Below are 57,671 nucleotides of genomic sequence, written 5' to 3' on the forward strand. Positions count from 1 at the left end.
TTATAAGGCAGGTGAGCGTGCCGCGACCAATATGGCTGACGTCCAGATGAAGTGCACTGAACGACGGGTCTTGGATATTCCTGATTCCGAATGGCGCAGCGTCTTTCTTGATTCCGCTCGACGTGGTGAACATGTCATCCGTTTCATTCAGCCTTGGCGGGTTGAGGTTGAAACGCTCTCAAAAATATGAACAAATAGCACTTGGACGTGTCCGAGTTAGCCAAGCTGATGGGCAAACAGTGTTTATTGCATGCCGGTTTTGTTTTTAGTAAGTGCGTTATTTTTGCGCTCTGGTATGGGCTTGAGTGCCACGATGCTGTCGCAGGGAATGCTCAGGTCCTGAGCCGAACGAGAACCATTTGCGGCAGGATCGCGAGTGATGGATAGTGTTTCTCCATCCCAAGAGCGCACGTGTCCGATGTAGTCACGAAATTGCTGACGACCGGTCCGTGGGTCGTTGCCGTCAAGTGTGCGCACCATCAGCCGCGCACCAACGGGAATGAATTTCGGCAGTGGCACATTTCCTACTTTCGCAGTATTTAGGATATCGATGTTTCCAATCATAGAGTCAAGGGGGTAATCACATATCTCCTCTGTAAGGTTTCCATTCGGTGCACAATGCCAGCGGTTTCCAGAGACTGTCGACGAATGAGGCTGCTACACTGACTACTGTCAATGGATGCCATCGTTACACCTGCATTCACAGGAGTCGTCTGGGTGGTCAACGGTTCTGAACGTGAGGGGGGAGCATGGAATATCGGCGTCAGATCGAGCAATTTCTTGATTTCCTAAAGACCAACCGGGGGCTTTCCGCTAACACCATTAAGGCGTACCGTTCTGATTTGGAACAGTGCTTGGGCTTTCTTGACGAATGCGGTGTGAAGCGACTGGGTGATGTGACCTTGCAGAGCCTGCGTGAATGGATGGCGCACGAATCGCAAGCGCATGCTCGTAGTTCCATGGCCCGTAAGACGGTGGCGGTGCGCAACTTCTTCGCTTGGGCGGACGAACATGATTGCATCGCTTACAATCCAGCAGCAACGCTGATGACGACGAAAATCCCGCAAGTCTTGCCGACCGTGCTCAACGAAGTTCAGGCTAGGCGACTGATGGATGTCGTGGACGAGGATTCAGGACAGAAACGATCGGATAAGACGGACGACAACGGCGATGCATGTCCCGCAGGCCCGCTGGATGAGCGTGCTGCACTCCGAGATGGAGCGGTGCACAACGACACTGGTTACCATACTGCAATGGCATCGGATGAGGGTCGAGCTGATGCCAATGAGAGACCGATGTCGAAGCGGTTGTTGGTCTCATCAAAACAATCGGCTGAAGATAAAGCGTTGGAATTGCGGGACGCGGCGATGGTGGAGCTACTGTATGCCACAGGCGTTCGAGTAGCTGAACTAACCGGTCTGGACGTGGACGATGTTGCGTTTGATACGCATACCATCCGAGTTACCGGTAAAGGGAACAAACAACGTGTGGTACCTTTCGGTGCACCCGCCTCAAGAGCCCTTGAATCCTGGCTGTCAAGCGCTGGCCGCCAGGTATTGCTCAAAGGAGGCGGGGGAGCGACTGGCTCCAAAGCGGCAACGGTTGAAAGCAGGGCGGCCAAAAATTCTCCTCGTTCTGTGGATGCATTGTTCGTCGGCGCCCGGGGAGGGCGCATCAATCAACGAATCGTGCGTGATGTGGTCCACCGCAAGGCTGATGAGGCGGGCATTCCGGACATCGCTCCTCATGCCTTGAGGCACAGTGCGGCTACTCATTTGCTTGACGGTGGTGCAGATTTGCGTGAAGTGCAGGAGATGCTTGGACATTCCTCGCTTAAAACGACGCAACGTTATACGCATGTTTCCATCGAGCAGTTGAAGTCGCGGTATCGTCAAGCATTCCCCAGGGCGTAAGGGGATAATTGGCAATGTCTATGAGTGAATGTCGGCTTTTCGTTTGAATAGATCGGTGTTGCCGCCTTGTTATGCGTGCGTCAGGATAAACTGGTCAATATGAGCATCATGGTGACCACTTCTAATCTCAATGGTATTCGCGCAGCCAAGCGTAAGGGCGTGCTTGACTGGGCCGAGGCCAATGCTCCAGACATCTGGTGCATGCAGGAGGTGCGTGCTCCGCAGGAGGAGATCGACCCGATTTTCGGAGCGATGGCGGAGTGCTATCAAAAGGCCGGTAAAGTGTCGCAAGCAGAGGCTCTGGGACGTATGGATGAGGTGTGCCGTATCAAAGGGCGTGCAGGCGTCGGTCTGCTTTCTGACTTGAAGATCGAGGAAGAGCGTTACGGATTGATGGATCTCGATGAGGATGTGGATTCCGGCAGATGGATTGAGGCTGATGTCACAGCACCGAGCGGTATGCAGCTTACCATTGCCAGTGTCTATGTTCATGCGGGCAACACCGATGATCCCAACAAAATGGCTCAGAAATTCCGCTTCCTCGAGAGTATGCTTGAGCGCATGGCGCAATTGCGCGACGAAGCTGAGAATGCAGGGCGTCAGGCATTGCTCTGCGGCGACATGAACATTGCACATACCCCACTTGACATCAAGAACGCCAAAAGCAATGAGAATCACGCTGGTTTCCTGCCGCAGGAGCGCGTCTACGTTGACAAATGGCTCGATTCACAACAGTACGGGTTTGTTGACGTGATGCGTCGACTTGCAGGTGATGTGCAGGGTCCGTACACCTGGTGGAGTCAGCGTGGACGAGCCTTTGACAACAACGTCGGTTGGAGGATTGACTATCAGCTGGCCACTGCGGGTTTGGCGCGAAAGGCTGTTTCCTTCGATATCGACCGCGCCCCTTCGTACGACACGCGCTGGTCCGATCATGCTCCATTGAGTGTCATCTACGACATCTAAAAAGTTGTGTGCGCTTGCCGATAGAGAAGGAGCACACCACTGTACAACTTGGTTTGGTCAATAATCCGCGTAATTAATCGTGGTTGAAGTATTGTACTATTTCGATCCGGAACTCTTCGTGGTCTTGTACCATGGCGGATTGAAAACCTGGTTTTTCCGCAGATCTTGGCGGATTTATGAGTGTTCCACCGCCGATTCCGCGTTTAGCAGAGTTCGCTCGATGTCATTGACCGCGAATGCCAGATGATGGCGAAACTCCTGGTCTGGATGGTCGGGCAAGGTTCTGCCATCCTGATACTCGATGAACTCGAGTATGGCAGGTGTGCCGTTTTCCACATATTGTAGGATGTGATTGCCCATATCTACTCGGTTGCCCAGCGGAAGACCCAAAACGGAACTATAGAAAGTCGTTTCCAACGTCAGTGAGTGCACCACCAAAAACGTATGGGCAAGCTGTGTCTCCGGTTTGTTCGTTGATTGAGTCATGAGTCTCACCTTTTTATGTGTCGTCTATTGGGATAGGGCTCGGTGTTGCCGCTTAGGCGACTGTGGTTGTCTAAGCGGCAACACCAAGATGGTAAGTGTAGGAAGTCTCCTGCGCTAACCTGCTATCAGTCGTAGAGCAGCTTTGCAATGTCGGGATTGTCTGAGTTGTCGTACCAGTGTGACCCGGTATCGGAATCGGGAACCTTACCTTCCTTGGCGGCTTTGACGGCCAATGCGTTGGCCTGATAGCCCATCCGATTGGGATCCTGTTTGCCGAACCGAGGAATTCGCCGCCCTTGAGAGCCTTGCGCTGAGAGCTGCCGGAATCGAATCCGATGACAAAGATATCCCTGTACTTATCGGTTTGCTTGTTGAGCGCGGTGCCATCGTTGGTTGCGCTAACGCCATCCTGATTGGACGAGAAGATGCTCATCAATCCCTGGGTGCCCAGAATGGAGGTTGCCGCTGATTGGATATCGGCTTGGCTGGTGGTCGGATGTACGGTAACGACGACCTTCGCCTTAGCCGGCTTGGAGAAATTTTTCGTCCACTTTTCCTGATCGGAAACTGAAACCGCTCCGTCCAGATCGGGAAGCTTATTGATTTCCTCGACAACCGATTTGACGAAGCTGTTGACTCGGTTGACGATTGAACCGGAAGTCGAATCCTGTCCAAGAACGGCGATTGCAGTCGGCTTGGCAGCAGTTCCGGCTTGAAGCTTTGCCCGCACACGTTCTTGTCGTTATTGGAACCCATGGCGTAGGTGTAGCGGCCGAGTCTTGTGCGATTGAGCCGGAACCACGCGACGATGAAGAAGACCATGAGCCAGATATTGAGTCCATCGGAAAGTTGCACCACTTTTAGATAAGGTCTTTGAAGGCACCGTGCGGCGTGCCAAGGCTGTGGGGCACGTCTGCGTCTGTATTTTGGCGATGACGGAGCACAGACTAAGTGAGATGCACTGCATGACCAGCGTTGCGATGAACGGTGGAAGTCCCAGTACGCCAATCAGAATGCCATTTGCCAGACCGAACGCCAATCCGGCCAGTACGACGCTCAGCAAGGATATCGCAACGGGGAGGTGTCATACGTTGTAGGCTACGCCGCCGACGAGGGCCGCACCCACCATTACCGTGCCGGACGAAAGGTCGACACCTCCGGTGATGATCACGCTGGTTGTTCCGATGGCCAGGGATCCGATGTAATAGGAACAGCTTAGAATGCTTGGCGAAGTGTCTGTGGTCAGGAAGTCGTTCACGAAAATCGAGAAGAATACGTACAGTATGACCGATGTGGCCAGCGCGATGACTTGCAGCATCGCAGAGCCTGACAGATTCAGGCCGAACGGCCGTTTGCCAAGTGCTGCTTTTTCAGTCGTTGTAACTCCTTGAGTTTTCTCTCTTGATTGCTATATCCATGATTGATTGTTCGGTGGCTTCGCTGATATCAAGCGAACCCGTGGTGCGTCCCTCGCACATAACCACGACCCAGTCTAAAGATGAAGGATCTCGGTAAGGTCAGACGATACGAGAATGATGGATTTTCCTTGTTCGACAAGGTCTTGCATCGATTGATAGATTTCCTCTCTGGATCCGATACCGATTCCCCTGGTAGGTTCGTCGAAGATGATGATTTCCGCATCCTTGAGAAGCCTTTGGCAAGGACGACCTTGCTGGTTGCCGCCTGAGAGGTTCTTGGCCTTTTGGTCGATTTCTAGGGTCTTTATCCTGAGAAGGTTCACGAAATGTTCGGTGGATGTCCGGCATTTCTTTTGATTGATGACAATCCCATTCGATAGTTTGTCGTAGGAAGGCAGAACCGTGTTGTCCGTTATCGACAAGTTGGTGACCAATCCATAACGCTTTCGGTTCTCTGATAGGTATGCGATGCCCTTCGCGATTGCATCCTGAGGATTCTTGAATTTGACCTTCTTGCCGTGCAGCATGATGTCGCCGTCCGCTTTCGGGTCGGTTCCGAAGAGGATACGTATCATTTCGGTCCTGCCGGCTCCGATAAGACCCTCGAATCCGAAAATCTCACCCTTGTGCAGTTCGAATGAAGTACCCTGTACATCAGGGGAGTGCAGGTTCTGGGCGCTTAGGATGACCTTGACACCTGCAGGGACCTCGTTGACGGTTTTCTTAGTGTTGCTCATGTCACGGCCGATCATCATCCTGATGATTTGATCGATCCGGGGATGAGCGTCATCTCTCAGGACTGCGACCGATTGGGCAGACGTGCTGCGGAATTAATGCTTGAAGAGGTGAATACAGCGGATTCGGACTCGAAAACCATTGTTATCCCGATCACATTCATCGCGCGAGGCAGCGGCGGAATCCTTCCGAAACGAGTTGTTGAGGGTGCTGAAGAATTGGTTTCTCAGCTGGTTTTCTGCATGAAGTTACGTGATTTCTTGTCAGGTATATGGGCGCATTGATGATTTCGCTCTATTTACCGAATTCGGCGAAGGTACAGCTGAGTTGCATTCGGAGAGGTGTACCGCGACTAATTCAGGTGATAGAATTGGCAGGATATTGTCTTGCCTGTTTTGAAACGAGGGACCATGGGACTGTTCGGATTTGGCAAAAGGAAGAACCGTGATGATGATGCTGAGGCTATGCCTGAGGAAGCTGAGGTGACGAGCGAGGACGTGGCTTCACAGGCTGAGAATGATACAGCTGCTGATCGCTCCGATGATTCGCTGAAAGAAAGCGACGCGGGCAGTGAAAACAATGGTGTAGACTCGGTCGATTCTGAAAACGAATCCGATGCTGACGATCATCGGATTCCCGATGAACCCAGTGAAACCTATCCCGGACGCGGTGATCTTTATGGACCTTGGGACATCGATGAGAGCGCCGCACCGAATTATGACGAGTACTTGGATCTAGGTGCCTATTATCTGCCCTTCATGCAAGGTATCGAGCTGCGGGTGAAGGCTAACCGCGCCAGCGGAGAGGTGCTTGGCTGCACCATTTCTTACAAGGCTTCCAGCTTGGAAGTCGAGGCGCTCGCGGCACCCAAAACCTTGGGCCTTTGGGATGGAGTAAGCGAGGATTTGCTTGAGGCTAATCCCAAGGCTAGTACGCAACTTGGGGTTTTCGGTATGGAAGTCAAGTTGCCGGTCACGATCAAAGGCGGCAAAACATTGACTACCCGTATTGTGGGTGTTGATGGGCCACGTTGGATGTTGCGCGGTATTTTCTCCGGTCGTGCCGCGACCAATCCGGATAGTCCGGAGACGAAAGCATTGAATCAGTTCTTCTCCGAAATTGTGGTCGATAGAGGTGAGGAGCCCTTGGCTCCGCGTGACTTGATTCCTATGCATCCCCCCGTCTCGCCGGAAGAACGTCGTAACGCCGAAGACGACATCGATGAAGCTGACGGCAACGATGGTAAGGAACATAAGGTTCCCAAGCGCGTCAAGGGACCATTTATAGCCGATCAGGAGACCGAGGTGCAGACCACCATGTCGCGTGGTCCTATGTTCTCTGAAATGCGCTGAAGTGTTGAACCTTCGATTCGTCGGTTATCCTTCGAATCACCGACGAATCACGTTTTAGCGCCGACCATCGGTTGTCCGGCAAGCGTTTCCCGGTGAAACTGAGAGGGCAGACTGGTGTGAGCAACCTGAGTTTGTTTGTTGGTGTCCACAGTACGACTGTTACATGCAAAACGGCTGTTTTACCCAAGAATATGGATGTTGGTCCGACAAGCACGGCGGCCGACATATACAAATCGAACGGAATAGGTGATTATGACCGACGCAAAGAAACCCCAAGGGCTTGCAGCGCTTGCCGGGGTGACGAACGGCGAGGATTTTTCTGTTGTCGACGCGATCGGTGGGATACGTGGCGTCATCGAATCAATGTTGCCCGGCTTTCTTTTTGTGTTCATGTTCGTGTTGACCTCCAATCTGAAGCTGACAGTTATCGCGTCTGCGGTTCTGGCGGTGTTGTCGGTTTTAATTCGTTTTTTTCAGCGCCAAACCGTGCTGGGGGCGTTGGCGGGACTGTTCTCGATAGCTATCTGCCTGGTCTGGGCGTGGAACACTAATGAGGCGCGAAATTACTACGTTTATGGGTTCATTACGAATAGCATCTGTGTCGTTGTGCTGGTGCTCTCATTCCTGGTTCGTGTCCCCGGAATCGGATTTTTTATTGAATTCATACGCTCGATGCCTACCGAGCATTACCGTGCGTGGCTTGCCGATTGGCGGGGGGATAAAAGGCTCCTGCAAGCCTATAACATCGTGACAGCCATGTGGATTGTCATTCCTGTACTACGGCTTGCGGTGCAGGTTCCACTGTATCTGGCGGATTCCATCGCTTGGCTAGGTACCGCGCGTCTGTTGATGGGGTTGCCGTTCACGGCGCTGTCCATTTGGATTTCGTATTTGATTATTGCCGATCCGATGCGGAATCACCCTAAGTACAAGTCGGATGACAATATCGAGGAGGATGCCGACGGCAGCACAAATACAGATGTTGCCCAACGGATTGATGATGGTGAGGACGATGACTTGCACGGTATGGAAGGTCAAGATCATATGAGGCATACGGACAAGGGGCAACGCTAGACTAAAGCAACGTATTGAAAACGTGCCGATCTTGATTCATACGAATGCTGCCGGCAGTATGTCATACAACATGAATGGTGCGGAACGAGGACTGTTTTCCATCGCACCGGATAGACGTTAGAAGTAGAGGTATCAACACATGCAAGCCACAGTACGTATTGAACGTTACGCCGACCAAGGGCGTTGTGTCGCCCACATCGACGGACGTGTGGTGTTTGTGCGTTTCGCGTTGCCTGGCGAGCTGGTCACGATCGAGCTCGATGAGCCGTATGATCGTGATGATCGTTTTTGGACCGCGGAGGTGGTCGATGTGCTCGAACCTTCCGAGGACCGTGTCGAACCGCTTTGGCCTTTGGCCGGACCGCTTGCACAGGGCGGGGGAGTCGGCGGTGCCGATTTGATTCATGTCTCGTTGCCGGGGCAGCTCAAATGGAAGTCCGCGTTGATTACCGACCAGATGCGTCGTATGGGACATCTTGACATTGACGACGTATCCGTCGCGCGTATGGACGACGACGTTGATGAAAAAGGGTTGCACTGGCGCACACGTATCGAATTAATTGCTGACGAAGAAGGGCACGCCTCGATGCGGCGCCGTGCGTCGCACACTCGTGTGCGCATCGACACGATGCCGTTGGCTACGCGTGCGTTGCTGGCCGTGGCCCGTAATCAGAGACTGTGGAATGAACAATTCGAGCCCGGTGCCAAAATCCGCATAGCGGTGCCTGAACCGCGTGATATTCACACTTCCCGAGTGTCAAACAAAATCTTACTTGACACGATAGGCGACAACTTTGCCATTACGGTCGACGGTCGTTTGTATGCGGGATCGAAGCGACTCAAAGAAGTTGTGGATGTGGATGCCAAACGTTACAAATACGGTGTGGAGGCTGGCGGATTCTGGCAGGTTCACCGCATGGCTGCCCCGACGTTGGTCAAATATGTACTGGGTTTGGTCAGTCGTGAGCTTTCCGGTGTGCGATCTGCCGCTATATGGGACCTTTTCTCGGGTTCCGGCTTGTTTACCGTGCCGCTGGCCAAGACCTTCACGCATGCCAAGTTGCTCTCCGTGGAAGGCGGCCGCATCGCGGTACGCAATGCCGAACGCAATCTGCATATCGCCAAAAGCGACAACGTCACTGCGTTGCAGGGCGACACTTCGCGACGTTTGCGCAATGTGCCCGAAGAGCTTGCTAAGCCCAACGTCGTTGTGCTTGATCCGCCTCGAGCCGGAGCCAAGGCTCAGGTCTGCCGTCAGATTGCTGAAGCCGGAACCCATGCCATCGTCTATATTGCCTGCGACCCGACGAGCCTTGCACGTGATGCTGCAACGCTAACTTCGCTCGGTTATCGGCTCAAAACAATCCAGGCATTTGATATCTACCCGATGACGCACCATGTGGAAACCGTGGCGCTGTTTGTGCGTGAATATAAGTGAGGTTGTCGGGCGCGATGCGCAAGTTCGGAAGGGCTGTTTTCGGCGTCTGTATGGCGTGGGTGATTTCTCTGCCGCTTGCTTCCTGTACACCTAAGAATGCGGCGGTAGGAGACACCAAAGCTGTGTCAGGGCACGTGCCGCATGACAGCATCGATAAATCCGACATGCTTATCGGTGTAGTTTCCGCCGGTGATGGGCAACGTGACCGAATGGTTCTTGAAGCGTTCAAAAAAGTTGGGATCAAGGCCATCTATGCTTCCACAGCTGATGGGGGGGCGGTTTTGCATCCCGCTCAATCCTTCGTCGATATGAAGCAAAGGCCTGTGACTGCCTTTGTGATTGCCAGTATCGATGCGCTTGGCAGCCAGTCTGGGGAATGGAACAAAGCCCTTCGAGAGGCAAGGGATGGGGGTATCCCGGTAATTCTGGTCGATGCCGTTCAGATGCCTGAAGATACGTTGCTGTATGCGGAATCTCTACGGATTGTCACTTCGGACGATTCGGAACAAACTCCGGGGCGAAAGCAGCCCACGATGTCCTTGGAACAAGCCGTGCACGCTGCGGTTAACGACAATCCGCATCCCAAGACGATGAGCGTGACGTTACCTTAATCCGCGATAAGTGCTCAAGGCGAACGTCGTAAAACGATAATGCGGTATCGCTTATACTTGAAGCAATACTAAGCCGTTGTCCATTTTCTGACAGTCGGTGAGGTGGACACGAATCGCAGCAGTGATCGTACATCATTCGTCTGTGACGGATCGACTGCGGATAAGAGGCAAGAAAATGAGTGAGTCGGCAGCATTAGAAGACAATGATGGTGGTTTCGTGGGTGGACTGAGAGCAGGTGATGGCAATGGCTCCGGCAACGTGGAACAAAACGCATCTGCATTTGTTCTTCCTCGTGTCGCGGAGATGGGCTTAAGCGGCAGCGAAGTTGAAGCAGAGGTTCAAAAGGGCAATGTCAACATTGTCGATGCGCAGACGTCGCGTTCGTTCGGACAGATTGTTCGAGAGAACGTTTTTACGCTTTTCAATGCCATCATCTTTGTGGCCATGGTGCTGGTGCTGTTGACCGGACAATGGAAAGACGCGGTTTTCGGGCTGGTTATCATCATCAATTCGGGTATCGGTATCTTTACTGAAATGCGCGCGAAACACACGCTTGACAAGCTTTCCATTCTGGTCGCTTCGAAATCGATAGTTCGGCGCGACGGTCATGATATGGAAATCAGGCATGAAGACATCGTGCTGGGGGATTTGCTTTGGATACGTAGCGGCGAACAAGTGCCCGCGGACGCTACAATCGTTCATGCATGGGGTCTGGAGCTGGACGAGTCCATGCTTACCGGTGAATCGCGAACCGTCAAGAAAGGCGAGGGCGCCGAAGTCTATTCGGGTTCCAACGCGACTTCAGGCATGGCGCTGGTCCGTGTCGACGCGGTGGGTGAGCATGGTTACGCTGCGCAGCTGACGGCAAAGGCCAAAGTCTACAAAAAGACGGTTTCAGATCTGAGTAAGGGTATCAACGCCATCCTTAAAGTAATGACTGTTGTGGTTATTCCGCTTTGCATCCTGCTTGTGGCTTCGCAGATTCGTACTGTGGGTGGCTGGTCTATTGCGCTCTCTTCCGGAGCGTGGCGTGCGGCCATCGTTTCAGCTGTTGCCGGTGTGGTCGGAATGATCCCCGAAGGTCTTGTTCTGTTGACCTCGCTTAACTTTGCCATCGCTGCAATGCGTCTGGCCCATCAGCATACGTTGGTTCAGGAACTGGAAAGCGTTGAAACTCTTGCACGAGTGGATGCGTTGAACCTCGACAAGACCGGAACCATCACCGACGGTGGCATCGTGTTCGATCGACTTGTGATGCTAGGCAATACGCCCCACTCCGCATCGACGGCAGACGCCGACATTGTCGTGGATGCGCCTTCCGGTGAAAATGCAACGCACGCCAGTGTCACCGTTGACACCAGCGACGACGAGAAGTCTGCAGCGATACAGGCTTTGTATGATTTGTGCAATGAGGAAGGCCCCAACGGCACCGGCAGTGCGATACTCAAGGCGTTGAACGACAAAGGTGTTCAAGCGCAAAGCGTTGATGCACGTATACCGTTCTCGTCCGCACGCAAATGGAGTGCCATCGTTCGCGGGACGGATGTCTGGTACATGGGCGCGCCTGAGATGCTTCTGAGTGAAATCGATGGGGAAACAATGGCGGACAAGAGCTTGGTGGCGCAATACGCCAATCAAGGCATGCGTGTGCTGCTGATTGTTCGTGCGACCGGTGTTTGTACCACGTCCGAGGAGTCCAAGATTTTTGCCGATGATCCGCACGTGATTCCCGCCGCTATGCCGGTTGCGTTGGTACTGTGCAGTGAACATATCCGTGATGATGCCGAGCAAACACTTGCATGGTTCCGTGAGCAGGGTGTTCGATGCCGTGTCATTTCTGGTGATAGTACGGCCACTGTCGGAGCCATAGCGAAAACAGTGAAGCTCACGGGAGATCGTGAGCCGGTAGCAATGGATGCGCGTGATCTACCTACCGACGTCAAGGAACTTTCCAAGACCATCGAGAACATTGATGTGCTTGGCCGTGTGTTGCCGGAACAAAAGAAAGAGATTGTCGACGCACTGCATAAAAGCGGCCATGTTGTGGCCATGACCGGTGATGGCGTCAATGACGCGCTGGCGTTGAAAGAGGCTGATTTGGGTATTGCCATGGGCAATGCCGCTCCCGCCACGAAGGCTGTGGCCCAAGTGGTGCTTGTCGATTCAAAGTTCTCGCATCTGCCCAATGTCGTTGCCCGTGGACGTCAGGTGATGGCCAATATGGAGCGTGTTTCGTCCCTGTTCCTGGTGAAAACCGTGTATTCCGTGTTGATTTCGATCGGTGTGGTCTCCACCTTCATTCCCTTCCCGTATCTGCCGCGCCATATTACGTACATCGGTGCCCTGACCATTGGTATGCCGGCATTTATTCTCGCGTTGGCTCCGAATAATCGGCGATACCTACCTGGTTTCCTGGGGCGTGTGGTGCGATTCGCTCTTCCGGGAGGCATTGCCATCGGGCTCTCGGTGCTGCTCACGGCGTGGACGTTACCCGGATTCATGAATTGGAACTTATCCGATCCGGCGGATTTGCTTAAGCTTCGCGATATTTGTGCGATTATCGTTTTCGTGCTCGGCGTGCTTGTGCTTGCTCGAGTCGCCAGCCCTCTTAAGTCGTGGCGCGGTGTTCTTGTGGTCGTCTTTGCGGTTGCCGGTATTGCCGGGATGTTCATTCCGTTTGTCTCCGCGTTTTTCGAGCTTGAGTTCGAAACGGGTTGGACCCTTGTGGCTACATGCGTTGTGCTGGCGCTCTCTATCATTATCTACGCGGGTATTCAGTCAATTGCGGTCTTGTTCGGACGGATGTACTCATCAATCACTCACCGCAAGAACAACAACTAAGGTCGGTTTTGCGCCTGCATTGTCGCTCAGCAAGGGTTCAATGGGGATGCTGATGCGTGGAAGCATCTCCACTGGTCGGTGGTTTCAACCCAGTGGGAGGATGTCTCTTTTCTGCCTGCGTCTGATGGTGAGCACAAATGATTTAGATGCGCCAATCTCACATAGTGAATGCCGATTCCTGCAGAGATTTTTAGTATTTGAGCTGGTAATTCAACAAAAATCGATTTTTGCACAGCTTCAGGCAACATCTTCGGCATTGGTTTGCCGGATAATAAAGAGTAATAATGTATGAGTTTTCGGAGGTTGGCATGTCATTGCGCGATAATCAACTGGATACGTTGCAAGTAGGCGAAAAAAGCGTTGATTATTATCGAATCTCGGATTTGCCGGGAATCGAGCATTTGCCGTATTCGCTTAAAGTGCTTGTCGAGAATCTGGTTCGCCGCATCGACGGTGTTAATGTTACCGAGGATCAGGTAAACCGTTTGCTTCAATGGGACCCTGAGGCGCAGCCTTGTCACGAGATAGAATTCGGTCCGTCTCGCGTGATGATGCAGGACTTCACCGGTGTGCCATGCGTCGTTGATCTGGCCACCATGCGTGATGCGGTCGCGAAACTCGGTGGCAATCCGGAAGTGATTAATCCACAAGTTGAAGCCGATATGGTCATCGATCATTCCGTGCAGATCGATGAGTACGGTGTAGTCGATGCAGTGGCTCGCAACATGGACCGAGAATATGAGCGCAATGGCGAGCGTTATCGCTTCCTGCGCTGGGGGCAGCAAGCTTTTGAAAACTTCCGTGTGGTGCCCCCTGGAACTGGTATTATCCACCAGGTCAACATCGAATACCTGGCTAAGGTCGTTATGACCAAGGCGGGGGATCGGGGTCGTGATCTTGTCTATCTCGACTCTTGCGTTGGTACCGATTCTCATACCACCATGGTCAACGGGCTCGGCATACTCGGTTGGGGTGTCGGTGGCATCGAGGCTGAGGCTGCCATGCTTGGTCAGCCCATTTCGATGCTCGTTCCGCGTGTAGTTGGTTTTAAACTCATCGGTTCCATGCCCGAAGGTGTCACCGCCACCGACGTGGTGCTTACCATCACGCAGATGTTGCGTGAGCATGGCGTGGTTGGCAAGTTTGTCGAATTCTATGGTGACGGTTTGGCTTCAGTGCCATTGGCCAATCGTGCCACCATCGGCAATATGAGTCCTGAGTTCGGCTCGACGTGCGGCATTTTCCCGATTGATCAGGTCACCCTTGATTACCTGAGACTCACTGGCCGCAGTGAAGAGCAGATTGCCTTGGTCGAAGCCTATGCCAAGGCCAATCGTCTGTGGGGGGATACGCACAGCCCCGATTATGTCGAACCGGAATATTCGGAATATATGGAGCTTGATCTGAATACGGTCGTTCCGTCTATCGCAGGTCCCAAACGTCCGCAGGATCGCATCAGCCTCAATGAGGCCAAGGCGGGCTTCGAGAAAGCTTTGCCTGATTACGAGACAACGAGCACCAATCAGAATCCGGTGCCAGTGAGCACTTCCTTCCGTGGCGACTTCGAAATTACGAACGGAGACGTCGCCATCGCCTCCATCACCAGTTGCACCAACACCTCGAATCCTTCGGTGATGATTGCTGCAGGTTTGCTTGCGCGTGCTGCGCGAGAGCACGGCCTCAAACCGAAGCCATGGGTCAAAACCTCATTGGCTCCGGGTTCGCAGGTTGTTGCGGATTATCTTAAGAAGTCCGGTTTGCAGGAAGATCTCGACGCGTTGGGCTATGAGTTAGTTGGTTTCGGCTGCACCACCTGTATCGGCAACTCCGGCCCGTTGCTTCCTGAAATCTCGGCGGCGGTCAATGACAACGACTTGACTATGGTCTCGGTGCTTTCCGGCAATCGTAACTTTGAAGGGCGCATCAGCCCCGACGTTAAGATGAATTATCTTGCCTCCCCGCCTCTCGTTATTGCCTACGCGATTGCAGGCACGCTTGATTTTGATTTCGAAACGCAACCGCTGGGGACAGATAGCACAACAGGTAGTGATGTTTTCCTGCGTGATATCTGGCCTTCCAACGAGAAGGTGGCCGAGGTCGTTTCGGAGTCCGTGACTCGCGAGATGTTCGTGCATGATTACGCTGATGTTTTCAAAGGCGACGAACGTTGGCGGTCGCTTGATGTACCGGAAGGGGACCGATTCTCTTGGGATCCTAATTCGACGTATGTGCGCCGGCAGATCTTCTTCGACGATATGAGTGCCGAACCGCAACCAGTCGAGGATGTGCATGGCGCCCGGGTCTTGGCATTGCTTGGCGATTCGGTGACCACCGATCATATTTCACCGGCTGGAGCGTTCCCGGCGTCCAGCCCTGCCGGCATCTATCTACAGGAACGGGGTATAGAACCTCAAGGCTTCAATTCGTACGGTTCTCGTCGAGGCAACCATGAAATTATGGTGCGGGGAACGTTCGGCAACATCCGACTCAGGAACCAGCTTTTCGCTTCGGTTGGCGAGGAGGTGCGACCCGGAGGATTCACATATGATTTTGTTAGTGATAAGCCTTCCACGATTTTCGATGCCTCGCTCGATTATCGGAAGGCAGACATTCCGTTGGTTGTGCTGGCGGGTTCCGAATACGGCACTGGCTCCTCGCGCGACTGGGCTGCCAAGGGCACGGTGATGTTAGGAGTTAGAGCCGTCATTGCTCGCAGTTTCGAGCGCATCCATCGTTCCAATCTGATTGGCATGGGTGTTCTGCCTTTGCAATTTCCCGAAGGCCAGTCGGTTGAATCGCTGGGATTGGATGGTACGGAAACCTTTGATTTCCTAGGAATTGAGGCGCTTAATAGCGGGGTTACGCCGGAAACGGTCCATGTTGTTGCCGCCAGGCCGGATACATATGGTAAACCCGCCAAAGTGACTGAGTTTGATGCGAAGGTGCGTATCGATACCCCAGGTGAGGCCGAGTATTATCGTAACGGCGGCATTCTTCAGTACGTCCTTCGCCGATTGATGCAGTAGGATTGTGCCTGAAAGTTGACTGACGCTTCTTTTGCAAGGACATGTTTTTCCATTCCTGATGAAGCGTCAGTTGATTGAAGCCTTAAAGGTCAGCCCGTTCGACGATTCTGCTGAGCAGTACGCGGTTGACGTTGAGTTTGGTGCACGCATTCGAAAGTTCCGTTTTGACCGTACGTTCAGAAATAAACATGTCCTTGGCGATTTCTGCGTTCGAAAGTCCTTCGGCTGCAAGTGTTGCGGCTTTTAGTTCGCGCTCGCCAAGACCCTGCAGCAACGTTCGGGCTTCATCGCGACGTGAGCGAAAACGGTTCTTTTCGAGGTCGTTGAGCAGTTGCCGTTGACTGTCTGTGTTGAATTGAGGTGTTCCCAGACACACCTCTTTGATGCAGTTAACGATGTTTTCGGCCGGATCGGTTTTCGAAACAAACCCTTCGGCCCCCGCTTCGATTGCACGCTGGATTGTACTCGAGGGGCTGAGCGCGGTCAGAATCAATACGTGGGGCCGTGGAGTCAGTTTGAGTAACCGCCGTGTCGCTTCGATGCCGTCCATTTCAGGCATGTCGATGTCCATCAGCACTACGTCGGGATGCTCCTGTTTGGCATGTTCCAATGCCTGGATGCCATTGGTTGCAGTGAACAACGCCTGTATCGACCCATTAGAGGATTCGGTAAGAATCATGCCCAGAGTCTGGCAAATCAGCGGGTCATCGTCGATGACGCTGACGGTAATCGGCTTCTCAGAACCGCTGTCGTTGCTTTTTCCCTCATTCATGGTTGCAATTCTAGCGAATGGTCGTTCGCAGGGCGGGTTGCGGTGTCGTACGTTGTTCTCGAATGATGTTTTGCGTGACAGGTGCATGGTATTTGAGTCCGGTCATTAGCCATTATTTACCAACCCAAGGCAGTGCCACTTCAAGGTTGAATTGCCTGCGCTTATCAAGACCGTATGCACAGTTGCCTCCGGCCGTTCGCACACGGCCTTTGAGGCCCGTAAGTCCGGCCCCGCCGCCCTGCGAAGAGCCGGTTTCTGCGTTTTGCGCGGTCTTGTTAATCAGATGAACATGGATACCGGTTTCCGGTCGTGCCGTTACTTCCAAGGAAACCGGTTCGTTCGGGGCATGCTTGCGCGCATTTGTCAGTCCTTCTTGAATGGCGCGATAGGCGACTTTGCCGATACTCTCATTCAACTCACTAAGCTGTTGGATATCGATCCAGGTCGACAGGCGTACCCCGTTGTCCGTTGAAGAGGCCAGCAACTCTTCAAGAGATGATCGGCTGAGGGAAGTCTCATCAGTCGCTTCGAGCGCAGTCACAGCTGCCTGCGGATCACGCAACATGTCGATGACAGTATGCGCCTCATTGACCGCTTGGGCTGCTTGGTTGCGTATTTGTTCTGATTCCCGATTCGTTTGATCGGCCAATTTCATGAGTGTCTCGTCGATGTCTGTTGTCTGATTGGAGCGTGCAAGTTGTGCCAGTTTTCCCGTCTGTATGGTCAACGCGTTGGCATTAAGCGCGATCAGAGAAAGAGTGTGGGCTAACGTATCATGGGCTTCGGCAGCAATGGCATCGGATAATTGTTGATTGCTCAGGCTTGTTTGGAGATGATCCGCATGGTCTTGTGCGGCGTTGGCTTTCAGGGTTTCCGCCCTGAGGTTGGCGCGAGAGCGGATGTGCAAACCAACGAGAGTCGCGATAAGAACGCTGATGAGTGCCGCAATGACGGCGGTAATGCGCATGGTGGTGATGCTGGAAGCCAGAACGATGGGATCGTGCGCCACGTCTGCACGCGGTTTGGCAAAAAGCGTGGCCCATACCGAGTTCTTCAGCGGTTGGAATGTGTCACGCAGCTGAGCGAAAACGGCGACGATGGCAGCGAGAATGATTATACCTGTCGAATGTCGGTGTTCCGATCTCCTTGCCAGTAGAGAACTTAGCGCCATCGTCGAGATGATTGAGTCGAACGGGAAGATCAATACCAGCAAACAGGTGATGAAGAAGACGCATTCCGGGTATTTCGAGCGTGCCAAAAAAATGAACCCCACAGCGAATGAGAGCAGCATCGACAGGACACCGCAGATGGATCCCAGTCCGCCTTGTTTGATCGCGCTGTTTGTCACATAGGATGTTTCGATCAGACACATCGCATCTGCGCAGATAATCATGGCCACGCTGTACCACCATTTGGTGTCTACGTCCACAATCGCTGTATCGTCATCCAATTGAATGCCGCAATGGGAAAGCAGGCGGTGCACGGTGGCTATGAAAGAGGTCATAGCGTCATTCTATGAGATGGTGGACGACGATGCCATGGGGCGTTCGGGTCGAAAATCCATAAAAAATTGCCCGTTCGGGCGACGAAATTTGTCTGTTGGTCCAATAGAATAATTTGTGACAATGGAAGATAATGAATTCCAAGGCGTCGGCAGGGCTGTTTCGTACTCATTGTCCTGCGTGCACCCGTCATTTATCAGAGCAAATAGAGAAGAGGGTATCGTGCCAGATTCACCACAACCTTATGAAGGGCAACCACAGTATGAAGGGAAAGGAGCCAATGCGGCGTATGGCAATCCGCGGTCTTCCTCGTCCCGGTCCGATATCGATTCGTTGGGTACACCCGTCCCGACTCCGACAAACGGCGGTCAACCAACGTCGAACTATCGGGGGCGTGGTGGTGACAAGCCCGAACGGCTGTCTGCCGGTGGCGTCACCGCACTTGTTTTGGGCATCATCGGTACGGTATTGAGCTTTATACCCATCGTCAACAACCTTGCAGCGATTTTGGGCGTTATTGGTCTTGTGTTTGGTATCGTCGGATTCGTCGGCGTTCGTAAAGGCAAAAAGCGTGGCAAGGGGATTACAATCGCCGGTATTGTGTTGAGCGTAATCGCTATCGTCATCACCCTGGTCATGCAATCGGCCACCGGCAAGGCATTGGATTCTGCCTCCAAAGGAGATTCCTCATCTTCATCCCAGTCGCAGTCTGTCGGCAAGCAAAATGCCGGGCAGTCGAAGCCGGATTCAAAACCTTCGACGGACAAGCAGGATACCGAAGGGGATTTGGGGAGTGCTCATGTAAAGATCGAATCCGCCGTTCGTAGTGGCAATGACTACAACAACGCGAAAACTGTTTTGGTGACGTATCAATGGACGAATAACAGTGACAAGAACCAGGCATTTGGTACCTTGCTCAGCGCGAAAGCGTTCCAGAATGGTCAGGAACTGGATATGGCCATCTACACGCAGGCTCCGCAAGGCTATGATTCTCAGTCATATTTGGCCCAGCTTCAGCCCGGTGCGCAAGGCAACGTAACGGTCGGTTACGTGCTCAAGGATGATTCACCGGTCACTGTGGAAGTCGATGACCTATTTTCCGCGAAAGGCAAAGCCAAGGTCACGCATATCTATGACCTGTAAATAGATACAGCAAAGGCCGGTCGATAATCTATTCTTGGTTATCGGCCGGCCTTTGTCGTTAGGTTCAGTCGTCGTTGCTGCCGAAGAGTTGGAGCAAATAAAGGAACATGTTGACGAAGTCCAGATAGAGGTTCAGGGCGCAGATGATGGAGATGCGCTGGATCATCTGTGTGTCGCCCGACTGTTCAGCCATATCGAACATGGCCCGTGTCTGCTGGGCGTCGTACATCGTCAGACCTGCAAAGATGATTAGGCCCAAGGCCGCCGTGACCATGAGGGTTGTATGCGAAGGTGCGATGAACATCAAAATGATTTCACCCACCAACAGAACCAGCAGGGCTACCATGAGAATCGGACCGGCCTTAAGCATGTCTTTCTTGGTGGTCAGGGAAATCATCGTCAGCACAAAGAAGAACGCTACGCACAGACCGAGTGCGATGCCAATCGATGGCAGACTATAGGCCTCGAAAATGGAAGCGAGCGTAAATCCGGTCAACGCTGCGTAGACGTAGAACATCGTTCGCGCGGTGGCGACTTTCATTGTCTGGATCCGCACGCCAAGCATGACGGCAATGACCACCTGTACTACTGCCAAGCCGATCCAGCCCATCATTCCGGTGGTCATGAGGAACCGGTCGAGGGCACCTGTGACCTGCGTGATAACTGCTACCAGTGCGGTCAGCAGAAGACCGAGTGTCATTTCGCCGTAGGCCTGTGTGGTGGAGGTGTGACGCGCCCGTTCGAAGGAATAGACGGTTTGACCGTTCATGGTCATGGTCGGTGTTGCCGCTCCGGCGTAGGCATACCCTTGCTGCTGATATTGCGGCTGTGCGAAGGGCTGACCGTAGTTCGTCTGTTGGTCGGAGCCGTACATTGGATTTTGACTTTGTTCGTACTGGTTATATTGCTGCTGACCGTAGTTCTGTCCGTAGACTTGCCCGTTTGCAGTCGGGGGTTGACCATAATTTTGTCCGTAATTTTGACCGTTGATGGCTGCCGGCTGACCATATGGCTGCTGTGAGTTGTTGTTCTCAGGCCTGTTGGTAAAACCCATGCCTGCTCCTTCTATCGAGTACGATTGATAATTGGTGTTATGATTCAATAATAGCTAACGGCACTGGTAATTGGCTGAATGTGAACAATGAAGCCTTGGGCTATTCATCGTGTCGGTTGTGTGCCACTTCCCTGCTGAAAGTCGATAATCGGGCTTCTGTGGGGAAACTGAGTCGGTAAACATGGAATGATCACCATATTTGGTGCTCCGCAGGGTTCATTCGACTAAGGCCTGGTCTGATCACATATTCGGGTCGAGTGCCTGTGAAGTCGGTGCTTCCTCTTGTTGGGGCGCCCCGTTGATGTCGCGGTGAATGTTCTGCATCTGCGTTTCGATGTTCTGCAGGCTGCGGGCGCAGTCAAGCAGTGTTTGTGAATGCTCGTTGAGTCTGGTGTCCGGCAAATCGGACTTGTAACGCAGTGCGTGCTCGAGGCTAGCCCAATAATCCATGGCGATGGTTCGGAACTGTACCTCGACCGGAGTGTAGTGCTCGCCGGTGGAAAGGAAAACGGGCACGGCGTAGATGACGTGCAGACTTCGATAACCATTCTGCTTCGGATTCTTGATATAATCCTTGACACGCAGCACCTGGATGTCGGACTGGCTGGACAGAAAGTTCGCCACGGAGTAGACGTCGTCGCGATAGTTACAGATCACGCGGATGCCGGCCACGTCAAACATGTTGTCGCGGATTGACTTGGTACGCATCGGCAGCTCACGACGTTTCAATTTGCCCAGAATCGAATTAACCGACTTGAGCCTGCGCTCCATGTGATGAATCGGGTCGTGGGCAAAGTGGACATGGAATTCGCTGTCCAAGACTTCAAGCTTGGTGCTGATCTCATACATCGCACCTTCATAGACCTGCATCATGTCGATGAACTCGGTGATTTCATCCGCCGGGAAGAGGGGTGTATCCGGGTTATCGTTATTGCCGTCCTGCACGACTTTTTCAAGCCTTGTCTGAATCTCAGCAGTGTTGATGCGTTCGTGTCGATCAAGTATCACGCTTCCCATCCTAATCAGAGCTGTCTATTTCATGTTGGATTCATTCAAGGTTTACGCAAGTCGCGGGCGGTACCGGCCTATACAATCGCGAGTAACGGATTGAACGGTTGTTTCAGAAGAAGGTGTATCTATGGAAGCGAATGACGTCGCGCCCCGCGTCGTTTCCATTATCGGCCCTACCGCCTCGGGCAAAACGAGTTTGGGAATTGCTTTGGCGCGTAAGTTCGCGCAGGCTGGAGAGTCGGCCGAGATAGTCAATGCAGATGCCTACCAGATGTACCGAGGTATGGATATCGGCACCGCCAAAGCAAGTGAGGCCGAGCGGTCCGCCGTTCCCCATCACCTGCTGGATGTCATCGATCCCAATCAGGCCATGAGTGTTGCAATGTTCCAGAAGCTTGCACGTAAGGAGATCGCTCGACTGCAGACAAGAGGAGTGCGTCCGGTCCTTGTCGGAGGTTCCGGTTTGTATGCACGTGCCGTGCTTGACGACATCTCTTTTCCCGGCACTGACCGGGAGGTGCGCTCGCGTTTGGAGGATCGTCAGAATGCCGAAGGTACCGGGGTTTTGTACCAAGAGCTTAAACGTGTGGACCCGGAAGCGGCAAAGCGCATGGATCCTCACAATCCTCGACGTATCATTCGTGCCCTTGAGGTTATTGCCGTTACCGGACGCCCGTATTCCGCGAGCTTGCCGCGTTACCATTACGTCATGCCTTGTGTGCAGATCGGCCTTGACCTGCCTCGTGAGGAACTTGATCGGCGTATCGATATGCGTACTTCGCAGATGCGTGAGCAAGGTTTTGTTGATGAAGTGCGGCGCATCCGTCCGATGTTGGGTGTTACGGCCTCGCGGGCGCTGGGTTACTCGCAGATTGAGTCCCATCTTGATGGTGTGATGAACGAGGACGAGGCGTTCGCCGACATCGCACAAAAGACGAAACGTCTGGCCCGTAAGCAGATGGGATGGTTCGGTCGCGATCCTCGCATCCACTGGTTGAATGCGCTTGACGATCATTTGCTCGACAAGGCTTATGATGTCGTCTCCCGTGCCGATTGCGGCGAATACGACAAGACTGACGCCGAGACTGATGGCAAGCAAGTCATCCATCATTTGGGTGATGTTGCCGATGAATCATAGCGACGAGAAATTACTTTCGGCCGAACGGTGAATGTAAACCATCGACTTTGGTCACGCTTGATTACCATCGATTTGGTAATTGCTTTGGGCATGCGTCTTATCGGTGCGTGCAATTTTGCAGGATGTATAGCTGTTGTGTGTCTGAGATGCCAGAGGGAGGGGTTTGAAGTAAAATCACCCTTGTTATGGCACGTAAAACTCAGAGAGACACTAACACCAACACGAAAACCCGTCGCAGCAAGTCGAGCGGGTCTGCTTCGGATAAGGGTGACGAGGCAACCAAGGTCATGCCGCCTGCCGCGGAGTCGTTTGTTGAACGGCATGCAACCCTATGCCGTGTAGCCTGCTGTTTCGCGTTGGTGATATTGGCCATCATGTTTTGTGCTTCCGAATGGTTCCATGTCGATGGTTTCCTAAGTCGTTGGTTGCACCTGGTCGCAGCAGGGCTCTTCGGTGTAATGAGTGTCGTTCTGCCGATTTTTCTGTTGGTCATGGCCTATCAGGTGCTGCTCAGCCCGGCCAAGCACAAACGGAATGCTCGTCTTATAGTTGGATGCACGATGCTATTTTGGTCGATTTGTTCAATTATCGATGCCTCCGGTACGTCATCCTCTTCCGGCTTCGACATGGAAGTGCTGCGCGGCTCGGGCGGGTTGCTTGGTTTTGTACTCGGTTCGCCTCTGGCTTGGGGACTTTCCAGCGTATTTGCTGTTGCCATTTTCGTAGTCTTAGCCATTTTTTCCGTGCTGCTTATCGCCAGGGTTGATATTACGAAGATTCCCGATCGGTTTCACGATTGGTCGGAACGGCGATATAACGCTGATGTTTCCGAAGGGCGGGACGCTGACGAAACAGCTTCTTTGAATGAGCGGTTCCCCAATGAAGTACGCTTTGGTGATGAAACGTTGGAACTCGCTCCTGGAGTCCCTGCGCACGATGGTAGTGATGACGCCATGGCAGATGATGCCTCGCGGTCGCGTAAGGGCAGTATTGGGGCATTCTTTTCGCGCGTGTTCAGACATCCCGGCGGGAATGACAACAGAGAGGGGCTGGATCGATACGCTGGTGATGAAGCGTTTGATCGCGCTGCCGATCTTAACGGGCATACGGGTGAAACCGGGATTCTCGATCATGGTTCCCGGGAGATGGTCGATCTTATAACCGGTGAACTTCAAAGCGTTGCCGACGATGTTGAGCCTGCTGTTTCGGCACCTGCCGATATGACAGATTTCGGTGAGAACGGGGAAGTTGCAGGAACCTCGGTCTTACCGGTTGGCGGTCAACCCGATGCCGCCGCTGCTTGCGGTGTCCAAGATCACGACTCCGGTGTGGGGCAGCAATCTGTGCTTGATGGACCTGATCCGTGGGCCGCGGTTGGGCAGGACGGTGGCGCAACGCAACCTGTGGCTCCGGTAGTTAAAGGTATTGTGGGAGGAGCGGCGAATATTGCCGCCTCGGTCGCCAATGACGCCGGTGAATTGAATGCGGGTGATCAGTCCAACGATGACGAAGACGGCGGGAACGACAAGCCGTACCAGCTTCCAAGCCTCGATATCCTCGCCAAAGGTAAGCCGCATCTGGCTCGCACTCAAGCCAATGACAATGTCATCAAGGCCTTGACAGCAACGTTCAATCAGTTCGGTGTGGACGCCAAGGTCGTCGGTTTCCTCCGGGGTCCCTCGGTTACGCAATATGAGGTCGAACTGGGGCAGGGTGTCAAGGTGGAAAAGGTCACCAATCTGCAGCGCAATATCGCCTATGCCGTGGCAAGTTCTGATGTGCGTATTCTTTCCCCGATTCCGGGCAAGTCGGCAATAGGCATCGAGATTCCCAATGTTGACCGTGAGATTGTTCATCTGGGTGACGTTTTGCGTAGCGACAAGGCCATGAATGATTCGAACCCGATGCTTGCGGGTGTGGGCAAAGACGTCGAAGGTCATTTCGTTACCGCCGATCTTGCCAAGATGCCGCATCTTCTTGTTGCCGGCGCTACTGGAAGCGGTAAGTCCAGCTTTATCAACTCCATGCTTACTTCGTTGATTATGCGTGCCACTCCTGATCAGGTGCGCTTGATTATGGTTGATCCCAAGCGCGTGGAACTGTCAGCATACGCCGGGATTCCGCATCTGCTCACCCCGATTATTACCGATCCGAAGAAGGCCGCGCAGGCGTTGGAATGGGTTGTTCAGGAGATGGATGCCCGTTACGACGACTTGCAGTATTTCGGATTTCGGCATATCAAGGATTTCAACAAGGCCGTGAAGGCTGGCAAGGTCCATGCGCCGCTCGGTTCAAAACGCAAGGTGGCTCCATATCCGTACATCGTTGTGGTTGTTGACGAGATGGCCGATTTGATGATGCTGGCCAAGAACGACGTTGAGAGTTCCATCCAACGCATCACGCAGCTTGCGCGTGCGGCTGGCGTTCATCTGGTCCTGGCCACCCAGCGTCCTTCTGTCGACGTCATTACGGGCCTGATCAAGGCCAATATCCCCTCACGTCTGGCGTTCGCCACGTCTTCGGCTACGGATTCGCGAGTTATCCTCGATACCACGGGTGCCGAATCTCTGATTGGTCAGGGTGACGCGCTGTTTCTGCCGATGGGTTCCGCCAAGCCTGTTCGTGTTCAGGGCTCCTGGGTGGGAGAGTCCGAGATTCGAAAGGCGGTCGAATTCGCCCGTGCCCAGCGCAAGCCGCATTATCGCGAGGATATTGAGCAGATGGCCAAAAAAGCGGAAGAGCAGGAAGCTCATCCGGACGAGGAAATCGGCGACGATATGGATACGCTGCTCGAAGCCGCCAAACTGGTGGTTACCACGCAGTTCGGTTCCACGTCAATGCTTCAGCGCAAGTTGCGCATCGGCTTCGCCAAGGCCGGTCGCATGATGGATCTGTTGGAGTCTCGCGGGGTGGTTGGCCCCTCCGAAGGCTCCAAGGCCCGAGAGGTGCTTATTCAGCCACAGGATTTGGGCCAGGTACTTGATTTCATTCAAGGCAAGACCAGTTCCGTTTCGTCGTCGGAAGCTAAGGATGACGACGAAATCGCATAAAAGGTTGAGGTATCGGCTAGTGCTATGGTATTTGGTGTGCAACAAGAAAATGGAAAGAAATCGCTTTTGGGCGGATGGAACAGCCCGCCGAATTTGGTGACGTATGCTCGCATCGTTCTGATGCTGGTGTTTTTATGGCTTGACATCATGGCAGGTCCGTGGGGTCAGAAGGATCCTCAGTTCCGTTTCGCTGCCGCTGTGCTGTTCATCGTGGCTGCCTCGACGGATAAGCTTGATGGCTGGATGGCTCGGACCTTTAACCAAGTTACGGAACTCGGCAAGTTAATGGATCCGATTGCAGACAAACTCTTGATTTGCTCCGCGCTTGTTGTCGCTTCGGTGTTCGGAGAAGTGCAGTGGTGGGTCACCGCTTTGTTCCTTATTCGGGAGATAGCCGTTACTGCCATGCGTTTCCTTGTCATCGATTCGGGCGGGAAAGTCATTGCCGCCGATAAGGCGGGTAAGTACAAGACCCTCACCCAGTGCATAGGACTGGGTATGTTGATAATGCCGGTGTGGGTTTTTTCCGGGCAAATCAGCAACCCAGCTCGGGTGGCTTTCTCGGGTGGTGGCTTGGCTTTTTCTCATCTTGGGGTGGGTGTACCCACTTGGTGGTTTTGCTATTACGGTTTGGCCAGTTTGATTATCAAAATTGCTTTGATTCTTTGTCTGTATTCCGGCTATATTTACATCCGCAATGTTTTGCGAGCAAGGAAATCCGCGTGAATCGTTTGCCTAATCGGCCCCAAAGTCGTTGCTATGCAATAGTGGCGATTTTGGGGCCGTTTGTTATATGAAACAAGTATGCGGTATTGCTGCTCTGGTGAAAGGCGGGAAAATGAATCGCTATAAAGAAACGTCGGACGGCTTATCCTGCTCCATACAGGATATGCAGGGGTTGATTTTCAGCGGAACTGTTGATGCCGTTCAGAACGATTGTGATGTGTTGGCTGCGACCATTCTCGAGATGGCCAGGGCAAAAGGATGGAAAATTGCGGCCGCCGAGTCGTTGACTGCAGGTTTGCTGGCAGATGCCTTCGTTCGTATTCCGGGGGCTTCGGATGTGTTCCTTGGTTCTGCGGTAACCTACGATATCAACGCCAAGGCGAGTGTTCTTGGGGTTGATGCGGATTTGCTGCGAACCGAGGGTGCGGTGCATCCTGAGGTAGCTCGTCAAATGGCTTTTTGTGCGGTTCGGCGTTACGATCAGCTGCAATATGATGGTCATATCCTGGGTCTCTCTACCACCGGTGTGGCGGGCCCTGGCCCAGATGCGGGAAAGCCGGCGGGGCTTGTTTATGTCGGTGTCAGCGCTCCGACACATATCGCTGGCGGTTCTCGGGAAACAGTTGCGGTGAAGCTGCATCTTTCGGGCACAAGAGAGGAGATCCGGCACCTTTCTGTGCTGAATGCATTGAGGGCAGTGACGGAGCTCACACTTTCATTAGGGGAATAAACGTCGACGCTACGCTGTTGAAGAAATTGTAATGAGAACAGCAATAAGGCAGAGAGGGGTGGCGTGATGGAAACGATGACTCGACGACAGGAGCAGAAGGCAATGAACACGCTTGCAACAGAGACCGCAAGTCCGAGCACTGCGCGCAACAGGGACTTAACCCCTGCCCAGCGCCGCGCTGTAGCGTTTGCGCAACAACAGGTGCTGAAGGCTTGCGCCGCAAAAAAGGCGAAAGACGAGCGCCAGGCAGTACTCAATCGGATTTGGCAGGAGGAAGACGCCGAGCAGTCGAAGCCGAGGGCTGCCTCGCGCAAGCGTGACGTCGAGGGTGAGAGCAGGGATATTTCCTTGCGTGAGGCAATCGGTCATGTACTGCGCGATTTACGTACTCGCGACCACAAGACCTTGCGTGAGGTTAGTGAAAAGGCTGGTGTTTCATTGGGGTACCTTTCCGAAGTGGAGCGCGGTCAGAAGGAGGCTAGTTCCGAGTTGCTCGTATCCATTGCGGAATCTCTTGGATTGAGTATTTCGCAGATGTTGCGTATGGTTGCGGATTACCTTGATTACAACGAGGCGTAGTCACCCGTCTGTGTGTTTTATAGACATTGAAGGGTCCGTCGGTGATAAGCCGGCGGACCCTTTGCTGAAACGGGTGGGCTGGGTAGGTCGATATGTTACGTGGTTCGGATATGCTCATCCGTTATTCCGTTTCGCTGGTAGACTGGCGGCGTGAAGGAACGCGAATTTTGGCAATTGTTGGAAGAGGTGCTGGGCAGGTCGTACGGCCGTTCTGTGGCCCAGGACCAGGTATTGCCCTCGTTTGGTGGGATGACGGTGGTCGAAGCGCTGGCTGATGGTGTTGAGCCGCGTGTCGTATGGAATGTGCTGTGCGATGAACTTCAGATTCCAGATTCGCAGCGCTGGGGCAAGGATCATAATGCGCCACCCTTGCCGGCAAAATAGATGTGAAGTGGACACCTGTCAAAATGTGATATTCGAACAAATGTTCGCATGTGGTTCTATTATGGTGAAGGACAGCGAGAGTGAATTATCTGGGTTAGGGGTTCAAAAGACCTCGGTGTCAGAACGTGTGTTGAAGGGGAGGCGTTCGACCACATAACCCGATTCGGCTTGCACAAGTGACGGATTGCTCCATACTCTGATGAGTGCAGGAGCAAACATATAAGGAGAAGCATGACACAGCAATCAAAAACGGCGAAAGGTGCAAAGCCCAAAACCGATGAGGTTGAATCGGGCAACAGACGCAGCATCGATCCGCGCCGGCAGGCTGCGCTCGACACCGCCCTTAAGCAGGTTGAAAAGAACTTTGGTAAAGGTTCGGCAATGTGTCTTGGTGATAAGCCCGTTGAAGACGTCGAGGTTATTCCCACAGGTTCCTTGGCACTTGATATGGCACTTGGAATCGGCGGATTGCCGCGAGGTAGGATTGTCGAAATTTATGGACCTGAATCATCAGGTAAGACCACATTGGCGCTGCATGCAGTGGCGAATGCGCAAAAGAACGGCGGGGTAGCGGCTTATATTGATGCTGAACATGCACTTGACCCGGTTTATGCCAAGAAACTTGGCGTCGACACGGATTCCCTGATTATTTCTCAACCCGACAATGGTGAGCAAGCGCTTGAAATCGCGGATATGCTCGTGCGTAGCGGTGCGTTGGATGTTGTGGTTATTGATTCCGTGGCGGCTTTGGTGCCCAAAGCCGAAATTGAAGGGGAGATGGGTGACAGTCACGTGGGTCTGCAGGCTAGGCTTATGAGCCAGGCTCTGCGCAAGATGACCGGTGCGTTGTCCCAGTCCAACACCACCGCCATCTTCATCAACCAGCTACGTGAGAAGATCGGTGTTTTCTTCGGTAATCCGGAAACCACTACCGGCGGCAAGGCTCTGAAGTTCTATGCTTCGGTCCGTCTTGATATTCGTCGTATACAGACACTTAAGAATGGCGACGAAGCGGTTGGAAACCGCACTAAGGTCAAAATCGTCAAAAATAAGATGGCGCCGCCGTTTAAATTCGCTGAATTTGACATCCTTTACGGAGAGGGTATCTCCAAAGAAGGGTCGGTACTTGATATGGCTTTGGAATGTGGAGTCATCAAGAAGTCGGGCTCTTGGTTCACCTATGAGGGTGATCAGTTGGGGCAGGGACGTGAGAATGTCCGTCAGTTCCTTAAAGACAATCCGGCCCTTACCGATGAAATCGAGCGCAAGGTCAAAGTGAAGTATGGCCTGATTTCTGATGAATCCGAATCCGTTGATGAGGAAGGTGTGGATGCTTCGGATGTTGAATCGGAATCCAAAGCTTAAACGGGGCGATCCGGTTCATGATTAGTGCCGAAGAATTCTTGGAAGGCCGTCATCTGGCGATTCCTCAGGGGGAGGATGGCGGCCTTGATCCTCAGAGTGGTCAGGATGAGGTGCGCCGAGACGCTTCTGATTATCTTGACACATCGGATGATGTAGTTCCCCGACAGTACCACGACTCCAATGGTCGAGGGATTGAGACATCCGACCGAATCGATGCTGAGTGGGCGCATAAGAGCGGCAAGCGAGTCAACAGGACACGTACTCATGCAGTGCAGGTTTCAAGTAAATACACCAGTGGCTTTGGTGGGTGCACGGGCGAAGAGAGTGATGTTGCCTACAGATCAAATCGTAAAATGCGTGGCCGTGGAAAAGGAACGAGTGGCCATCGCAAATATCGTACGAATGCTCTGGTGAAACGGGTACCTGATGATCCATCAGATTTCGATGCATGTCGAGAAGCGGCATTGACGTTGCTCGACGCGTCGGCTCGTTCCTCCGGTGCACTAATTAAGAGGCTGGTTGATAAAGGCTATGATCCGGTTGTTGCGGAAGATGTCGTTGAACGTTTGATTCAGGTACACCTGATTGATGATGAGGAATATGCACAATCTGTCGTGCGTAGTTGCGCTGCAAGAATGATGGGTCTCCAAGGTGCCGTAATGGAGCTGAGACGCAAAGGTGTCGATGGTCGTTTAGCTCAGCGTGTTGCCTCTGAAGCTCAGAGCCAAGGTGTGTTTGAGGAAGCGGCTTGGCAACTGGGGCAAAAAGTCGCTGCTAAAACCCAAGGTATGGATCATGCCGTGCGACTGCGTCGTTTTTGGGGAGCTGGAGGACGTAAGGGACATAATCCTGAGACCTTGCGCCGTGTCGGTAATGAATGCTTTCGTGAGCTCTCCGAACATTGAATTGGGACCTCGTATACCCCGGGTTTTGTCGCGTGTTTTCATGCGGATGGCCATCCATCTCGACCTGAAGTTGCAGCCGGGCTCTAGCATCCTACCCGAGGCCGGGCGATCACCCCCTTGCCTTGCGAACGCCATGGCGTGTCTTCTGCTTGGCCTTGCTCCCGATGAGGCTTGTCTTGCGGCCGACTGTTATCAGAGGTCCAATAGTGTACGTGATGGAGACATGATCGTGGAATCAACATTGGGCTGGTCTTGGATGCTTCGAAAACCCTTATATTCTGACTTTTGTGGATGGAACTTATTGTGATTTAAATGGGGTATTGATGCCTGCAAGGATAAGGGAACGATTACGCAACTGTTATGAAACGGAATAAACTGTCTGTATCGGCGTTTAGTGGCAAATCGCGTAAACGTCAAGAAAGACTTTCTGCCTTGATATTGCAGTAACGATGCTGATGGCAGATATGAATATTGTCGATCGCTAGTACGTTTCTTTGTGGCTAGCCGCTCTCCGATGAAAGTGTCAACACCTGCTTTGAGGGGTTTTCTTTTGGGGAAGCAAACTGTGAAGATAGTTCATTGCATTACAATTTGATAATTCTGCTATTGTAGTGAATCGATGGAAATGCTGATCGGTTTTTTGAACGGTATGGGATTAGGGCGTATGTCTAAAGTGGGAATGAACGTTCGAAGCGCAGAACCACGCATGTAGCATTCCGTAACGCCGTAGTGAAGATCTTTTGGTCGCAGCTGTTTGTGCTCCGATCTTGCCCTATGCGATGGTTCGTGGAGTGGATCGCGGGAGGGGGTAGTTTTCTTAGCGAGAATTCACCGTCGGGGCAATGTCCTCCATTGCCTCATTTCGAGCGAAAGACTTTCCGGATTTGGGGCAAACTGCACGTTTCGGTGACGCAGCGATGACCGTCAGGGATATAGGGGAGCCGCCTATGAGAATCTTTTGTCTATGTTGCTGATCAGCGCGACCCCGGTGAAGTTGATGACGGCACTGTTGCAGTGGAGACTTTCGCCGGCTCTTATGTAAAAAGGTCTCGCAGACACTGCTGAGTAGAGCGGTAACCTTGACTATGACGGAAGTGCTCCATCCGGTACCGCCTTGTTTAAACCTTCTTCTGAATTGGGTGCTTTCGTGTTTGGTTATGGAGTATGTGCCGTTAACGATTATGTTGTTGTCTCAGCAAAGCGGTCCCAACAGGTTTTTGTCTACAATTATTTTGGCGTTTTGCTGAGAATAATCGAGAAGCCGTCTGACGATATTCGCTATGAGGCTGACAATTTTGCCAAGTTCATTGTTCTTTAAGGTGATGAACTCCTCGGAGCTTCTAATTTCACTGTCGACGGCAATAAAGACGCAGGTATGGCCTTCAGATTGGATTTGTCGTTGCCGTCTTCAATTCCGACGCCAGCTCTAATTCTCAAAATGCCCCATCTGTTCAAGCGGGCGCTTTGGTGGGTCAGTCGCTTGCCATTGCGAAAAAACACTACGTGATTGGTGCTTCAGGCTACATGACTGCAGTTGGTGGAAAGGACTGCATCGTTGGTTTGCTTCAGGTGTTCTCGATGTCTGGAACATTGGTCGCCTTTGAGTGCAATCTGACTGTTGATGCGACAAAGGGGTCGTATCCCAATGTTGATGATGTCAGCGTTGAGGCTTTGGGGCGTTCAATGCCAAGAATGAAGATTGCTCGTTCGAAAATCCTGCTTCTGTGTTTGTCAGGCTTCTGTCGGTGGAGGGGTGAGACCTCGTATACCCCGGGTTTTGTCACGTGTTTCCACGCGGATGGCCATCCATCTCGACCTGACGTTGCCGTCAGGCTCTAGCAGCCTACCCGAAGGCCGGGCGAGCAACCCTTGCCATGGCAAACGCCATGACGTGCCTTCTGCTTGGCCTTGCTCCCGATGAGGCTTGCCTTGCGGCCGACTGTTGACGCCTGCAAGAACAGAAAAACGGTCGTGCGGTTGTTGTGAAATGTAATAAGCTGTTTGTATCGGGCGTCAGGTCTCAAATTGCATAAAGGTTAAGAAAGGCTTTCCCGCCTTGATGTTGCAGCGATAATGTTGCTGGCGGACGCGAATAGTATCGATCGGCAGTAATTTCGTCATGGTTGATCGCCTTTCTGTGAAAATGTCAACGCTCGTTTTGAGGGATGTTTCTTTTGAAAAAGCGAACCTTGAAGAAGGTTCAGCATATGATCGCTTGTTACAATGCGATAATTCTGATACTATTATGAATCGATGGAAATGCTGAGCAGCTTTTTAAACGGTACGGGATTAAGATACATGCCTAAAGCGGGAATGAACTTTTTGAAGCGTGGGACCACGCATGTAGCGTTCCGTAATGCCGTCGTGGCAATCCTTGCGATTGCAGCTGCCTGCACCCCGATGTTGCCCTATTCGATAGTGCGTGACGCAGAGTCGCGGGGGGGGGGGGGTAACTCTTAGCAAGAGTTCATCGTCGGGCCAGATGCCTTCCCTTGCTTCAGTTCGAGCGAAAGACTTTCCGGATCTGGGGCAGACTGCGCGTTTTGGTGACGCAGCAAATGACCGTCAGGGGTATGGCGCAGCAGCCTATGGGAATCATCTTGCCTATGTTGTCGATCAGGGTGACCCCGGTGAAGTCGAGGACGGTACCGTTGCAGTGGAAACCTTTGCCGGCTCTTATGCAAAAGGTTTCGCAGACACCGCGAAGTGGAGCGGTAACCTTGACTATGACGGAGGGGTTCCATCTGGTACCGTCCTGTTGAAACCTCCTTCCGGATCGGGTGCTTCCGGGTTTGGTTATGGCGTATGTGTCGGTAAAGATTATGTTGTCGTCTCGGCAAAGTGGTCCCAACAGGTTTTTGTCTACAATTATTCCGGTCTTTTGTTGAGGACGATCGAGAAGCCGTCTGATGGTAGTCGCTATGAGATCGACAATTTTGCCGAGTCCATTGTTCTTAAAGGGAATGAACTCCTTATCGGGGCTCCTAATTCCACTGTCGACGGCAATGAAGACGCGGGTATGGCCTTCAGATTGGATTTGTCGCTGCCATCTTCAATTCCGACACCGATTCTAGCTCCTCAAAATGACCCATCGATTCAAGCGGGTGCTTTGGTAGGTCAGTCGCTTGCGATCGCAAAAGACCATTACGTGATTGGCGCTCCGGGTTACGTGACTGCAGTTGGTGGAAAGAACTGCATCACAGGTTTGCTTCAGGTGTTTTCCGGAGCTGGAACATCGGTTGTGTTTGAACGGAATCTGACTGTTGATACGACAAAGGGGTCGTATCCCAATGCGGATGATGTCAGTGTTGCGGGTTTGGGGCGTTCAATTGCCATCAGTTCTGATGGCACGACAGTGTATGCAGGTGATCCGTCCTGTGATTCCGGTCCGGTTTGGAGCAATCAGACTGGACGTGTAATGGCTTTTGATATAAACGCTGGAACGGAAACTGCGAATATCAATGTGGAGGGTGGCACTTACATTGGTGGTGAAATCGCTGTCGGTAAGGCACCTGCAGGCAATGATGTGTTGTATGTGTCTTATCAGTCAGGAGATGGTTCAACCGGGCAGGTTGCCGGCTACGCGCTGACCTCGCAGGGCGCGGAATATCGGAAAACTTTGAGTCCTTACGGGGCTAGCGAACCGCGATTTGGTTCATTGGGGTTGCTTGGGGGCAGTATCGTCCCGTATTCCTTTACTTCTGAAATAAATGTTGACGGCGAAATAAAACAAGTTACGCATCAGCGATTGCTGGTCACGGGTCAGAACTTTGTCTATCAGTTGGAAGATCAGCTGCCGCTGGAGCTGGAGAAGGCTTCTGATCCGGCCAGCGGTCAGCGGGTCTTCCCGGGGCAGAAGATTTCGTATCGTTTGAAAATTTCTAATCCCAATCCGAAGACTAGTCCGGTTGCCACTAATGCAGTTGATGATCTGTCGGGGGTTTTGAACTACGCCGATGGTTCCCAAATTGATGACTTGAGCGTATCTCCGAACGCGGCAGGTTTGCCCATGTTGGATGAGGCAGCTAAGAAGCTCAAGTGGTCTGGCAGCGTTCCGGGCAAGGGTTCGGTCTCTATCGGCTACAGCATAAAAGTTAAAAAAGACGAAGCTTCAACGTATTACGATTCGATTATTAAAAATGGTTTCAGCGCGGATCGTTCTGATGACAATCCTGCGACCGAACATGGACTCGGGAAAATAGACGTGACAAAAGTTCTTCTCAACAAGGATGGCACTTCCTTGGCGAATGGAGCTGTTGTGGGGCGTGACCAAGACTATTCCTATTTGATTACCATCGAAAACGTCGAAGATACGGCTTCGCCGGAAACCACGATTGTGGATGATATGTCTGATGTCGTAGATGATGCTGATTTCGACAGTTCTAAGATTGTTATTGATCCACCTGCCTCAGGGAGAATCAGCTACGATTCGGCATCCCATAAAATCACGTGGGTTGGTGTGCTTTCATCAGGCGCAAAGATTAGGATTCGTGTCCCCGTTCATACGCACAAGAGTGTCGATGCGTCCGGCAACGACAGTATGAAAAACGGTTTGGCAAATGATCGTGGTCCTGATGCCGAGCAAGTCATTGACCCGATTGCCGGCTCTAGCCTCACCAAAACTGCCTACAACGCACAAGGATCTGAAATTTCTCACATAGCGCGCGGTAAAAGTGTTCATTATCAAATTACATACAAGAATGAAACAAGTGCGACATTGTACAATGCCAGTTTAGCCGATGATTTATCCGATGTACTTCAGAACACTTCGGATCCGGTTAATCTTCGAGCGGTGTCGTCGGATAGCTCACATGACGTCGCTCAGCCTACTTTCACCAGTCCGATTTTGCATTGGAGCGATACTTCCGGTATGAAACCTGGAGAGGTTGTCACTATTGCCTATGACGTTCAGGTGAAGAGTGACGCCAAAAGCAATGAGAATCTTATCAACGGTGCTACTTCGGCGCAGAGTCGGGATAATCCCGAAAAGTCTGTGAAGATCACCGTGCCAATTCACCAGCTTCCAATGTCTGGCGGTCCTTTGATCATCATGACATTGCTGATGGTTGTCGGTTTAATGCTTGTAATTGGAGCGATTGTAATGAAGCATAACCGACAAATTGCATGACTTCCCTTGGTTGTTTGAGGGGGAGCGGTGGTTCGTTATTTTGAATTCCCGCTCAGAAAAAAGGTTTATGGCATGCCCATGGTCGTAAATCTAACTTTCGAAAGGAAATAGGGGCAATATGAGGAATGTAAATAGAAAGAAGCTCATAGCTTCGTTAGCGACGGTAGCCGCCGCGCTCGGCTTGGTTGTTGGTGGTGCTCAGGTCGCTAGTGCCGCCCGTCCTGTTGTTTCGATCACAGTCAAGGGCGCGGCGACAAGCGGCCGCACATACAAAGCGATCAAACTCGCGGACTACACAGCTGTCGATACAACTTCAACACCGGCTTCAGTAACGGTTGCAACCGTGTCTCAGGTCGAATCATATACGAAAACTGCTTTGAATAGCACGCTCGGTGGATCTGCAACCAATGAAGATCCGATGTCTTATGTTGCTGATCACTGGGGAAATGATTCCCGCACGCCTGAGGGATATGCTGGTCAGTTGCGCAACTTCTTGACGAAGCTTTCCCAGGATGCTGGTTTTCAAGGGTTAATTACTGCCAGTAGTCTTACGTCGACTGCTACAACGGTTAGTGGTCCATCTGGTGTCAACGTACCGGCTGCTCAGTTCACTGGTCTGGATGATGGTATCTACTTGATCGAAGATGCAGGGACCGCGGATTCCAAGGGACAGAACACACTTCCGATCTTGGTAAGCACCAAAGTCGGCGGTCTGACGGATGCGCAGCAGCCTGGTGGTGTCGCTGACACTGTTGATGTGAAGGCCACTTTCCCTGGCAAACCAAAGAAGAGCACCAGCAAGAACAGCTACAACGTTGGCGATTTGGTGGACTTCAAGATTGAGACGACGGTTCCAACTTACACAAATTACGAGGAATCTACATACGTTCTCAAGGTTAGCGATACCCTTTCCAAAGGTTTGACATACGACAAGAACTTGTTGGATGCCAAGGTTTCAATAGATGGCGGCACACCGCTGGTACTTGGTACCGATTACACCATCAGTGACGGGCTTACGGCACCGGCGACTGAAGCTAAAGGTCCTCACACATTCACTTTTGATTTGAGTGCATATATGCAGGCAAAGATTCATGCCGCCGACTACAGCTTGGCTGGTAAATCCATCGTTATCACTTACAAAGCGATTATGAATGAAGAAGCGATTGATGTGATTTATGATGGCGGAGATGTCCCGTCTGCAACAGCTGCTCCTGTGCACAACGATGCAAAGGTTACTTTCACCAACGATCCCAATGATCAGAGCGGTGGTAAGACTGGTGAGTCGGAACCGGGGACGACGAACGTTTACACCTACAAGATGCAGATCAAGAAAGTTGATAAGACTTCAGACAAGCCGTTGGAAACCGCTGAGTTTAACGTGAAGGATCATGCTGGCAACGTCATGACTCTTCTTGATTTGGGCAACGGTTCATATCGTCCGTTGTTGCCTGGTGAAAAAACGACTCCTCTTCCTGCGTCTGCGAAGACGACTGTTGTTACTCCATCCAACGGTGTCATTACTATTAACGGCTTGTCTGATGGCACTTACACGGTCACTGAGACGAAAGCTCCTGTAAAAGACGTTGACGGTAACGTAACGTCCAAGTACAAGCTTATTGCCGGTTCGGACTTCAATGCCAAGATTGCTGCGACGTATGATCCGACTACTAAGAAGTTGGACACGCTTACATATTCAATCGATGGCGGCAATGCCGCCGGTTTGGCTAGTATCGCGGATTCCGTGAGGGGCGTCTTCAAGGTGCAAAATATCTCCTCACTTGCTCAGCTGCCGTTGACTGGTGCATACGGTATCGGCTTCTTGGTTAGCGTCGGAGTGCTTCTGATTGCCAGTGGCAGCTTGCTTTACTTCCGTGCTCGTAAGAATGCTCGGAGTGTTGTCGCTGGGAACAGCGTAGTTCTTTGATGATTAATTCGGTTGATGATGGAAGAGCGTCCTTTGATGAATGATGATTTTTCAACGGTGGTTGCTTTAAGTGACAACCGAAGAGGATGTTCTTCTAAACCTGCATCCAGGCATCGCAAAATGAAAAGCGATGCCTGGATGAAAACGACGTCAATCATCATATTGATATTGGGGCTTGTTACTGTTACCTATCCTTTTGTGCGTCAATATATTTCCGGTTTAGAACAGAGCCGACTGACTGAAGCTTCATCACATGCTGTGTCAAATTGGCCTTATCCACAAGCCGAAGTGGCATTGAAAAACGCAGAGTTGTACAACAAGGCGCTGGCTGCTTCGGATCAGCCTGTGATGGGTGAAGCGGTCGATCCTTTCAAAGAGAAGGGTTCCGTTACTCAGACGGAATCCGAAGCTGATGCAAGATATCAGCATTTACTTGATCAGGGAGACGGGATTATGGGATCGATATTGATACCGAAAATCTCGGTGAATCTTCCGATCTATCATGGAACTTCTCAGGCCGCTCTTGCTTCGGGGTCGGGGCATTTATACGGTTCCTCGCTTCCTGTGGGGGGCGAGTCGACGCATGCAGTGATTACTGGGCATCGCGGAATGGTCGATTCGCTGATGTTTACCAGACTCGATGAGATGAAAATCGGCGATTCTTTTTACATAAAATCCATGAATCGTACCATCGCTTATCGTGTAGACAGAATTCGGATCATTGAACCGGACGATACCAGCAGCCTTCGGATTGAGCGAGGTGTTGACAGGGTGACATTGATGACTTGTACACCTTATGGGATCAACAGCCATAGACTGCTTGTGTCCGCGACCCGCGCCGAAATGCCAATTCCTGTTCCGTATCCGAACGAAGCCAAAAAAGACTTTAAAGTTGTCGTTTTCATCGTATCGTGCTTCGCAGGCGTGTCTCTACTGGCCACGTTCTTTGTGTTGGACAACAAAAAGGCGCTTATCGCGCGTCACGCACAGGAGTTTAAGAAAATATGATTCCAGGAGCCTTTACGTATATCTGCGGCTTAATTGTGATTCATGGGAAGGTAGCCAGATGAATAGAAAACGCATAAGACTTAATTACACCAAGACAGCATTGGTTGTGACCATTATTTTGGCAATGCTTGCTATACTCATTTCCTCGCGATTTGTGTGGGCTGACGGAAACAGTGGTGCTGGCGATAATGATTTCAGCATTAAGGTAGAGGCTGGAACTGGACCCAACCCTTCCTCCGCACCAACCGGTTCTGGCGGTCCCAACGATCCGGTGAAGGTTCATTTGGCAGATCCGTTTTCGACGCAGCAGCAACAATGGAACATTATTGTAACTTCCAACAAGAATCAGGTTGGAAAAATCTCTATCAAGTTTGTCGACTCAGACCCTAACAGAAAAATCAAAGGTAGAAGTACGCCGACTTCCGTTAATGGCACCGGCTCTCTTTCCGATGTCAAATATTATCCTGACCTCTTTACGCAAATGAGGTTTTCGGTCTCTAATGGAACTAATCAATTATGGTCTGACAAATTAGGAACCGATGGAGCGTTAGATTTGCCCAATAAAAATGCTAACAACCCGGCAAAGCCGGGATATCTTGAAGCAAAGCTGCCGGTCAATATGAAAAAGGGAGACACTCGGACGTTTGTTGTCAGAGAGTATATCGATACATCGATCGCTAAAGATGATTTGTATGTGTACAACGGGACGAGCACAGGGTTGACCCTGCTGGTGAAGGGAGAAACACGATGAAAAAGTTGTGGAAGAAGAACTCAGCGGCATTTTTCGCTGTTGTCATCATTACGGCTTTGACGTTTTCTTCTGTGGGTGTAGCTAATGCAGCATACGTGAATCAGAAAAAAGTTGATATCACCTCTCCATCATTGTCGTTCACAGGTGGTGCTGGTGTCCAGGGGACCTATGCGCTCGATTCACAGATTGCTCTTGATAAAGGTGGCAATATCTGGATTTGGGGATATTACAACTATTGTTCGATCTGGAACGCCGGGCAGGGCGGCGCAAATTCTCCAACTGCGAAATACGGTGCTTCCTATACCGACAATAGTGCGAACGGAGGTGCAAAGCCTACTGGTAATTGCGCAGGGAATCTAATAAACAACCAGCCGGCGATCATTAAAGGCTTGAATGGTATCGTCAGCGTGGCCGGCTCGGCTTATGCCATTATGGCCGTTGACAGCAAAGGAAATCTTTACGGTTGGGGCGATAACTCCCAATATGGCTTTACTTATCCTTCCAGTGCTTCCTTGAAGGCTTCTGGTGGTTTTAATACACAGGCCGGTGGCGGTGTCTATGGCATCTACAAGGATGGCACTCTTCCGCCTGAAGCTTTGCCGGATAAAGTCAACCAGGCTAACCCCAATGAGACTCCTGATACTTGGAAGCCTATTGACGGTCCCGATTCAATCAAACCTCCTACGAGTGGTCCTAGGTACTATGCAGATGGTTTCAACACAAGTAAAGTTGTTAGTGTCTCTTCCAATGAGTATGGTTTCGGTTGGCTCAAAGAGGATGGCACTGTTTGGACGGTAGGTTACAACAACTTCGGTGCGCGAGGTGTCGGTAAGCAAAACGGTGTGGGAATGGGTACTGCACCAAACAGTCGTCAATGGAATTCTCTTAACGATACTAGCGGAGCTCCGTATAACGACAACGGTGGTGCCACCTTGGTTCCGACAAAGGTTCCATTCCCGGCAGGGGTTAAAATCAAATACCTTTCGAATTCTTACGAAGGGTTCCATGCCATCGACACTGATGACAATGTTTGGTATTGGGGTCGAGTGTTCACTGGTAACTCGGGCTTGACCACCGAAGAGATAGCGGCCAATTCATCCAACTTTGACAACAGCAAACCGTGCTATCTGGCTTCCGGACCAGCGGGTTGGGATGAAGCTTATTGCTATTCACCTGTTTATGTGCCTTCCATTTCTAAAGTTGTTAAGGAAAATGGGTTCACCAAATTCGCCGAGGGCTATCAATATGGTGCGTTGCTTGATGGTCACAAAAAATTGTGGATTTGGGGCTCTGGCGACATGAGAAGTGGTATGCCTGAAGCAACAGGAGACATCGTAAGGCAATGGAGACCTATACCACAAGTCTTTAACGCAACGACCAATGCAGGTGACACCATCACTGCTGACAATGTCGTGGACGTTAATGGAGTGATGCATGGAGGTTCCTTTGTCACTGGTGATGGCTACGTATATGCTTGGGGTGATTCATATTGGGGCGGAGCTTTTTCGAAGGAATTGTCCCCGAGCGCTCCTGCACGACCGGTTAATTATGGTCCCGGCACGTGGTATCCGGGTATTGTGTGGGATCCTACGCGCGACCCCCAGCATCGAAAAGCGACGAAAGTCGGCGGAAACAAGGACGCAGGTAATTTCAACCTTGAAGATGGCAGTATTTATGCATGGGGAGAGAACGGCGCTGGTGTGGCACTTGGTGGGCGTGGTTACCAGACCACTGTTTGTGCCGAAGGGCTGCCGGGTTGTGTGTCACCAAAGGTAGACGTTGGTGGTAACCGAGTTCAGGGTGGCAACGATGTATGGCCTGCCACCTTTGTGCCAGGCATACAGAATGTTGGCCGTTATCAGACTGTGGTGAAAAATGCTTATCCGTTTCAAGGCACGCCAGTGAAAAATGGACAAGTAATGGAGTACACCGTAAAGTTCATTAACGATCGCACCGGCTATCAGAACCCGGCCGTTCGAATGGAAGATGTATGGGGAAGCGGTGCCAGCTTGGTACCTGGCTCATTTAGCGCGAAGTACACTATGTTCCAAAGCCATGCTGTAGATGCTGATGTTGATTCAAAATGGGATGCCACCTCCAAGTTCAATCTCACAAATACAGGCTATAGCTCCACAGATGCTACAATGCAACTTTTGCCGCAGTCTACCTTGGTAATTACATACAAGGTTACCGTGTCTGGTTCCTCGGGGGCTGTGGGCGGCGTAGCGAAAATCAGTGATGCCGCTAGCGGAATGGAAATTGATTCCGATGAGACTGTTAACAACATAGTTTCGTAGACGCTGCATGTCGAAACGGCATACTGGGTGGGCAACTTGGAGATGAGGTTGCCCACCCAGTATGTGTATCTGCAATTTCTTCAATATTACTGACGCAGATACTTTGGTTGTCATCTGAATCTCGTAAACCATCAGTTCGGGAATTGGTCGTTAATAACATATTAGATAGTAGGGTGATCGCATCAAGTGAGTTGAAAAATGCCTCTGTGGAGGCTCGGTAAGTCATGTTGATTCGCTTATGGCGTAACCCTGTTCAGTGATGAGGCACAATCGTTGGTGATACCTTGCCGGACCTGCATTGACGTCGATGGTACGTTCGCATAAGTGAAATCTGTTGCGCATCACAAATGTCAAGAATGAAGATTGTGCGATCGGGAACTCTGCTTCTGCGTTTGTCGGTTTCTGTCGGGGAGGGGTGAGACCTCGTATACCCCGGGTTTTGTCACGTGTTTCCACGCGGATGGCCATCCATCTCGACCTGGCGTTGCCGCCAGGCTCTAGCGGCCTACCCGAAGGCCGGGCGAGCAACCCTTGCCATGTCGAACGCCATGGCGTGCCTTCTGCTTGGCCTTGCTCCCGATGAGGCTTGCCTTGCGGCCGACTGTTACCAGCGGCCCGGTGGTCTCTTGCACCGCCGTTTCACCCTTACCCGATTGATCGGGCGGTTTGCTTTCTGTTGCGCTTGCTCTCAGGTCGCCCTGGGCGGACGTTATCCGCCATCGTGCTCTATGGAGCCCGGAAGTTCCTCAGCAGTACTGACCAAAGTCAACTACAGCCGCGGCCATCAAGAGGTCTCACGAACAGCCAACTATAGCAAATACTCGACCTATGATGTCAAGACCTTGCGAACGGCTTATTTTCCTTTATCTTCAGCTTTTCTTAAGGTGACTGGCTACACTGGGAGATAGCAACGTAGTCTGTTGTCGTTGCCGACACATCAGGTGGGTTACAGCCCGCCGATATTGACAGGAGGTCGACCATGGAGACTGTTGTCACTGGGCGTCACATGCAAGTCAATCAGAGGTTCCGTGATGTTGTAGATGCGAAGATGAATCGTGTCACGTCTATCGCACCGGATACTCAACGAGCTCAAATCGTCGTAACTAATGAAGGCAATCCGCGTCAGGCCGATATCGCCAAACGTGTGGAGATCACCATCGAAGCCGGTGCCAACATCGTGCGTGCCGAGGCATCGAGCTCCGATGAATACAGCGCACTGGATATAGCTCTTGACAAGCTGACATTGCGTCTGCGTCGTATTCGTGACCGCCGCAAGGATCATCGCCCCACGCGCAAGGAACAGAAGGTTGTCGACATGGGAGCACTGCGCATCGATGAGCCGGTCGATCCCGAGCCGGTGCAGCTTCAGGAACCTCAGGGGCAGGACCATCAGCTTTCGGCAGACCTTGGTCCCGGTGAGAGTATCGAGGTCCAGCTCGGAGACACGCCGATTGTCATTCGTCGCAAACTACATGTCGCCGAGCCTATGAGTATTGACAAAGCACTATACGAAATGGAGCTGATCGGCCACGACTTCTTCCTGTTCGTCAATAGCGAGACGGGGCGCCCCTCTGTCGTTTACCGTCGACATGGCTGGAGTTACGGGGTTTTCGAGATTGATACACAGGAAAACATCGAAAAAAGTCGGGGCGAGGCAAAGACCGGCAGCAAATAAAAAATCGAGGTCGCGGGCGCGTTCTGAGCGATTTTTGCGGCAGAACGAATGCTACGAGCTGACTTATCGACTCACTGGAGCAACAACTGGTGGGTCGATTTGTATTTGAACTACCATGCGTCTCGTCGCGCACGAGGCTGCGGCAGTGGAAAAATCTGCGCCGTCGCGTAAGATGTACAGCAGTCTGAACCAAGTCGCAACCGGCTTGGTCTTGCTCGTTTATGTGAAACGAACTAGGGAGCGAAATTGGTAGATATCGTCGACAAAGCACTTCGTATTGGCGAAGGCCACCAGATCAAGAAGCTTGAGACTGTGGCCAAAGAGACCAACGCACACGAGGATGAAATCGCAGCGTTGAATGACGAGGAACTCGCCGGTCAGACGGACAAATTCAAAGAGCGCCTCGATAATGGAGAGAAGCTTGACGACCTGATGCCCGAAGCGTTCGCCACGGTTCGTGAGGTTTCCAAGCGTACACTCGGCCAGAGGCACTTCGACGTGCAGCTCATGGGCGGTGCGGCACTGCACTGGGGAAATATCGCCGAAATGAAGACCGGTGAAGGTAAGACGTTGGTCGCCACCTTGCCGGCTTATCTGAATGCTTTGGAAGGCAAAGGCGTTCATGTGGTCACCGTCAATGACTACCTGGCCAGCTATCAGAGTGAGCTGATGGGTCGTATCTTCCGTTTCCTGAAGATGGATGTCGGCTGCATCATCACCGATCAGAAGCCGACCGAACGTCGCAAGCAGTACAATGCCGACATCACCTACGGTACCAACAACGAATTCGGTTTCGATTATCTGCGCGACAACATGGCGTGGGAAAAGAGTGAGCTGGTTCAGCGTGGACATCACTTCGCCATCGTCGATGAGGTCGATTCCATCCTAATCGATGAGGCCCGTACGCCTTTGATTATTTCCGGCCCGGCTGAGGGCGGTGTAACCCGCTGGTACCGTCAGTTCGCCAAGCTCGTCATGAAGCTTGCACGTGATGAGGACTATGAGATTGACGAGAAGAAGAAGGTCGTCGGTATCCTCGACCCGGGTATCACTAAGGTGGAGGACTTCCTCGGCATTGATAATCTTTACGAGCCCAGCAACACCGCACTGATCGGTTATTTGAACAACGCGATCAAGGCTAAGGAGCTCTTCATTCGGGACAAGGATTACGTTGTCACAGGTGGGGAAGTCCTCATCGTCGATGAGCACACTGGACGTGTGCTTTCTGGGCGTCGTTACAATGAGGGCCTTCACCAGGCGATTGAAGCCAAGGAAGGTGTGGAAGTAAAGGCTGAGAACCAAACTTTCGCGACCATTACCCTTCAAAACTATTTCCGTATGTATGACAAGCTTTCGGGTATGACAGGTACCGCAGAGACTGAGGCTGCCGAGTTCATGAACACCTACAAGCTTGGTGTTCTTCCGATTCCGACCAACAGACCGATGGTTCGCGTGGACAATGATGATTTGATCTACCGCACCAAGAAGGAAAAGCTCACCGCCATCATCAAGGACGTCGCAAAGCGCAATAAGAAGGGCCAGCCGGTTCTGCTGGGTACCGCTTCCGTTGAATCCTCCGAGATCGTTTCCTCGCTGCTTGATGTCGCAGGTATTCCTCACCAGGTCCTTAACGCCAAGCAGCACGCGAAGGAAGCGGCTGTCGTCGCCGTCGCTGGACGTAAGGGTGCTGTTACCGTGGCAACCAACATGGCTGGTCGAGGCACGGATATCATGCTTGGTGGCAATGTCGAGTTCCTTGCAGATCAGAAGCTTAAGGCCGAAGGATATTCCGCAGACGATACTCCAGAAGAGTACGAGAAGCGTTGGCCGGGTATTTTGGCCCAAATAAAGGAACAGGCCAAGGATGAGCACGATGAGGTCACCGAGCTCGGCGGTTTGTACGTGCTGGGTACTGAGCGTCACGAATCTCGTCGTATTGATAACCAGTTGCGTGGTCGTTCTGGCCGTCAGGGAGATCCGGGCGAGTCTCGTTTTTATCTGAGCCTCGAGGATGACTTGATGCGTTTGTTCAACACTCAGTTAGTGGCACGCGTCATGGCCAAAGGGCTGCCCGAGGGTGAGCCCATCGAGTCCAAGAGTGTTTCCAAGGGTGTGCGCACCGCACAGAAGTCCGTGGAATCCCGCAACTTCGAAATGCGTAAGAACGTTCTGAAATATGATGACGTGATGAACAAGCAGCGCAAGGTCATTTACGCCGAGAGGCAGGCTGTACTGCGTGGTGCTGATATTCACGAAGATATCGAGCGTTTCATCGGCGAAATCGTTGAGAGCTACATCAAGGGTGCCAACAAAGGCAGCGATTCACCCAAGCAATGGGATTGGGATGGTCTGTTCGAGGCATTGAAGACGCTCTATCCAATTTCGGCTGACCAGGATGAAGTCAAGAAAAAGGCTGAAGGTCTTAAGGGTGAAAAGGCTGTTAAGGCTGTCAAAGACTACATCGTTGCCGATGTCAAAGAACAGTATGACGCTTACGAGGAAAAGATCGGCGAAGATGGTCTGCGTCAGCTGGAACGCCGCGTTGTTCTTGCGGTGCTCGATAAGAAGTGGCGTGAACATCTGTACGAGATGGATTATCTCAAGGACGGTATCGGTCTTCGTGGTATGGGCCAACGCGACCCACTTGTCGAGTATCAGCGCGAAGGCTTCCAGATGTACAACAAGATGATCGACGCCATCAAGGAAGAAAGCATTCAGCTGCTCTTCCACGTTGACATCGAGCAGGTTGCCAAGACTGAAGAAGCCGAAAGTGCTGATTACGAAGAGAATTCCTCTGACGAGGATGAGGCCATCGATGCAGTGACCAAGGCCGCCGAAGTCGACTCGACGAATAATGGCGAGCAAAAGGAATCCGAAGCTACGGTCACTTCCGCACCATCCGATCCCGACACAGTCGATGAGGATGAAGCTGAGGAAGATGCTGAACGTTCCGAGGGTGATGCCGAGGCAGAGCGCGGTATTGTCGGTCCGGAGCCGTTGAGTCACGCCGAAGGCAAGGTGCCGGCTAACAAACGCCCGAAGGCAGAGGAATTGAAGACTCCTTGGGCTGACGGCAGGACGTTCCCCGGTACCAAGAGGAATGATCCGTGTCCCTGTGGTTCCGGTCGCAAGTACAAGATGTGCCACTGGCAAAATGAGGAGTGATTGCTCCTAACTGTTCACTGATTTAGAACATGTTATAGATGATGGTGGCCGGCAATTCACATGCCGGCCACCATCATCTATATTTGGCCCTTATTCGAGGTTTGGTTGGTTGTTTTGAAGAGGTGCGTCAGTGGGGGATGTGGGTGACGGTGCCGGTTCGTTCGGCGGATGATTTGAAAGGGAGATCCGTTGGTCACGATGTGAGTGATGATATTCAGAATGTTTGCTCGAGTGCCTAGAAAGTGGTACCCGTTGGTTGATGATGAAGGGAACGAATGTTTAATTCGTTGACTTGGGAAGTTTCTGGTGCTTGTCGGCGCCGCGCAAAACTCTGTTTTCCGGTCTTTTTGACATATGTGGATACACGGTACACAATCGGTACCGCTCGTAAGTTATTCTTCTCTGGTGGATATGTTTCGCTAATCGGCGTCAGAGCTGTGCGCCGTCATTGAAACCATCAGCGCCGGGTCCTCTGTATGTCCGGTGCATGGTAAGGAGTCCAACACCTCCGATGAGTGCGGATGAGCCGAAGACCACACCCATGATGGTGGTCAATTGGGATACGTACAATGCAGCAATCAGTCCAGCGATACCGATAAGGAATAATGCCCAGAATGTGCACTTTACTGGATTGAGATGTCCCAAAGATGGGTTTGGTGGTATGAAATCATCGAATCGGTCCAGCACATCTTCGGTGTCGAGCCAGGAATTCTCAAAATCACGTGGTCCACGTCGCATCGAGGTGTTGTCTACAAAGGAATCCGGTGTGATGTCGGTGACGGAAAGTGCCGTTTTCTTTTCTCGTCGTTTTGCTTGTTTTTCGAATTGCTTGGCACTTCGTGAATTACTGATATCGTCAAGGTCGTCAGCGTGCGCTTCTTCAAACTGCTTCCACAAATCAGTCTTACTGCGACCGTGGTCGTTGTCGATGTTATTTTGACCGGTGTTTTCGTGTACGGATCTGTCTTCGGGCTCGGACCCTTGGTTACGGTCGTCAGCGTTGTTGCTATCCTTGAGGTTAGTCATACCGACCACTCTAATCCTGTGGTCGGCCAATTATCGAACAAAACGCATGGCTTCGGGATATGCGTGGTGACAGAAGGGAAGAGCTCGTGCTTTATTGGTTTTTTGTCCGAGCATTGGGCCCGATCGCTCGTTGGCGTATGCATCCACAAGGTGTTGGTGTGGAAAACATTCCTCGAGCCGGTGGCGCCATCATTGCGGCGAATCACCTTGCCGTTGTCGATGACGCGCTTATTCCGCTTACTTGTCCGCGTATGGTCCATTTCATGGGCAAAGCCGAATACTTCGAGGGCAAGGGACTCAAGGGGCGATTCATGAAGTGGTGGTTCACTTCGGTCGGGGTGTTCCCTGTAGATCGTTCGGGTGGATCGAATTCCTTGGGGGCGCTCGCCCATGCACTGGAAATCATACAAGGTGGTCATCTGTTCGGTATCCATGTGGAGGGTACGCGCAGCCCTGACGGGCGACTTTATCGTGGTCATACTGGCGTGGCCAAACTTGCTCTGGAGTCCGGCTGTGACATCATTCCCACTGCCATTATCGGCAGCAGAGAGGTACAGATGCCCGGCCAGGTTATTCCCGGCGTCGGGCATACCAAGGTCATCTATGGCAAACCTATAACAGTGAGCAAGATGGACCCCAAAGGCATCACCCATGAACACTTGCGTGAATTGACCGACAGGGTGACTGCCGAAATCGAAAAGCTCAGCGGGCAGGAATACGTCGACGAATATGCGCAGAAAGTCAAAGAACAACTGGCGCATGCGAATTCAGCTTCCAAATAACGTAACGAGAGGCAATATGTACTCTACGGCTCCACTTATACAGGGGCCGATACCGATAGCCAAAAAGGAGCGAAATCTTGCTTTAGACGACTGTGAGCGTGATTACCGTGGGATTGCCGTCGTCGCCTCGGACACGCACTTGTTGGCCCGGCTCCGGTGATTGCAGACGCACGGTGTGGGTTAGGTCTCCCAGAGGTGCTGAAATCTTGACTTTCAGACCTAGAGCTTCCAGTGTTTGTTGTGCATCGTTGCTGTTTTTGCCTCGGACGTCCGGTACGGTTACAGTCTTCGGTCCCTTGGACACCACCACGTCGACCTTGTCTCCCCAGTGCAGCTGCGTGTCGGCCTTGATGGAGGTGGAAATGATCGAGTCTGCAGGGACGGAATCACTGAATTGTTCGCTGTAGGTCGGTTGGAGCTTGGCGTCAGCAAACGCCGCTTGTGCATCATTCTTGGAACGGCCGATTACGTTGGGCATACTGACGGGCATTGGTCCCTTCGAAAGAACCAGCGTCACCTTCTCATTGTGTGCAACGGTTGTGCCCGGTTCTGGCGTGATGGATTTCACGGATCCCTGAGGTAAATCGAGAGAATACTCGTCCTTGCTTTCATTGTGGACGATGTTGGTAAAACCGGCTTGAGAAAGCGCCTCCATGGGCTTCTTGCCGTTTGCGCTGTTCGAATCAAGGATATCCGAAGGTATGGTGGCCTGGCGTACACCTTTGGAGATGACCACTTTGAGCGTTGCTTCGGTGCGCTTGCTTATATGTGCACCACTCTGTTGCGGATCGGTTGAAATGATCTTACCTTTGGCCACGCTGTCGCTGAATTGCTCGGAAGTCTTGTAGGGGATGCCGGCTGCTTTAAGTGCACTTTCGTACGGCTTCCATTTGACATCACTGATCGGGCACTCAGTGTTCTGTGCACAGTGGAGGTCTTCCGGCGTCGGCACGGTGTAATAGCTGCCGGGGCCCATAAAATACCACCATGCCACGCCGCAGCTGCTCAATATGGCCAGCAGAGCGAGAATGATTGTCATGACAACAACGGGTTTGCGCAGTGACGACCGCTTTTGTGACTTCGTTTTCTTTGTAGACGCATCGGCGAGCGTTCCGGGTTTATTCGCCACGGTTGCAGATGCGTCCAAGGTGCTGATCAATGTTGTTGGGATATTTTTCGCATTTGAACCGTCATTGGCGATGGTTCTTCTTTCGGTCGGCTGAGCTGAGACAGTGGCAGAAGACCGGTCCATATATGAGACGCGGGGCATCGCTTGTGTTGTAGGCCTTGGTGTCGTAGATGACGCGTTCTTATACGGCACCTGCCCTTCCGGAGATGTCGAGTTCGCCGACATCGTTGATGGATCTGTGATTCCGTGCTTTTGCTGTGGATGGCCGTTGCCGATGGAGGGATTGAAGGTTGTTGTCAGCATTTCAATCGCGTCCGTCTTATCAGTGCTTGGAGAATCGGAAAGTGGCGAGGTGCCGTCGGTTCGAACCCCGGGGGTTGCCGGTGAAGCATCATCCGTGGCCGTGTTTTCTGAATGCTTTGGAGGGGGTGGTGCAATTGATGAATCTGTTGGCGCAAGCGTTCCTACGAGTGGGGATGTGGCTCGCTGTTTATTCGCTTCGTTTTCTGCGTTCGGTTTGGCGTAACGGTATTGCCATCCCTCTACTTCAATATGTGCGCTGATTGTTTTCAGCTCCTGCAACGCGGCCGTGGCATCGGTCGGTCGTGCTTCGACTGTGCGCGCCGTCAGATGTGAAATGAACGCTGAAATGGAGTGGTCGATCCCGGGACAGACCGTCTCAAGTGAGGGCACATCTTCGTGGACATGTTTGAAGACCATGGTCACCGGGTTGTCGGAAGTGAACGGCACGTGCCCTGCAAGCATTTCCCAAGCCATGATGCCGACAGAATAGAGGTCACCTTGCGGGGTGGCGAGATTGTTCTCAATCATCTCAGGTGCCAGATATGCCGCCGTCCCTAGCAGCATGCCGGTTGTTGAGAGCGTCGCTTCGCTCATGGCTTTGGCCAGTCCGAAATCGGTTATCTGCACGCGGCCGCGGTCGTTTTGAAGGATGTTTTCAGGTTTGATATCGCGATGTACCACGCCTGCTCGATGGGCGCTGGAAAGTCCATCCAGTGTTTGCGACATGATTTGTACCGTCTCATGAACAGTGAATGTGCCGCGCTCATTCATTTCGTGGCGCAGATTGACGCCGTGAACATATTCCATTACCAGATAGTCACGTCCGTTTGTTGTTCCGGAATCATATACCTGCACGATGTGGGGGTTACTGATGGCTGCTGCGCTGCGGGCTTCTCGATGGAAACGCGCAATGAACTCGTCGCGGTGCGGCCCTTGGGCCAGCTGTGTGTGCATCACTTTGACGGCTACAACGCGTTCCAGTCGTTCGTCGGTTGCTTTGTAGATTGTGGCCATACCGCCGTCTGCAATGGCGCCGAGAATACGGTAACGCCCGTCTATCAATTGGGTCCGTGGCTCGTTTTCGGCTCCGCTCATAACTTGGTCGCTGTCCCTCGGTCTGCAATGGTTACGAATGTCTCATATCTTACATGCTGTGAGGTACCGAAAGATACAGGTAATTGTCGGTTCTGTGTCATGATCCGAAGTGGTGAACGTGCCGTTGCATAAGCGATAAGGGATCTTCAGAACGAACCTACTTGGAGGAAAGCTTGGGGGATGAATTGTGCGCAGATATCCTTCAGCGTTGCTTTGCTGTTGGGGGCAAGCTCTGCCTCATTGATTGCCGCCTGCGTTTGTTCCCAAAGTTGAGCGATACGCTGGCGTGAAGTCTGGACGGAACCGGTTGTGACGAGCAGATTTAGCGCGGTGCGCACATCCTCATCGCTGCGTGAGTGGCTCTCGTAAATGTGTATGAGTGTGTCGGCGTCTTTTTTGTTTGCCGCGACCAGGGCATCTGCCAGGAGTACTGTACGTTTGCCTTTGCGCACATCGCCGCCGATGGGCTTGCCTGTACTTCCAGTGGTGCCCACGACATCAAGCAAATCGTCGGCCAGCTGGAATGCAGTGCCCAGTGGCACCCCAATCGCCCGTGCGTTTTGCTTAGCGCGGTCTGGTGCCATTCCTGAGGCGCATAACCCCAATTCCAACGGGGCAATGGTGGTGTAGCTTGCTGTTTTCCATGCAAAGACGTTCAACGATGCCTCTACCAGTTCGCTCGGCTCTTTCAGACTGATGCTTTCAGCCCCCAAATCAAGGCCCTGGCCGATTTCCACGGCGCGCTGCATGTCGAGGAAGGTGTGCAGGTTGGCCTTCGGGTGCTGCATGGTCGGGTTCGCCAGCGCCGTCGCGGCAATGTCCGTGGAAGCGGTGGCAAGCATATTGCCGAGCATCAGAGCCAGGCCCTTGCCGTCGCTTGAGGACCGGGTCGCCTGTTGCAGGACTATATGGGCTGTTGGCTTGCCCCGACGCAAAAGTGAGTCATCGATAATGTCGTCGTGGATGAGTGCGCTGGTCTGGTAGATTTCTATGGCGCAGGCGAGATCGAGCATGTGGGAATCGTCATCGAGACCGCCTTGTCCGTAAGCGTCAAACGCTGCCAAGGACAGCAGTGCGCGTAACCGTTTGCCGCCCTGATTCGCGTTTAGTCCTTCGTTGAACATGACTCCCAGAGTCGGCTCCAAACTCGGCGTCACCATGTCTTCGTCTCGGTCGTGCATCCACTGTTCGGTCAGCTCCATGATACGGGCGTCAATGGTACGGGTATCCACATTTGTCTGCATATTGTCCAGATTATCGATATCGCCATACTTGATAACCGGCTTCGTTCTGGAAAGATGGAACGACTTGAATTTCAACGATTAGAAGCGTTCGACCACAGTGACCGAAAAACGCTCGGAGATACTGAAAAAAGTGCCATAGTGAATCGAACAGGATGCGGGATGTCGATTGCGCATCTTGAGCTGCGATGAAATCAAACAAAGGGAAGTGGCTATGACGAAGCGACCAACTAAGAACATCAGGAACATTACGGAAACAAAGGCTCATGCTGTACGTCCTTCGGTCGTCGATACCAGTGCCGCACCCAGTGTGTCGGGGCTGGGCGCACAGTCACACAACGCACGGGATGTCAAATATGGAACGAGAGATGGCAATGGACAACGACATACCTGCAGCGGTGCGCACAACCGGTCTTCCCCGTATTGGCAAAGTGCCATTCATGGCCCAGATACAGTCGATGATCGGTGTACTCGACTTGATTTGAACCTGTGCATGATTGATGATGCCGAAACGGCTCACGATAGATTTGGAGAAACGCAACTGGAAGCCTTGTCTCGAAAGCTGCAGCAACACAAGATGGAACAGGGTGTTAACCGTGCGAATCGTGATTGGATTGAAGCATCATTTGCGGAGTGGAACAGTAATCTTGATGAATGCGTCTCGTGTATGACTGCAGACCATGTGGCCTTTTTATGCGTGGCGATGGCTGATATGTTGGCTGTGCGTGATGCCTTGATTGTGTCGTTGGTTGTGGGCGGTCAAACGACCATCGGTACTTCCGCCATGCTCGATATGGCATCGAATCCTCAAGACCCGGCCAATGTGGCTCGAATGTACCGATTGCTTAATCAGTCGTTTAACGATGAGCGATGTTTTCCCGACCGTGGACGCTGTGTCTGTGGAATCGACATGCTTGAGGCCATGGCAGGTCGGGTTGCGGGGCGTTTTGAAGTTCAGCCATTGACTGTGGCGGCCTATGCTTCCTGGTGGTTGGGCAGCGAAAAGGCCTTGGGATATGCAGAACGGGCCCTGGACTTGGATCAAGGGTGCACATTGGCTAGGATCATCTGCTCCGCCATAGCTCAGGACTTGGGGCCGGCATGGCTCAGGCAGTGACATAAAATCCGGTGTTTGCGGGAATGATTGACTTATTTCCTTAGATATTTGCCGATATCGGGAATAATCGTCCTCGTAAGATGGTTAACTTTTATAGTCACAAATTTAGTAGAATGGCGTATTTGCGTCTTTTTCAGACTCGTGAATTAATAGCGTCCACTTGAGGAGGACAAGTTTGGCCAAGAAGGAAAAGGCAACCAGTGCAGAGGCTAAGCCGAGCGAGGATGGAGAAGTCACCCCTCAGTCGAAGTCAAGCCGTTCGTCTTCCTCATCCGCCTCAGATAAGGCGTCGGCCAAAACAGCGAAGACCTCAAAGTCCGGAACCGCAAAAAAAGCTTCCAAGACGACAAGCAGAACCGTCAAGGCCGCGGATTCGTCTAAGTCCGCTTCGAAGACTCCGCGTAAAAAAACTCCGAAACCGCGGAAAATAGACAGCACGCAGGAGCGTGATCCGGAAGATCTCGAAGATGAGGACATCGATGATACCGGTGAACTTGACAAGAACGAGGACTTTGATGATTTGGTAGATGATTCTTCGACGTTGGTCGAAGGCGATGAGGATGATGAGGGAGAACCATCTTCGGATGAAGACGAGGAAGATGATGCCGCTTCGCATCGTCGTGCCGTTGAGCTTCCGAAGGCCAAAGGCGCGTTTATTGTCAGCAACAATGATGACGATGATGATAATCTGACCCCTTCCGGTAATCCCAAGCGTCGCGTGGTTGCCACAGGTGCAACTGCGGATCCGGTCAAGGATTACCTCAAGCAGATTGGCCGTGTCAGCCTGTTGAACGCGGAGCAGGAAGTCGATCTTTCCGAACGTATCGAGGCGGGGCTCTACGCACAGCACCTGCTGGATGCTGAAGGTGACGAGATGGACTTCAAACGCAAGCGTGAGCTCAAATGGGCTGCAAATGACGGCAAAAAGGCCAAAGATCATCTTTTGGAAGCCAACCTTCGTCTGGTTGTGTCGTTGGCCAAGCGTTACACCGGCCGAGGCATGCTCTTCCTGGATCTGATTCAGGAGGGGAATCTGGGTCTGATCCGCGCTGTTGAGAAGTTCGACTGGAAGAAAGGCTTCAAGTTCTCCACGTATGCCACTTGGTGGATTCGACAGGCCATCACCCGAGCCATGGCAGATCAGGCCCGCACGATTCGAGTTCCCGTGCACATGGTCGAGGTCATTAATAAGCTTTCGCGCGTTCAGCGTCAGATGCTTCAGGACCTTGGCCGTGAGCCCACTCCTGATGAGTTGGCTCGTGAGCTGGATATGCCCGTTGAGAAGGCGCAGGAAGTGCAGAAGTACGGTCGTGAGCCGATTTCTTTGCACACACCTCTGGGTGAGGACGGCGATTCGGAGTTCGGTGATCTGATCGAAGATACTGATGCCATTGCTCCCTCTGAGGCTGTGGCCTTCTCTCTTCTGCAGGAACAGTTCAAGCAGGTCTTGGAAACGCTTTCACCTCGTGAAGCCGGCGTTATCAAGATGCGTTATGGTCTTGAGGATGGACAGCCTAAGACGCTGGATGATATTGGACGCGTCTATGGGGTGACTCGCGAGCGTATTCGTCAGATTGAGTCGAAGACCATGTCCAAGCTGCGTCACCCGTCTCGTTCACAGACGTTGCGTGATTTTTTGGATCAGTGATCCATACCAGTGCCCGTCGTTTCAAACGGCGGGCACTTGCATTGGTAAGCACTGACAGGACATGGCCGGACCAGCTATCGGCACTTGTCGGATTTCAGTCTTGGTCAATATTGAACAGTGCGCAATGGGCTGGGGTATTTGGATTTCATGGTCAGCCATCGCTGGGTTCGGTATGTTTCCCTCTGTTGAAATTGGTGGAGTGAAATCATGTGCTGTGCTATAGGCGAGATGGCATTGGCGATGCTTTTGGGTATGGTGGTTTTGTCACGGCTTTGGCTGGATAATCTTTGTGAGGTAGGTATATAGCGAATGGTTGAGGAATACAGCGCCAGCAACCTGTCAGTGTTGGAAGGCCTTGATGCCGTGCGCAAACGCCCCGGCATGTATATCGGTACGACCGATAGCCAGGGCTTGATGCACTGCTTGTGGGAGATTATCGACAATTCAGTTGATGAGGCGCTCGCCGGCGCCTGCGACAAGATCGTGGTCACGCTGCATACCGATGGTTCCATAGAGGTGGCCGACAATGGTCGTGGTATTCCCGTTGATGTGGAGAAAAAGACTAAGCTTACCGGCGTCGAGGTCGTATTGACCAAACTGCACGCCGGTGCAAAATTCGGTAGTTCATCCTACGGCGCTTCCGGCGGTCTGCACGGTGTCGGTTCATCCGTGGTCAACGCGCTTAGTTCGCGCTTGGACGTAGAAGTCGATCGCAACGGTAAAACCTATCACATGGCGTTCCATCAGGGACATCCCGGTGTTTACGAGGATCCGGATGTGGACCATCGTTCTCCTGACAACGCGTTCAAAAAAACCCGCAAGGGCAAACCGACTGAACTTGAAGTCATCGGCAAGGTGTCTCCAAAAACGACCGGTACGCGCATTCGTTACTGGGCTGATCCCGAGATTTTCAACACTACCGCGCAATTTAGCTACGAACAGCTGATTGACCGTGTGCGGCAAACGAGTTTTTTGGTGCCAGGGTTGAGCATCACGGTTATCGATGAAAACATCCCGGAAACCGGTCAGGCCTCGATCGATGAGATGCATGAGACCGACGCACTTCATTCTGATGGTTCCACTTCCACTGCCGCAGCGGGGACGACCGCATCGACTTTGCGTTCCGATGATGAACATGATGTCGCTGATGCGGCAGGGGAGTTCAGCCGTGAAGAAAATATTCGTGAAGAGGAGTCATTCCCGGCAACGCTGGATGAAGGCTACGGAAATGATAACGCATCAGATGACGAAGACGCATACATCGATGATGAATCCGACGCCCTTGTCGGTGATGGGGCTAGGGATGCCGCAGTCGAATCGGATATGTCGCTGAGCGTGCGAACCGACGTCAAATCGTCGCATTCACACAAACGTGTAGAAGAGTTCCTGCATACCGGCGGCGTCAAGGATTTTGTTGATTTTCTTTCACATGGCGAGCCGATTTCCACCATTTGGAGTGTTTCTGGAGATGCCGAGTATGTTGAAGAAACTCAGGCGGTGGATTCCAACGGTGACCTGCGCTCCGAGCAGACCAAACGTAACTGTTCGGTCAATATTGCCCTACGCTGGGTCAACGGTTATGACACCACCATCCGCAGTTTTGTCAATGTTGTTGAAACGCCGGGTGGCGGCATGCATGTCGACGGTTTTTTGCAAAGCATCACGCGACAGGTGCGCAAGGTGGTAGAGGCCAACGCGCGTAAGTTCAAAGTCAATCTCAAAGACACCAAAAACAAGGTTGAGCGCGACGATATTCTTGCTGGCCTGGTTGCGGTGGTCACAGTGCGCTTGGCGGAACCGCAATTCCAAGGACAGACCAAGGATGTACTTGGTACTGCTCCCGTTCGCCCGATCGTGACGAAAATGACCGACAAACAATTCGGCGAGATGATCAGTGGTTCGCGCCGTGGTTTCAAAGAGCAGTCCGGACGTGTGCTTGAGAAAATCGTTGGCGAGATGCATGCCCGTATTCAGGCGCGTAAGACCAAGGAAGTCACCCGTCGCAAGAATGCACTTGAATCGGCTTCGATGCCGGCCAAACTGTCCGATTGTCAGCCGGGTAATGATGATGTGGCTGAACTATTCATTGTCGAGGGCGATTCCGCACTCGGAACAGCCAAAGCGGCTCGTAATTCCGGATTCCAAGCACTTTTGCCGATTCGAGGCAAGATCTTGAACGTGCAGAAGGCGAGTATGGCGCAGATTCTGGCCAACAAGGAATGTTCGGCGATTATCCAGGTCATCGGTGCCGGTTCTGGGGCGAATTTTGATGTTGCGCAGACCCGTTATGACAAGGTCATCATGATGACCGATGCTGATGTCGATGGCGCACATATCCGCATCCTTCTGCTAACACTGTTCTATAGGTTCATGCGGCCTCTGATATCACATGGGCATGTATACGCAGCTGTTCCGCCGTTGCATCGCATCGCACTCACAGGTAAACGCAAAGGTGAATTCATCTATACATATTCCGATGATGAGCTTGCCGGGAAACTTGCCGATCTTGATAAACAAGGTATCGCCTACAATCCCGATGTACAGCGTTACAAGGGACTGGGTGAGATGGATGCCGACCAGTTGGCCGACACCACCATGGACCCTCGCACCCGTATGCTTCGTCGTATTTCGATGGAGGAGGCGGAGGACGCGAGTGGTATCTTCACGCTCCTGATGGGCGACGAGGTACCTCCGCGCAAGCAGTTCATCGTTGATAATGCAGACGATTTCGATCGTACCAAGATCGACACCTGATATGACGCTCTGTGAATTCTCTTACCCGCATCATGACCTTATGGTGCGGGTGTGTTGTATCACAAAGACGTATGCAATTGTTGCGTCATTCGCTTTTGACATTTTGGCGGATATCGCCAGGCTCTATGGATGCGTGTCGTCGTGCGCGTTGTTCGTCCTTGCATATATGAGAAGATGAGGATGTTGTCAATGTGACCGTCGGCATCGACATTGCCATCGTTGGAGTCGTTGCTGTGAAACCAAGGAGCTGTTGTGACCAATTTACTGTTAGCCGTGATTTACATGGCTTTTATTTCTCTGGGTCTTCCTGACGCGCTGCTCGGCGCCGCCTGGCCGAGCATGCGTCCGCAGATGGGTGTACCGCTTTCATGGGTGGGCGGCATTTCGATGATTATTTCGGCGGGAACT

Annotated in this window: 42 protein-coding genes, 1 other RNA gene and 2 pseudogenes (2 of these 45 cut by a window edge); 32 read left to right on the plus strand and 13 right to left on the minus strand. The window is 52.2% G+C overall.

The window, feature by feature from the left end; all coding sequences use genetic code 11:
- Positions 1–190, plus strand: partial view of a prephenate dehydrogenase gene (locus tag GA0061077_RS01035; protein WP_091847092.1) — the end only. It extends 833 nt beyond the left edge of the window; 190 of the gene's 1,023 nt are visible here — the last part of the coding sequence; its start codon lies off the left edge, out of view; its stop codon occupies positions 188–190.
- Between the two features lie 53 nt (positions 191–243).
- Here GA0061077_RS01035 and GA0061077_RS01040 read toward each other — a convergent pair whose 3' ends face one another.
- A complete protein-coding gene (locus GA0061077_RS01040) occupies positions 244–519 on the minus strand; it encodes a DUF6725 family protein (protein ID WP_091847094.1) in 276 nt (91 codons plus the stop codon).
- Positions 520–749: 230 nt separating this feature from the next.
- Between GA0061077_RS01040 and GA0061077_RS01045 the strand changes: the two genes are divergently transcribed.
- Positions 750–1,913 carry a tyrosine recombinase XerC gene (locus tag GA0061077_RS01045; RefSeq protein ID WP_091847096.1) on the plus strand — a complete coding sequence of 388 codons (1,164 nt, stop codon included), beginning with the start codon at positions 750–752 and terminating at the stop codon, positions 1,911–1,913.
- A gap of 99 nt (positions 1,914–2,012) precedes the next feature.
- Positions 2,013–2,879, plus strand: coding sequence for an exodeoxyribonuclease III (locus GA0061077_RS01050; protein WP_091847563.1), 867 nt, complete (start codon positions 2,013–2,015; stop codon positions 2,877–2,879).
- A gap of 174 nt (positions 2,880–3,053) precedes the next feature.
- On the opposite strand, the gene GA0061077_RS01055 is transcribed toward GA0061077_RS01050, so the two are convergent.
- The 4 genes from GA0061077_RS01055 to GA0061077_RS01070 all read right to left on the minus strand — a co-directional run bounded on the left by GA0061077_RS01055 (position 3,054) and on the right by GA0061077_RS01070 (position 5,520).
- Positions 3,054–3,365, minus strand: coding sequence for a VOC family protein (locus GA0061077_RS01055; RefSeq protein WP_091847098.1), 312 nt, complete (start codon positions 3,363–3,365; stop codon positions 3,054–3,056).
- A 70-nt stretch (positions 3,366–3,435) separates the two neighbouring features.
- On the minus strand, positions 3,436–4,095 hold the full coding sequence (locus GA0061077_RS01060; RefSeq protein ID WP_091847100.1) for a type 1 periplasmic-binding domain-containing protein: 660 nt from the start codon (positions 4,093–4,095) through the stop codon (positions 3,436–3,438).
- 354 nt (positions 4,096–4,449) lie between these two features.
- The gene (locus tag GA0061077_RS01065) at positions 4,450–4,683 is read right to left on the minus strand and encodes a hypothetical protein (RefSeq protein WP_091847101.1); all 234 of its coding nucleotides are present in this window, start codon (positions 4,681–4,683) and stop codon (positions 4,450–4,452) included.
- Positions 4,684–4,857: 174 nt separating this feature from the next.
- Positions 4,858–5,520: an ATP-binding cassette domain-containing protein gene (locus GA0061077_RS01070; protein ID WP_159426892.1), complete on the minus strand. Its 663-nt coding sequence runs from the start codon at positions 5,518–5,520 to the stop codon at positions 4,858–4,860.
- 42 nt (positions 5,521–5,562) lie between these two features.
- On the opposite strand from GA0061077_RS01070, the gene GA0061077_RS06820 reads away from it, so the two are divergent.
- The 7 genes from GA0061077_RS06820 (at position 5,563) to acnA (ending at position 15,861) form a co-directional block, all read left to right on the plus strand.
- On the plus strand, positions 5,563–5,802 hold the full coding sequence (locus GA0061077_RS06820; protein ID WP_091847105.1) for a hypothetical protein: 240 nt from the start codon (positions 5,563–5,565) through the stop codon (positions 5,800–5,802).
- 126 nt (positions 5,803–5,928) lie between these two features.
- On the plus strand, positions 5,929–6,870 hold the full coding sequence (locus GA0061077_RS01080) for a DUF3710 domain-containing protein (RefSeq protein ID WP_091847106.1): 942 nt from the start codon (positions 5,929–5,931) through the stop codon (positions 6,868–6,870).
- A gap of 252 nt (positions 6,871–7,122) precedes the next feature.
- Positions 7,123–7,944, plus strand: coding sequence for a DUF3159 domain-containing protein (locus GA0061077_RS01085; protein WP_091847107.1), 822 nt, complete (start codon positions 7,123–7,125; stop codon positions 7,942–7,944).
- A gap of 139 nt (positions 7,945–8,083) precedes the next feature.
- On the plus strand, positions 8,084–9,382 hold the full coding sequence (locus GA0061077_RS01090; RefSeq protein ID WP_091847108.1) for a class I SAM-dependent RNA methyltransferase: 1,299 nt from the start codon (positions 8,084–8,086) through the stop codon (positions 9,380–9,382).
- Positions 9,383–9,432: 50 nt separating this feature from the next.
- Positions 9,433–9,993, plus strand: coding sequence for a type 1 periplasmic-binding domain-containing protein (locus GA0061077_RS01095; protein ID WP_091847110.1), 561 nt, complete (start codon positions 9,433–9,435; stop codon positions 9,991–9,993).
- Positions 9,994–10,297: 304 nt separating this feature from the next.
- The gene (locus GA0061077_RS01100; RefSeq protein WP_091847564.1) at positions 10,298–12,835 is read left to right on the plus strand and encodes an HAD-IC family P-type ATPase; all 2,538 of its coding nucleotides are present in this window, start codon (positions 10,298–10,300) and stop codon (positions 12,833–12,835) included.
- A gap of 308 nt (positions 12,836–13,143) precedes the next feature.
- Positions 13,144–15,861 (plus strand): aconitate hydratase AcnA, encoded by a 2,718-nt coding sequence (gene acnA, locus GA0061077_RS01105; protein ID WP_091847565.1) that lies wholly within the window; start codon positions 13,144–13,146, stop codon positions 15,859–15,861.
- 82 nt (positions 15,862–15,943) lie between these two features.
- Here the strand turns inward: acnA and GA0061077_RS01110 are convergent, their stop codons facing one another.
- Both GA0061077_RS01110 and GA0061077_RS01115 read right to left on the minus strand, forming a co-directional pair.
- Positions 15,944–16,633, minus strand: coding sequence for a response regulator transcription factor (locus GA0061077_RS01110; protein ID WP_091847111.1), 690 nt, complete (start codon positions 16,631–16,633; stop codon positions 15,944–15,946).
- 112 nt (positions 16,634–16,745) lie between these two features.
- Positions 16,746–18,137 carry a sensor histidine kinase gene (locus GA0061077_RS01115; RefSeq protein ID WP_234696452.1) on the minus strand — a complete coding sequence of 464 codons (1,392 nt, stop codon included), beginning with the start codon at positions 18,135–18,137 and terminating at the stop codon, positions 16,746–16,748.
- A 121-nt stretch (positions 18,138–18,258) separates the two neighbouring features.
- Here GA0061077_RS01115 and GA0061077_RS01120 point away from each other — a divergent pair, with 121 nt between their 5' ends.
- Positions 18,259–19,278 (plus strand): DUF5067 domain-containing protein, encoded by a 1,020-nt coding sequence (locus GA0061077_RS01120; protein WP_091847113.1) that lies wholly within the window; start codon positions 18,259–18,261, stop codon positions 19,276–19,278.
- A gap of 64 nt (positions 19,279–19,342) precedes the next feature.
- On the opposite strand, the gene GA0061077_RS01125 is transcribed toward GA0061077_RS01120, so the two are convergent.
- Together GA0061077_RS01125 and GA0061077_RS01130 are read right to left on the minus strand one after the other, a co-directional pair.
- Complete coding sequence (locus GA0061077_RS01125) at positions 19,343–20,152, minus strand: Bax inhibitor-1/YccA family protein (protein ID WP_091847567.1); 810 nt, start codon at positions 20,150–20,152, stop codon at positions 19,343–19,345.
- Positions 20,153–20,572: 420 nt separating this feature from the next.
- Positions 20,573–21,349, minus strand: coding sequence for a GTP pyrophosphokinase (locus tag GA0061077_RS01130; protein ID WP_183193159.1), 777 nt, complete (start codon positions 21,347–21,349; stop codon positions 20,573–20,575).
- A gap of 121 nt (positions 21,350–21,470) precedes the next feature.
- Here GA0061077_RS01130 and miaA point away from each other — a divergent pair, with 121 nt between their 5' ends.
- From miaA to GA0061077_RS01205, 13 genes are all read left to right on the plus strand, one after another.
- The gene (miaA, locus tag GA0061077_RS01135; protein WP_091847115.1) at positions 21,471–22,481 is read left to right on the plus strand and encodes a tRNA (adenosine(37)-N6)-dimethylallyltransferase MiaA; all 1,011 of its coding nucleotides are present in this window, start codon (positions 21,471–21,473) and stop codon (positions 22,479–22,481) included.
- 185 nt (positions 22,482–22,666) lie between these two features.
- On the plus strand, positions 22,667–25,531 hold the full coding sequence (locus GA0061077_RS01140; RefSeq protein WP_091847116.1) for an FtsK/SpoIIIE family DNA translocase: 2,865 nt from the start codon (positions 22,667–22,669) through the stop codon (positions 25,529–25,531).
- 36 nt (positions 25,532–25,567) lie between these two features.
- Positions 25,568–26,257 (plus strand): CDP-diacylglycerol--glycerol-3-phosphate 3-phosphatidyltransferase, encoded by a 690-nt coding sequence (gene pgsA, locus GA0061077_RS01145; protein ID WP_234696454.1) that lies wholly within the window; start codon positions 25,568–25,570, stop codon positions 26,255–26,257.
- Between the two features lie 163 nt (positions 26,258–26,420).
- Positions 26,421–26,987, plus strand: a complete 567-nt coding sequence (locus GA0061077_RS01150) for a CinA family protein (protein ID WP_091847569.1) — start codon at positions 26,421–26,423, stop codon at positions 26,985–26,987.
- Positions 26,988–27,053: 66 nt separating this feature from the next.
- On the plus strand, positions 27,054–27,566 hold the full coding sequence (locus GA0061077_RS01155) for a helix-turn-helix domain-containing protein (RefSeq protein ID WP_091847118.1): 513 nt from the start codon (positions 27,054–27,056) through the stop codon (positions 27,564–27,566).
- A gap of 150 nt (positions 27,567–27,716) precedes the next feature.
- Positions 27,717–27,950 (plus strand): DUF3046 domain-containing protein, encoded by a 234-nt coding sequence (locus GA0061077_RS01160; protein ID WP_091847119.1) that lies wholly within the window; start codon positions 27,717–27,719, stop codon positions 27,948–27,950.
- A 231-nt stretch (positions 27,951–28,181) separates the two neighbouring features.
- Positions 28,182–29,315, plus strand: coding sequence for a recombinase RecA (recA, locus tag GA0061077_RS01165; RefSeq protein WP_091847120.1), 1,134 nt, complete (start codon positions 28,182–28,184; stop codon positions 29,313–29,315).
- A 353-nt stretch (positions 29,316–29,668) separates the two neighbouring features.
- The gene (locus tag GA0061077_RS01170) at positions 29,669–30,220 is read left to right on the plus strand and encodes a regulatory protein RecX (RefSeq protein WP_091847570.1); all 552 of its coding nucleotides are present in this window, start codon (positions 29,669–29,671) and stop codon (positions 30,218–30,220) included.
- Positions 30,221–32,642: 2,422 nt separating this feature from the next.
- Positions 32,643–35,348 (plus strand): isopeptide-forming domain-containing fimbrial protein, encoded by a 2,706-nt coding sequence (locus GA0061077_RS01185; RefSeq protein WP_143249575.1) that lies wholly within the window; start codon positions 32,643–32,645, stop codon positions 35,346–35,348.
- A 118-nt stretch (positions 35,349–35,466) separates the two neighbouring features.
- Entirely contained in the window at positions 35,467–37,272 is a 1,806-nt protein-coding gene (locus tag GA0061077_RS01190; RefSeq protein ID WP_091847124.1) for an isopeptide-forming domain-containing fimbrial protein, read from the plus strand.
- Between the two features lie 15 nt (positions 37,273–37,287).
- The gene (locus GA0061077_RS01195; RefSeq protein ID WP_234696493.1) at positions 37,288–38,280 is read left to right on the plus strand and encodes a class C sortase; all 993 of its coding nucleotides are present in this window, start codon (positions 37,288–37,290) and stop codon (positions 38,278–38,280) included.
- Positions 38,281–38,338: 58 nt separating this feature from the next.
- Positions 38,339–39,031, plus strand: a complete 693-nt coding sequence (locus GA0061077_RS01200; RefSeq protein ID WP_091847125.1) for a hypothetical protein — start codon at positions 38,339–38,341, stop codon at positions 39,029–39,031.
- Positions 39,028–41,328: an RCC1 domain-containing protein gene (locus GA0061077_RS01205; RefSeq protein ID WP_091847126.1), complete on the plus strand. Its 2,301-nt coding sequence runs from the start codon at positions 39,028–39,030 to the stop codon at positions 41,326–41,328. The genes GA0061077_RS01200 and GA0061077_RS01205 overlap by 4 nt, the downstream gene beginning before the upstream one ends.
- Before the next feature lie 412 nt (positions 41,329–41,740).
- Here the strand turns inward: GA0061077_RS01205 and rnpB are convergent.
- Positions 41,741–42,125, minus strand: an RNA gene (gene rnpB, locus GA0061077_RS01210) — RNase P RNA component class A.
- 182 nt (positions 42,126–42,307) lie between these two features.
- Between rnpB and hpf the strand changes: the two are divergent.
- The 3 genes and pseudogenes from hpf to secA all read left to right on the plus strand — a co-directional run.
- Positions 42,308–42,617, plus strand: a pseudogene (hpf, locus tag GA0061077_RS07210) (ribosome hibernation-promoting factor, HPF/YfiA family); the annotation flags it as partial.
- A gap of 110 nt (positions 42,618–42,727) precedes the next feature.
- Positions 42,728–43,003: pseudogene (locus GA0061077_RS07215) on the plus strand (sigma 54 modulation/S30EA ribosomal C-terminal domain-containing protein); the annotation flags it as partial.
- A 246-nt stretch (positions 43,004–43,249) separates the two neighbouring features.
- The gene (gene secA, locus GA0061077_RS01220; RefSeq protein ID WP_091847128.1) at positions 43,250–46,168 is read left to right on the plus strand and encodes a preprotein translocase subunit SecA; all 2,919 of its coding nucleotides are present in this window, start codon (positions 43,250–43,252) and stop codon (positions 46,166–46,168) included.
- A 429-nt stretch (positions 46,169–46,597) separates the two neighbouring features.
- Here secA and GA0061077_RS01230 read toward each other — a convergent pair whose 3' ends face one another.
- Positions 46,598–47,194 (minus strand): hypothetical protein, encoded by a 597-nt coding sequence (locus GA0061077_RS01230; RefSeq protein ID WP_091847130.1) that lies wholly within the window; start codon positions 47,192–47,194, stop codon positions 46,598–46,600.
- An 86-nt stretch (positions 47,195–47,280) separates the two neighbouring features.
- On the opposite strand from GA0061077_RS01230, the gene GA0061077_RS01235 reads away from it, so the two are divergent.
- Positions 47,281–47,976, plus strand: coding sequence for a lysophospholipid acyltransferase family protein (locus GA0061077_RS01235; protein WP_091847572.1), 696 nt, complete (start codon positions 47,281–47,283; stop codon positions 47,974–47,976).
- Between the two features lie 82 nt (positions 47,977–48,058).
- Here the strand turns inward: GA0061077_RS01235 and GA0061077_RS01240 are convergent, their stop codons facing one another.
- Together GA0061077_RS01240 and GA0061077_RS01245 are read right to left on the minus strand one after the other, a co-directional pair.
- Entirely contained in the window at positions 48,059–50,503 is a 2,445-nt protein-coding gene (locus tag GA0061077_RS01240; RefSeq protein WP_091847131.1) for a Stk1 family PASTA domain-containing Ser/Thr kinase, read from the minus strand.
- 146 nt (positions 50,504–50,649) lie between these two features.
- Positions 50,650–51,747 (minus strand): polyprenyl synthetase family protein, encoded by a 1,098-nt coding sequence (locus GA0061077_RS01245; RefSeq protein ID WP_091847573.1) that lies wholly within the window; start codon positions 51,745–51,747, stop codon positions 50,650–50,652.
- 700 nt (positions 51,748–52,447) lie between these two features.
- Here GA0061077_RS01245 and GA0061077_RS01250 point away from each other — a divergent pair.
- The 4 genes from GA0061077_RS01250 to GA0061077_RS01265 all read left to right on the plus strand — a co-directional run.
- On the plus strand, positions 52,448–52,861 hold the full coding sequence (locus GA0061077_RS01250; RefSeq protein WP_234696456.1) for a hypothetical protein: 414 nt from the start codon (positions 52,448–52,450) through the stop codon (positions 52,859–52,861).
- A 175-nt stretch (positions 52,862–53,036) separates the two neighbouring features.
- Positions 53,037–54,509 carry an RNA polymerase sigma factor gene (locus tag GA0061077_RS01255; protein WP_091847133.1) on the plus strand — a complete coding sequence of 491 codons (1,473 nt, stop codon included), beginning with the start codon at positions 53,037–53,039 and terminating at the stop codon, positions 54,507–54,509.
- A 309-nt stretch (positions 54,510–54,818) separates the two neighbouring features.
- Complete coding sequence (locus GA0061077_RS01260; RefSeq protein WP_091847134.1) at positions 54,819–57,263, plus strand: DNA gyrase/topoisomerase IV subunit B; 2,445 nt, start codon at positions 54,819–54,821, stop codon at positions 57,261–57,263.
- Positions 57,264–57,515: 252 nt separating this feature from the next.
- Positions 57,516–57,671, plus strand: the beginning of a protein-coding gene (locus tag GA0061077_RS01265) for an MFS transporter (protein WP_091847135.1). It continues 1,068 nt past the right edge of the window; only the first 156 of its 1,224 coding nucleotides appear in the window; its start codon is at positions 57,516–57,518; its stop codon lies off the right edge, out of view.

Source organism: Bifidobacterium commune, from assembly GCF_900094885.1.
GTDB lineage: Bacteria > Actinomycetota > Actinomycetes > Actinomycetales > Bifidobacteriaceae > Bifidobacterium > Bifidobacterium commune.

What these genes read in the sequence shown, in the direction of transcription:
- GA0061077_RS01045 (WP_091847096.1), top strand. Translation starts at nt 750, where the DNA reads ATGGAATATCGGCGTCAGATCGAGCAATTTCTTGATTTCCTAAAGACC.
- GA0061077_RS01050 (WP_091847563.1), top strand. Translation starts at nt 2,013, where the DNA reads ATGAGCATCATGGTGACCACTTCTAATCTCAATGGTATTCGCGCAGCC.
- GA0061077_RS01055 (WP_091847098.1), bottom strand. Translation starts at nt 3,365, where the DNA reads ATGACTCAATCAACGAACAAACCGGAGACACAGCTTGCCCATACGTTT.
- GA0061077_RS01065 (WP_091847101.1), bottom strand. Translation starts at nt 4,683, where the DNA reads ATGCTGCAAGTCATCGCGCTGGCCACATCGGTCATACTGTACGTATTC.
- GA0061077_RS01070 (WP_159426892.1), bottom strand. Translation starts at nt 5,520, where the DNA reads ATGAGCAACACTAAGAAAACCGTCAACGAGGTCCCTGCAGGTGTCAAG.
- GA0061077_RS06820 (WP_091847105.1), top strand. Translation starts at nt 5,563, where the DNA reads ATGAGCGTCATCTCTCAGGACTGCGACCGATTGGGCAGACGTGCTGCG.
- GA0061077_RS01080 (WP_091847106.1), top strand. Translation starts at nt 5,929, where the DNA reads ATGGGACTGTTCGGATTTGGCAAAAGGAAGAACCGTGATGATGATGCT.
- GA0061077_RS01085 (WP_091847107.1), top strand. Translation starts at nt 7,123, where the DNA reads ATGACCGACGCAAAGAAACCCCAAGGGCTTGCAGCGCTTGCCGGGGTG.
- GA0061077_RS01090 (WP_091847108.1), top strand. Translation starts at nt 8,084, where the DNA reads ATGCAAGCCACAGTACGTATTGAACGTTACGCCGACCAAGGGCGTTGT.
- GA0061077_RS01095 (WP_091847110.1), top strand. Translation starts at nt 9,433, where the DNA reads ATGGCGTGGGTGATTTCTCTGCCGCTTGCTTCCTGTACACCTAAGAAT.
- GA0061077_RS01100 (WP_091847564.1), top strand. Translation starts at nt 10,298, where the DNA reads ATGGGCTTAAGCGGCAGCGAAGTTGAAGCAGAGGTTCAAAAGGGCAAT.
- acnA (WP_091847565.1), top strand. Translation starts at nt 13,144, where the DNA reads ATGTCATTGCGCGATAATCAACTGGATACGTTGCAAGTAGGCGAAAAA.
- GA0061077_RS01110 (WP_091847111.1), bottom strand. Translation starts at nt 16,633, where the DNA reads ATGAATGAGGGAAAAAGCAACGACAGCGGTTCTGAGAAGCCGATTACC.
- GA0061077_RS01115 (WP_234696452.1), bottom strand. Translation starts at nt 18,137, where the DNA reads ATGACCTCTTTCATAGCCACCGTGCACCGCCTGCTTTCCCATTGCGGC.
- GA0061077_RS01120 (WP_091847113.1), top strand. Translation starts at nt 18,259, where the DNA reads ATGGAAGATAATGAATTCCAAGGCGTCGGCAGGGCTGTTTCGTACTCA.
- GA0061077_RS01125 (WP_091847567.1), bottom strand. Translation starts at nt 20,152, where the DNA reads ATGTACGGCTCCGACCAACAGACGAACTACGGTCAGCCCTTCGCACAG.
- GA0061077_RS01130 (WP_183193159.1), bottom strand. Translation starts at nt 21,349, where the DNA reads ATGGGAAGCGTGATACTTGATCGACACGAACGCATCAACACTGCTGAG.
- miaA (WP_091847115.1), top strand. Translation starts at nt 21,471, where the DNA reads ATGGAAGCGAATGACGTCGCGCCCCGCGTCGTTTCCATTATCGGCCCT.
- GA0061077_RS01140 (WP_091847116.1), top strand. Translation starts at nt 22,667, where the DNA reads ATGGCACGTAAAACTCAGAGAGACACTAACACCAACACGAAAACCCGT.
- GA0061077_RS01150 (WP_091847569.1), top strand. Translation starts at nt 26,421, where the DNA reads ATGCAGGGGTTGATTTTCAGCGGAACTGTTGATGCCGTTCAGAACGAT.
- GA0061077_RS01155 (WP_091847118.1), top strand. Translation starts at nt 27,054, where the DNA reads ATGGAAACGATGACTCGACGACAGGAGCAGAAGGCAATGAACACGCTT.
- recA (WP_091847120.1), top strand. Translation starts at nt 28,182, where the DNA reads ATGACACAGCAATCAAAAACGGCGAAAGGTGCAAAGCCCAAAACCGAT.
- GA0061077_RS01170 (WP_091847570.1), top strand. Translation starts at nt 29,669, where the DNA reads ATGCGTGGCCGTGGAAAAGGAACGAGTGGCCATCGCAAATATCGTACG.
- GA0061077_RS01190 (WP_091847124.1), top strand. Translation starts at nt 35,467, where the DNA reads ATGAGGAATGTAAATAGAAAGAAGCTCATAGCTTCGTTAGCGACGGTA.
- GA0061077_RS01195 (WP_234696493.1), top strand. Translation starts at nt 37,288, where the DNA reads ATGATGGAAGAGCGTCCTTTGATGAATGATGATTTTTCAACGGTGGTT.
- GA0061077_RS01200 (WP_091847125.1), top strand. Translation starts at nt 38,339, where the DNA reads ATGAATAGAAAACGCATAAGACTTAATTACACCAAGACAGCATTGGTT.
- GA0061077_RS01205 (WP_091847126.1), top strand. Translation starts at nt 39,028, where the DNA reads ATGAAAAAGTTGTGGAAGAAGAACTCAGCGGCATTTTTCGCTGTTGTC.
- GA0061077_RS01230 (WP_091847130.1), bottom strand. Translation starts at nt 47,194, where the DNA reads ATGACTAACCTCAAGGATAGCAACAACGCTGACGACCGTAACCAAGGG.
- GA0061077_RS01240 (WP_091847131.1), bottom strand. Translation starts at nt 50,503, where the DNA reads ATGAGCGGAGCCGAAAACGAGCCACGGACCCAATTGATAGACGGGCGT.
- GA0061077_RS01245 (WP_091847573.1), bottom strand. Translation starts at nt 51,747, where the DNA reads ATGCAGACAAATGTGGATACCCGTACCATTGACGCCCGTATCATGGAG.
- GA0061077_RS01250 (WP_234696456.1), top strand. Translation starts at nt 52,448, where the DNA reads ATGGCTGATATGTTGGCTGTGCGTGATGCCTTGATTGTGTCGTTGGTT.
- GA0061077_RS01260 (WP_091847134.1), top strand. Translation starts at nt 54,819, where the DNA reads ATGGTTGAGGAATACAGCGCCAGCAACCTGTCAGTGTTGGAAGGCCTT.